This window comes from Paracoccus sp. S4493, from assembly GCF_000967735.1.
Taxonomy (GTDB): Bacteria; Pseudomonadota; Alphaproteobacteria; order Rhodobacterales; family Rhodobacteraceae; genus Paracoccus; species Paracoccus marcusii.
In genome coordinates, this window is sequence record NZ_JXYF01000097.1 from 1 (window position 1) to 41372 (window position 41372).

Annotated in this window: 40 protein-coding genes and 1 pseudogene; 27 read left to right on the forward strand and 14 right to left on the reverse strand. The window is 68.4% G+C overall.

What is annotated here, in order from left to right; genetic code table 11:
- From TW83_RS21825 to TW83_RS13075, 5 genes are all read left to right on the forward strand, one after another.
- Nucleotides 1-195, forward strand: a 195-nt coding sequence (locus TW83_RS21825) for a hypothetical protein (protein ID WP_204245754.1), incomplete at its 5' end; no start/stop codon positions are given.
- On the forward strand, nucleotides 192-1265 hold the full coding sequence (locus tag TW83_RS13060) for a histidine kinase dimerization/phosphoacceptor domain -containing protein (RefSeq protein WP_157001572.1): 1074 nt from the start codon (nucleotides 192-194) through the stop codon (nucleotides 1263-1265). The genes TW83_RS21825 and TW83_RS13060, both read left to right, overlap by 4 nt.
- Nucleotides 1266-1314: 49 nt before the next feature.
- The gene (locus TW83_RS13065; protein WP_052714882.1) at nucleotides 1315-2901 is read left to right on the forward strand and encodes an FAD-NAD(P)-binding protein; all 1587 of its coding nucleotides are present in this window, start codon (nucleotides 1315-1317) and stop codon (nucleotides 2899-2901) included.
- 77 nt (nucleotides 2902-2978) lie between these two features.
- On the forward strand, nucleotides 2979-3404 hold the full coding sequence (locus tag TW83_RS13070) for a CopG family transcriptional regulator (protein ID WP_045983221.1): 426 nt from the start codon (nucleotides 2979-2981) through the stop codon (nucleotides 3402-3404).
- Nucleotides 3404-4447, forward strand: coding sequence for a PHB depolymerase family esterase (locus TW83_RS13075; protein ID WP_045983244.1), 1044 nt, complete (start codon nucleotides 3404-3406; stop codon nucleotides 4445-4447). Before TW83_RS13070 ends, TW83_RS13075 begins: the two co-directional genes overlap by 1 nt.
- Before the next feature lie 40 nt (nucleotides 4448-4487).
- Here the strand turns inward: TW83_RS13075 and TW83_RS13080 are convergent, their stop codons facing one another.
- Both TW83_RS13080 and TW83_RS13085 read right to left on the reverse strand, forming a co-directional pair.
- The gene (locus tag TW83_RS13080) at nucleotides 4488-5153 is read right to left on the reverse strand and encodes a ferritin-like domain-containing protein (RefSeq protein WP_084697470.1); all 666 of its coding nucleotides are present in this window, start codon (nucleotides 5151-5153) and stop codon (nucleotides 4488-4490) included.
- A gap of 88 nt (nucleotides 5154-5241) precedes the next feature.
- Complete coding sequence (locus TW83_RS13085; protein WP_045983222.1) at nucleotides 5242-5832, reverse strand: phosphatase PAP2 family protein; 591 nt, start codon at nucleotides 5830-5832, stop codon at nucleotides 5242-5244.
- Between the two features lie 207 nt (nucleotides 5833-6039).
- Between TW83_RS13085 and TW83_RS13090 the strand changes: the two genes are divergently transcribed.
- On the forward strand, nucleotides 6040-8448 hold the full coding sequence (locus TW83_RS13090) for an AI-2E family transporter (protein WP_052714876.1): 2409 nt from the start codon (nucleotides 6040-6042) through the stop codon (nucleotides 8446-8448).
- Here the strand turns inward: TW83_RS13090 and TW83_RS13095 are convergent.
- Genes TW83_RS13095 through TW83_RS13110 form a run of 4 tightly spaced genes read right to left on the reverse strand, consistent with a single transcriptional unit; the run spans nucleotide 8430 to nucleotide 13729 of the window.
- The gene (locus TW83_RS13095; RefSeq protein ID WP_239441338.1) at nucleotides 8430-9566 is read right to left on the reverse strand and encodes a glycosyltransferase; all 1137 of its coding nucleotides are present in this window, start codon (nucleotides 9564-9566) and stop codon (nucleotides 8430-8432) included. The genes TW83_RS13090 and TW83_RS13095 overlap by 19 nt on opposite strands.
- A 26-nt stretch (nucleotides 9567-9592) precedes the next feature.
- Nucleotides 9593-10561: a glycosyltransferase family 2 protein gene (locus TW83_RS13100; RefSeq protein WP_045983223.1), complete on the reverse strand. Its 969-nt coding sequence runs from the start codon at nucleotides 10559-10561 to the stop codon at nucleotides 9593-9595.
- Nucleotides 10558-11718: a glycosyltransferase gene (locus tag TW83_RS13105; RefSeq protein ID WP_045983224.1), complete on the reverse strand. Its 1161-nt coding sequence runs from the start codon at nucleotides 11716-11718 to the stop codon at nucleotides 10558-10560. Before TW83_RS13105 ends, TW83_RS13100 begins: the two co-directional genes overlap by 4 nt.
- Nucleotides 11711-13729, reverse strand: coding sequence for an HAD-IIB family hydrolase (locus TW83_RS13110; RefSeq protein WP_045983225.1), 2019 nt, complete (start codon nucleotides 13727-13729; stop codon nucleotides 11711-11713). Before TW83_RS13110 ends, TW83_RS13105 begins: the two co-directional genes overlap by 8 nt.
- Here TW83_RS13110 and TW83_RS20635 point away from each other — a divergent pair.
- The 14 genes from TW83_RS20635 to TW83_RS13170 all read left to right on the forward strand — a co-directional run bounded on the left by TW83_RS20635 (nucleotide 13722) and on the right by TW83_RS13170 (nucleotide 26353).
- Nucleotides 13722-13958, forward strand: a complete 237-nt coding sequence (locus TW83_RS20635) for a hypothetical protein (RefSeq protein ID WP_157001574.1) — start codon at nucleotides 13722-13724, stop codon at nucleotides 13956-13958. The genes TW83_RS13110 and TW83_RS20635 overlap by 8 nt on opposite strands.
- A 30-nt stretch (nucleotides 13959-13988) precedes the next feature.
- Nucleotides 13989-14294: a DUF2282 domain-containing protein gene (locus tag TW83_RS13115; RefSeq protein ID WP_045983248.1), complete on the forward strand. Its 306-nt coding sequence runs from the start codon at nucleotides 13989-13991 to the stop codon at nucleotides 14292-14294.
- A 56-nt stretch (nucleotides 14295-14350) separates the two neighbouring features.
- Nucleotides 14351-15196, forward strand: coding sequence for a DUF692 domain-containing protein (locus TW83_RS13120; RefSeq protein WP_045983226.1), 846 nt, complete (start codon nucleotides 14351-14353; stop codon nucleotides 15194-15196).
- The gene (locus tag TW83_RS13125) at nucleotides 15186-15932 is read left to right on the forward strand and encodes a DNA-binding domain-containing protein (protein WP_045983249.1); all 747 of its coding nucleotides are present in this window, start codon (nucleotides 15186-15188) and stop codon (nucleotides 15930-15932) included. The genes TW83_RS13120 and TW83_RS13125 overlap by 11 nt, the downstream gene beginning before the upstream one ends.
- Nucleotides 15929-16333 carry a DoxX family protein gene (locus TW83_RS13130; protein WP_045983227.1) on the forward strand — a complete coding sequence of 135 codons (405 nt, stop codon included), beginning with the start codon at nucleotides 15929-15931 and terminating at the stop codon, nucleotides 16331-16333. Before TW83_RS13125 ends, TW83_RS13130 begins: the two co-directional genes overlap by 4 nt.
- A 77-nt stretch (nucleotides 16334-16410) precedes the next feature.
- Nucleotides 16411-16575 carry a hypothetical protein gene (locus TW83_RS22050; protein ID WP_239441339.1) on the forward strand — a complete coding sequence of 55 codons (165 nt, stop codon included), beginning with the start codon at nucleotides 16411-16413 and terminating at the stop codon, nucleotides 16573-16575.
- A 3-nt stretch (nucleotides 16576-16578) separates the two neighbouring features.
- Nucleotides 16579-16956, forward strand: a complete 378-nt coding sequence (locus tag TW83_RS13135) for a sigma factor-like helix-turn-helix DNA-binding protein (RefSeq protein ID WP_239441340.1) — start codon at nucleotides 16579-16581, stop codon at nucleotides 16954-16956.
- Nucleotides 16953-17597 carry a DUF1109 domain-containing protein gene (locus TW83_RS13140; RefSeq protein WP_045983228.1) on the forward strand — a complete coding sequence of 215 codons (645 nt, stop codon included), beginning with the start codon at nucleotides 16953-16955 and terminating at the stop codon, nucleotides 17595-17597. The genes TW83_RS13135 and TW83_RS13140 overlap by 4 nt, the downstream gene beginning before the upstream one ends.
- 1061 nt (nucleotides 17598-18658) lie before the next feature.
- Nucleotides 18659-19360 carry an FCD domain-containing protein gene (locus TW83_RS13145; RefSeq protein WP_198143093.1) on the forward strand — a complete coding sequence of 234 codons (702 nt, stop codon included), beginning with the start codon at nucleotides 18659-18661 and terminating at the stop codon, nucleotides 19358-19360.
- Nucleotides 19361-19382: 22 nt separating this feature from the next.
- Nucleotides 19383-20891, forward strand: a complete 1509-nt coding sequence (locus TW83_RS13150) for an ABC transporter substrate-binding protein (protein WP_045983229.1) — start codon at nucleotides 19383-19385, stop codon at nucleotides 20889-20891.
- Between the two features lie 54 nt (nucleotides 20892-20945).
- Nucleotides 20946-21893, forward strand: a complete 948-nt coding sequence (locus tag TW83_RS13155) for an ABC transporter permease (protein WP_045983230.1) — start codon at nucleotides 20946-20948, stop codon at nucleotides 21891-21893.
- A complete protein-coding gene (locus TW83_RS13160; RefSeq protein WP_045983231.1) occupies nucleotides 21890-22750 on the forward strand; it encodes an ABC transporter permease in 861 nt (286 codons plus the stop codon). Before TW83_RS13155 ends, TW83_RS13160 begins: the two co-directional genes overlap by 4 nt.
- Before the next feature lie 17 nt (nucleotides 22751-22767).
- On the forward strand, nucleotides 22768-24549 hold the full coding sequence (locus TW83_RS13165) for a gamma-glutamyltransferase family protein (RefSeq protein ID WP_045983232.1): 1782 nt from the start codon (nucleotides 22768-22770) through the stop codon (nucleotides 24547-24549).
- 1 nt (nucleotide 24550) lies between these two features.
- Complete coding sequence (locus TW83_RS13170) at nucleotides 24551-26353, forward strand: ABC transporter ATP-binding protein (RefSeq protein WP_045983233.1); 1803 nt, start codon at nucleotides 24551-24553, stop codon at nucleotides 26351-26353.
- Here TW83_RS13170 and TW83_RS13175 read toward each other — a convergent pair.
- Together TW83_RS13175 and TW83_RS13180 are read right to left on the reverse strand one after the other, a co-directional pair.
- Complete coding sequence (locus tag TW83_RS13175; RefSeq protein WP_045983234.1) at nucleotides 26350-26916, reverse strand: pyridoxamine 5'-phosphate oxidase family protein; 567 nt, start codon at nucleotides 26914-26916, stop codon at nucleotides 26350-26352. The genes TW83_RS13170 and TW83_RS13175 overlap by 4 nt on opposite strands.
- Entirely contained in the window at nucleotides 26913-27872 is a 960-nt protein-coding gene (locus tag TW83_RS13180) for an acetamidase/formamidase family protein (RefSeq protein WP_045983235.1), read from the reverse strand. The genes TW83_RS13175 and TW83_RS13180 overlap by 4 nt, the downstream gene beginning before the upstream one ends.
- A 132-nt stretch (nucleotides 27873-28004) precedes the next feature.
- Here TW83_RS13180 and TW83_RS13185 point away from each other — a divergent pair, with 132 nt between their 5' ends.
- Nucleotides 28005-29819, forward strand: coding sequence for a methyl-accepting chemotaxis protein (locus TW83_RS13185; RefSeq protein WP_052714878.1), 1815 nt, complete (start codon nucleotides 28005-28007; stop codon nucleotides 29817-29819).
- Nucleotides 29820-29908: 89 nt separating this feature from the next.
- Nucleotides 29909-31198, forward strand: coding sequence for a sorbosone dehydrogenase family protein (locus TW83_RS13190; protein ID WP_045983252.1), 1290 nt, complete (start codon nucleotides 29909-29911; stop codon nucleotides 31196-31198).
- A gap of 87 nt (nucleotides 31199-31285) precedes the next feature.
- Here TW83_RS13190 and TW83_RS13195 read toward each other — a convergent pair whose 3' ends face one another.
- Nucleotides 31286-32677 carry a ferredoxin reductase family protein gene (locus tag TW83_RS13195; RefSeq protein WP_052714879.1) on the reverse strand — a complete coding sequence of 464 codons (1392 nt, stop codon included), beginning with the start codon at nucleotides 32675-32677 and terminating at the stop codon, nucleotides 31286-31288.
- 121 nt (nucleotides 32678-32798) lie between these two features.
- Here TW83_RS13195 and TW83_RS13200 point away from each other — a divergent pair, with 121 nt between their 5' ends.
- Nucleotides 32799-33527, forward strand: coding sequence for a cytochrome c oxidase assembly protein (locus TW83_RS13200; protein ID WP_045983236.1), 729 nt, complete (start codon nucleotides 32799-32801; stop codon nucleotides 33525-33527).
- The gene (locus tag TW83_RS13205) at nucleotides 33524-34036 is read left to right on the forward strand and encodes a CopD family protein (protein ID WP_052714880.1); all 513 of its coding nucleotides are present in this window, start codon (nucleotides 33524-33526) and stop codon (nucleotides 34034-34036) included. The genes TW83_RS13200 and TW83_RS13205 overlap by 4 nt, the downstream gene beginning before the upstream one ends.
- A gap of 8 nt (nucleotides 34037-34044) precedes the next feature.
- Here TW83_RS13205 and TW83_RS13210 read toward each other — a convergent pair whose 3' ends face one another.
- Nucleotides 34045-34569: a DUF2231 domain-containing protein gene (locus TW83_RS13210; protein ID WP_045983237.1), complete on the reverse strand. Its 525-nt coding sequence runs from the start codon at nucleotides 34567-34569 to the stop codon at nucleotides 34045-34047.
- A gap of 51 nt (nucleotides 34570-34620) precedes the next feature.
- On the opposite strand from TW83_RS13210, the gene coxB reads away from it, so the two are divergent.
- The 3 genes from coxB to TW83_RS13225 are packed head-to-tail and all read left to right on the forward strand — an operon-like array spanning nucleotide 34621 to nucleotide 38143.
- Nucleotides 34621-35277, forward strand: coding sequence for a cytochrome c oxidase subunit II (gene coxB / locus TW83_RS13215; RefSeq protein ID WP_239441341.1), 657 nt, complete (start codon nucleotides 34621-34623; stop codon nucleotides 35275-35277).
- Entirely contained in the window at nucleotides 35274-37838 is a 2565-nt protein-coding gene (locus TW83_RS13220) for a cytochrome c oxidase subunit I (RefSeq protein WP_239441342.1), read from the forward strand. The genes coxB and TW83_RS13220 overlap by 4 nt, the downstream gene beginning before the upstream one ends.
- Complete coding sequence (locus TW83_RS13225) at nucleotides 37835-38143, forward strand: hypothetical protein (protein WP_045983238.1); 309 nt, start codon at nucleotides 37835-37837, stop codon at nucleotides 38141-38143. Before TW83_RS13220 ends, TW83_RS13225 begins: the two co-directional genes overlap by 4 nt.
- On the opposite strand, the gene TW83_RS13230 is transcribed toward TW83_RS13225, so the two are convergent.
- The 4 genes and pseudogenes from TW83_RS13230 to TW83_RS13245 all read right to left on the reverse strand — a co-directional run.
- Nucleotides 38140-39264, reverse strand: a complete 1125-nt coding sequence (locus TW83_RS13230; protein WP_045983239.1) for a zinc-binding dehydrogenase — start codon at nucleotides 39262-39264, stop codon at nucleotides 38140-38142. The two genes, TW83_RS13225 and TW83_RS13230, sit on opposite strands and share 4 nt — an antisense overlap.
- 66 nt (nucleotides 39265-39330) lie before the next feature.
- Nucleotides 39331-40137 (reverse strand): sulfate ABC transporter permease subunit CysW, encoded by an 807-nt coding sequence (gene cysW / locus TW83_RS13235; RefSeq protein ID WP_045983240.1) that lies wholly within the window; start codon nucleotides 40135-40137, stop codon nucleotides 39331-39333.
- A complete protein-coding gene (cysT, locus tag TW83_RS13240) occupies nucleotides 40134-40982 on the reverse strand; it encodes a sulfate ABC transporter permease subunit CysT (protein WP_045983241.1) in 849 nt (282 codons plus the stop codon). The genes cysW and cysT overlap by 4 nt, the downstream gene beginning before the upstream one ends.
- A pseudogene (locus TW83_RS13245) lies at nucleotides 40979-41372 on the reverse strand (substrate-binding domain-containing protein); the annotation flags it as partial. The pseudogene TW83_RS13245 and the gene cysT, both read right to left, overlap by 4 nt.

Sequence of the window (41372 nt, forward strand, 5' to 3'; positions counted from 1 at the left end):
TCTTCACCGGGTCGATACATCCCGATGAACCGCGGCCTCGCCGCGCTGACCGTCCTTACAGCGGCTGCCGTACCGACAATCCAAAAGGTCCGTCAAACATCAGTCATTTCTGCCATTTTCCACCGCATTATTCTTGCTAAGGTGCGGATGGTCCGGCATTGGCCGGCCGCGGGGACAAGACGGGACATGACGTGACGAACGCTGCAGCGCCTGACCGCCGGACGCTGTCCGAAAAGCTGATGCAGGGGCTGGGCGCGGCGCTTCTGGCTCGCAGGTCTCTGCGCCATCAGGTGGTGTTCGCCCTGTCGGCGATCGTGCTGTCGACTGCGCTGCGCTTTGCGTTGAACGATGCGCTGCCGCCCGGATTTCCGTTCCTGACCTTCTTTCCCGCCGTCATGCTGACGCTGGTTTTCTCGTCGCTGCGGTCCGGATTGGCCGTGGGCGTGGCCTGCGGGGTCATCGCGTGGTATTTCTTCATCGAACCGGTGCGCAGCCTGGCCATCACGCCGGGAGCCATCGTCGCGCTGCTGCTCTATGCGCTGATCATCGCCACGGACGTGGTGTTCATCACCGCCGCAGGTCGGGCCCTGGAACAGCGCATGGCCGCCGAACAGCGGGCCAACGCGTTGGCGACATCACGCAGCCTGATGTTCTCTGAACTGCAGCACCGGATCTCGAACAACCTGTCCACGGTCGCGGCGCTGCTGCGCCTGCAGTCCCAGCTGGTCGCGGACGAGACCGCGCGCCAGGCGCTGGTCGCGTCGCAGACCCGCATCCGGTCGATATCGCTGTTGCAGCGGCGGCTGCATTCACCGGACCTGCAAACGCTGGACGCGGCCGAATACCTGCGCGAGGTGCTGCATGACGTGGTGGAGGTCACGGGCGCAGGCGACGTCGATCTGGACTTCAGCGCCGACAGCCTGCCGCTGCCGCATGACACGGCCGTCCCTTTGGGTCTGATCGCCAGCGAACTGGTGATGAACGCCATCGAACACGGCGCCCCCGAAGGCCGCGACACGGAGATCACCGTCAGGCTGAACGTCGACGCGGCCACCCCTGACGGACGCATCCCCGCGACGCTGCGCATCGTGGACAAAGGCCCTGGCCTGCCCGAAGGCTTCGATCTGGAGACGTCGGACAGCCTGGGACTGATCGTCGCACGCCAGTTCGCGACGGCGCTGAACGGCCAACTGACGCTGGCGAAAGGCAAGGACGGCGGCACGGTGGCGCGGCTGGACTTCGTGATCGACCCGACCAGCATTTGATGCCGGAACGGACGCCCACGGGCGGCGTTTCGAACCCATGGACACACATATGACCGCCAGGACCATCGCGATCGTCGGCACCGGCCCGACCGGCATCTATACGCTGCTGCACCTTCTGGACACTGGCCTGCCGCTGGCGGTCACGCTGTACGAAAAGGGACCGCGTGCCGGGGTCGGCATGCCCTATTCACCCGAGATGTCGAACCGCGCGATGCTGGCCAACATTGCCAGCATCGAGATACCGCCGATTGCGACCACCTATCTGGACTGGCTGCAGGATCAGCCGGATGCGCGGCTGAGATCCTACGGCCTGGACCCCCAGGACGTGGACGAGCGTCAGTTCACGCCGCGCCTGCTGTTGGGCGAATATTTCCGCGATCAGCTGATGGCGCTGGTCGATCGGGCGCGGTCACGGGGCCACCGGATCGACATCCGCGAGGCGACCGAGGTTCTGGATATCCAGTCCGACGAAGCGGGCCTGAGCGTGATGACCGCGGACGGGCGCGACGGGCCCTTCGACCGCGTGATCGTCGCCACAGGCCACGCCTTCCCCGATGAGGACGAGGCCACCCGCAGCTATTTTCCCAGTCCCTGGTCCGGACTGATCGAGGCCGACATTCCTGCTGTGCGGGTCGGCATCATGGGCACCTCTCTCAGTTCGATCGACGCGGCGATGGCGGTGGTGAACCAGCACGGTCGTTTCCGCCGCAAGGGTGATGACCTGCGCTTTGATCTGGACCCGGCATCGGCAGATCTGCGGATCGTGATGATGTCGCGGTCGGGCGTCCTGCCCGAGGCCGACTTCTATTGCCCCATCCCCTATGAACCCCTGACCATCGCCACCGCCCCGGCGCTGGCCGCCTGCCTGTCGACCCCGGCGCCCTTGGATGCGGCCTTCGATCTGGTCCGGGCCGAGATCATGCAGGCCGACCCGGCCTTTGCGCTGAAGATCGGGTTGGGCGGGTTGGATGTGGACAGCTTTGCCGATGCCTATTTCGCCGCGCGCGAGGCCGCCGATCCGTTCAAATGGGCCCGCGCCAATCTGGACGAGGTCGAACACAACAAGGCGCACAAGATCACCGTCGCTTGGCGCTATGCTCTGCTGCGCATGCATGAACAGGTCGAGGAGATCGTGCCGGACCTGTCCGACGACGACCGCGACCGGTTCGACAGGGGTCTGAAGAAGGTGTTTGTCGACAACTATGCCGCAGTCCCGTCGGAATCGATCCGGCGCGTCTTGGCGCTGCGCGATGCCGGCATCTTGTCGATCATGCCCCTGGGCGAGGATTACGACCTGACCCGCGATGGCGCAGAGACCGTCATCGTCCATGACGACCGCACCGAACGCTTTGCCGTGTTTATCGATGCAAGGGGACAAAAGCCCCTCAGCACCGAAGACCTGCCCTTCCCGACCTTGCGGCGCGCGCTGCTGGATGCGGATCACGAAATTCCCGACGTGGCGCAGGATTACAGCCTGCTGGGCGCGGGTCCGTTCAGCGGCAGGCTGTGTTTGGCGGCGATCCCCTACCTGATGCACGACCGCCCGTTCGTTCAGGGGATCACGGCCTGTGCCGACATCGCAGAGGCCATTGCGCGGGGCATGGCAACCGGACGCCGTCGTAGGCTGGTGTCATAGGAATCGACTGACAAAGATCAGGTCGCAATTCTTTCCTTAGACATCCATATGGATGGCATAAGGAAGGGATAGCAATCATGGCGACCGCCTCTCCGGCCCGAACGGCCGATACCGAAAAGATCACCATCAATCTGGGCTTCGTCGATCTGGGACGGATCGACCTGCTGGTGCGCGAAGGCTTCTATGCCAGTCGCAGCGACCTGATCCGCACCGCGATCCGGGCGCAGCTGGACCGACACGACGCCTCGGTGGCCCCGGCCATCGTGCGCGACGATTTCGTGATGGGTCTGCGCGATCTGTCCCGGGCCGAACTGGAGGCCCTGCACGCCGCGAACCAGATGCTGGACCTGCGGGTGATCGGGCTTGCCCGCTTTGCCCGCGACATTCCCCCGGACCTGATCACCGCCACGATCCGCTCGATCGAGGTTCTGGGCACCATCCAGGCGGATGCCGGGGTCAAGGCGGCGCTGGACGCCTGCCGAACGAACAAGGGAACACGATGATGACCGAACAGATGCCGATGAACATGGCCCGCATCACCGAACTGATGCGGTCGGGCGATCTGGCGCAAGCCACGCAGATGATCCAGTCGGGATTGGGCGGGGGCGCGATGCCGCGCATGCCGGGTGGCGGCCTGTCGATGCCGCAGATGCCCCGGATGTCGGCCGGCTTTCCCGCAGGTGCGGCCATGCGCGACAGCACGCCGATGGACATCCCCCAGGGGGCCAGCTGGACCACACACCAGCATCAGGCGGCAGCGCAGTCACGCGACTATCGCCTGTACCTGCCCGCGTCGCTGGAGGGACGCCCGGCTGCAGGGCTGTTGCTTCTGCTGCACGGCTGCACACAGGACCCGGATGATTTCGCCCGCGGCACCGGCATCATGGCGGCGGCAGAGCGCCATCGGATGATCGTCGTGGCCCCCGCACAGACGTCACAGGCCAACATGAACCGCTGCTGGAACTGGTTCGAGGCCCGTCATGCCGCCCGCGACGGCGGAGAGGCCGCCTTTCTGGTCGACCTGACCCGCAGCGTCGCCCACGACCACGCTGTGGCCCCCGACCGGCGCTTTGCCGCGGGGCTGTCGGCCGGCGGGGCGATGGCGGTGATCCTGGGCGCGGTCTTTGCCGACGATTTCGGTGCCGTGGCCTGTCATTCGGGCCTTCCCAACGGCGCGGCTACGGACATGGCGGGCGCGTTCCAAGCGATGTCGCAGGGCGGATCCGATCGAGGTGAGGGCGTGGGCTGCCGGCTGTTCGTCGTGCATGGCGCGACCGACAAGACCGTGTCGCCGCGCAATGCCGATGCCGTAGTGGCGCAGGCGCTGCGGCGGCAACCCGGCCTGACCCGACGCGCGGCGGATGCACGGCTGAATGACCGTGCCGTGCATATCGGCCGATACCGCGATGACGCGGGCACGTTGCGGATTGAGACATGGCGGGTTCAAGGACTGGGTCACGCCTGGTCCGGTGGTCAACCTACCGGCAGCCACACCGCTCCGGGACCCTTGGCCACTGATGCGATGATGGCGTTCTTTCTGGCGTGACGAAAACGGCCCCCGGATCACCGGGGGCCATCCTATGTGGTCAGGCGTCGTGGTCGTCGTATTCGGCGGCCGCGTCGTTCACCGAATCCTCGGCCAGTTCGGTCAGCTTGGTGTCGGCCGCGCTTTCCTGGGCCAGGATCCCCTCCAGGTGGGTCTTCGCCTCATCCATCCCCAAGGCCTCGGCAAAGGCGCGCATCGAGCCGTAACGCGTGATCTCGTAATGCTCGACCGCCTGACAGCTGAAGATGATCGCGGCGTCGGCGGCAACGCTGTCACCGAAATCCTCCAGCAGGCTTTCGCCTTCTTCCAGGATGCCGTCGATGGCATCGCATTTCACGGCCTTGGCACGCTTGCCCAACAGTTCGAAAATCGCCTCCAAGGTCTCGATCTGGCCTGCGGTCTCTTCGCGATGCGCGGTCAGGGCGGCGATCAGGTCGGGATGGTCGGCCGCCTTGATCATCTTGGGCAGCGTCTTGTAGATTTTTTTCTCGGCGTAATACATGTCCGCCAAGGCGTGTTCGAACAGATCCGCAAGGCCCTTGTCCGTCACCGCGGGCTTGGCGGCCTTGGCCTTTGATTTCGCAGCCACGGCCTGCGACCGCTTGGTGCGGGCCTCGGCGGTGGGTTTCGCAGTCTTCTGCCCTGCTGCGCGGGCGGATTTCTTGGTTGCGGTCTTGGTCTTGGTGTCGTCGGAGGCGGTCGCCATGATGTCTCTCCCTGGCCCGGCAGGATCGCGGGGCCGTATGCTGTCGATGAAACGGGCGGTCGTGACGCCACGTTCCGTTGACATAAGTTCAGTCGCGCGCGGCCCTGTCCCACAGCCGGCGCACAACCAGCGCCGAGACCAGCCCCAGAACCGCACCGGCCACGACATCGCCCGGATAATGCTTGCCCCGCGGCACCTGGATTCCCGCGATCATCGCCGCGACCCCCAGGGCGGGCACGGCCATGTGCGGCAGATCGCGCGCGACGACGATGGCCACCGCCACCGCACCCGCCGTGTGCCCCGAAGGAAAGGACGTCTCGTGCCCGCCCCGGCTTTCGCCCGGCTCGCAGCGATAGTCCTGCCGCTTGATCATCTCGACCGGGCGGGTGCGGCGAAAGCGGTTCTTGATCACCCGCTTGACCGAATTGGCCAGGACATGCGCCGCCATCATCCGCAGGCCGGTGCGCGCGACATGATCCTGCCCGGACAACGCGCCGCCCAGGATCACGCTGCCGCAAACCAGGGACAGGGGCACCTGGTCGGCGACCTCGCTCAGCGTGCCGACGGCCTTGACGACCGGATGGTGGCGGTGGCGCGCGGCTTGGGCGGCGGCCTCCTTGTCGGCCTGTTCCAGCGGGCCCGCATCATCGGCGCCGGGGGTGCGGATCGTGGTGTTCATCGGGAAAAACTTTCGTCTGTTCGGGACCGGCCCACCCTTGGGCCGGTCGGCAGCGCAACGGCGCGTGACGCGCCCGGTTCCGGTATCATATGATGCGTGCGGCGGGACGGATGGCCGTCGGCGGGCATCCGCCCGCAGCGACGGAACCGGGGCCTTCGTGCCGTGTTGACCAGCGCCCCCGTGCAGGGGGCATGTCGGGGGACCATCATGACATTGAACACTTCGGGGCCGCGTCAGGCCCCGCACGACCTGCTGGGGCCGGATGCCAATGCCGCAGTCGCCGCGCCCGAGGGCGGGGTCGACATCGTGCGCATGGCCGCGTGGCTGGTCGTGGGCACGGTCATCATCGGCCTGCTGTATTACGGACAGGAGGTGCTGATCCCGTTGGCGATCGCCTTCCTGATCAGCTTTGCCCTGGGGCCGCTGGTCAAGGTTCTGGTGCGCCGCGGCATTCCGCAGGCGGCGGCGGTGTCGGTGGTCATGCTGACGGTCATCGCGATGCTGCTGGGGTTGGGCCTGCTGATCACGTCGCAGGTCAGCGTGCTCAGCGCCGAACTGCCCGCCTATCAGTCCACGATCCGCGCCAAGATCCAGGGGCTGGGCCAGCAGATGGAGGGGCCGGGCCTGTTCGACGGCGTGTTCCAGACCATCGCCACCGTCCAGGAACAGCTGGCCACCGCCTTGCAGGATGCCCCCGGCGCCGTGGCCGACCCGCTGGCCGTGACGGTCGTGGGCGACGGTCCGTCCCCCTTTGCCACCGCCAGCGCCTGGCTGGCCCCCGCCCTGGCGCCGCTGGCGACCCTGGGCATCGTGGTCGTCTTCGTGTTCCTTGTCCTTCTGGACCGGGGCGATCTGCGCGACCGTCTGATCCGCCTGCTGGGCGGCAACCTGCACCGCTCGACCGACGCGCTGGAGGAGGCGGGCAAGCGGATCTCGAAATACCTGCTGATGCAACTGGTGGTGAACGTCACCTATGGCATCCCGATGGCGCTTGGCCTGTGGGCCATCGGGGTGCCGGGCTGGATCCTGTGGGGCACGCTTGCCGCGATCATGCGGTTCATTCCCTATGTCGGACCGATGCTGTCGGCGATCTTTCCGCTGGCCCTGGCCTTCGCCGTCGATCCCGGATGGCAGATGGTACTGATGGCGCTGGCGCTGATCGTGTTCCTGGAACTGGTCAGCAACAACATCGTCGAGCCGATGCTGTACGGCACCTCGACCGGCCTGTCGGCGCTGTCGCTGATCGCGGCCGCGACCTTCTGGACGGCGCTGTGGGGGCCGCTTGGCCTGATCCTGTCGACGCCCCTGACGGTCTGCCTGCTGGTCGTGGGCCGCAACCTGCCGCAGCTGGCCTTCTTCGACACGCTGCTGGGATCGACCCCGGCGCTGGACCTGCCCACGCGCATCTATCAGCGTTTGATCGCCAACGATCCCGACGAGGCCTATGAAATCTCGTCCGATGCCATCCGCACGACCGGGATCGCCGCGTTCTACAACACGACGGGGATGGAGGTTCTGCGCCAAGCCAGCGACGATTACCACGCCAATGCACGGGTCGAGCATCGGCTGCGCGTGGTCGACGGCATGGACCAGCTGCTGGAAGACCTGCGCGAGGATCACCCGGCCACCCCCACCGGCACCCCGCGCGTCGCCTGCATCGGCGGCAAGTGGCAGGTCGATGCCATTTCGGCCGAGATGCTGGTTCACGCCCTGGCGCTAGCCGACATTCCTGCGGTCCAGCGCGCGACCGGCACGGTCACCGCGCGCTATGTCGACGGTCTGGACCTGGAGGGGATCGACACCGTCTGCATCGGCTATTTCAGCCGCGATCCGGACGCGGCGGTGCGCGGTTTCGTCCGGCGTCTGCGCCGTCGCTGGCCCGACCTTCGGATCGTCTTGGCCCTGTGGAACGCCCCCGAGGATCAGGCGGGCCCCGACCGGGCCGAGGCGCTTGGCGTCGATCAGATCGTGCTGTCCATGGACGAGGCCGTCCAGTGGCTGACCCCGGCCCACGCAGACCGCGCCGCGATGCAGGCCCCCCCGCCCCCCGCGGACGAGGCCGCGCGTCTGGACGCCCTTGCCCAGACCGCGGTCCTGGACGGACGCGCGCGCGAGGATCTGGACGATCTGGCGAAACGTGCGGCGGACGTGTTCGATGTCAGCCTAGCCTTCATCTCCGCGATCGATGCCGATGCGGAATACATCGTCGGGCAAAGCGCGGACCTGCCCGGCCGCCGCACGGAGACCGAGCCGCGCATGAACTGGATGCCGCGGGCCGAGGCGATGTGCAATCACGTCATCGCCGCCGACGACACGCTGGTCGTGCCCGACACCGACCGCGACGTGCGGTTTTCGGACAACCCGGCGGTGCGCCAGTGGCAGGGACGGTTCTATGTCGGAACGCCGCTGCGCACGGCCGACGGCCACGTGCTGGGCGCCCTGTGCCTGATGGACCGCGAACCGCGCCAGATCGAGGATGCGGAACTGGACCTGCTGGACAAGATCGCCGCCGATGTCGTGGCTGTGATGACCGATCAGGATGCCGTTCCGACCGAACCGCGGCGCGAGGAACCGCCCGCCCCCCGCGGCGTCCTGGGTCAGCGCATCCCGGACTGAAGCGCCGGTTCGGCCCCGCGCCCCGCCAGCGACAGCGGCAGTTCGATGGGCAGAAAGTTGACCGGTGGCGCGGGATCGTGCCGCCGGTCGATCGCCTCGACATACAGCGCCTGCAGCGTGTCGATCATGCGGTCCAACCCAAAGTGGCCGGCCACATGGCGGCGCGGCACGTCACGAGGGATCTGCATCGCCTCGATCAGCGCGCGGTCCAGCCCGGCCCCATCGGGGGCGGCGAACCGCCCGGCCGGGCCCAGCACCTCGTGGACCGCGCCCATCGCGACGGCGGCCACGGGCGTTCCGCAGGCCATCGCCTCGATCGCGGTCAGGCCGAAGGGCTCGTCCCATTGCGGCGTGAACAGCAGGGCCGATGCACGACCGTATTCCGCGGCCAGATCCGGTCCCGCCAGGTGCCCGCCAAAGCGAATGTCCCCCAACAGTTGCGGCCGGACCTGCGCGTCAAAGTAATCGCCATCCTCGATACTGCCAAAGATCGTCAGGGCGACGCCCGCGCGGCGCGCGGCGGCGATCGCCAGATGGGGTGCCTTGTTTGGCGTGATGCGTCCCGCCCAGACCGCCTGCCCATTACCCTGCGGCGAATAGGGCCACTGCGCAAGATCGATGCCGTTCGGCACCACCCGCGCCGATGCGGGCGGGCCTTCGGGGAAATAGGCCGCCAGATGCCTGCGCGAACATCCTGTCGTCACATGCCACGGGGCCACGCTGTCGCGCACGGCCCGGCGCAGCGCGTCAAAGGGCGGCACGTGCAGCGAGGTGACCATCGGCACACGCGTCGCCCGCGCAAAGCGCGGCGGAAACCGATGAAGCGTGTTATTGTGGATGACGTCGAAATCCATGTCCGCAAGCGTGGCTAGGCTGGCCACATGGTGACTGTCCAGATGGGCGTTCAGCAATTCGGTGCCGTGATATTGGTGCCACGGAAAATCAAGGTCGTAATGCTGCGCCATCAGAGGCAGCAACGGCACGTCCACCCGGCTGTCGCCCGCCGCGACCAGGGTCACGTCATGCCCCCGCGCCCGCAGGGCGTTGACAAGGTGGTGGGCATGACCCTCCATGCCGCCCATGAACGGGGCCGCGATGGGGTGACGGCAATGTGCCATCACCGCGATCCGCAACGGGCGGCCGGTCATTCGGCGGCGGGCATCAACAGGGCGCTTTGTTCGCGGGCGACCCGTTCGGTCGTCATGCGGTCGTCTTCGGCCAGCCGGTGCAGGTGGTCGATGACACGACGGGAATTGGCATAGGGCATGTGCCCCTGCTGTTCGCACAGGGCGAATTCCGTCGGGCCGGGTTCGCGCAGCAGCTGCAACCCCTCAGGCGCGTTGCGGATCAGGCCCATCAGCTGGAAGGCATACAGCCAATGCTCCATCGTGCGGTGACCCCATTTGCGGGCAAAGACCTCGGTGTTGCGCAGGACAGAGTGCAGGTGATGAACCGGGGGCATGCAATGCGGGTGGTACTGATGATAGACGCGGCCCCCCGCGATCCACCAGATCGGAGCGCCGCCGTCCGACCAGGCGCGGCCGAAATCGGTATCCTCGCCGCCATATCCGGTAAAGCTCTCGTCGAAACGCGGGCCGTCCAGCCAATCCTGGCGCCACATCGCAAAGTTCAGCGACCAGAAGCATCGGTAGTCGGCACAGGCCGCCACCCCGGAGGCCGGGGGGCCCTGGCGGTCGGAATGCTTGACGGCGATGTCGGCGAAGCGGTCGAAATCCAGCCCCCCGTCGGTGCCGCCCTGGGGCAGGTACATCACCTCGCCCATGAACAGGCCGCGACGGTCCGCCATGCGGTCCAGATAGCCGCTGATGAAATCGGGCGCGGGGATGCAGTCGACATCGACAAAGACCAGCAGGTCGCCCGTCGCCGCATCGGCCACCGCATTGCGGGCCGCCGACAGCGGCAGTTCGGACGCCGTCACGGGGATCTGGCGGATGGGAAAGTCGGCCCGGGGCAGGTCGGTATAGTCGGCGTCCTGCATCACGCCGATGATCAGTTCCGACGGCTTGTGCTGCTGGGCCTGAAAGCCTGCGACGACATTACGCAAATGGGCCTCGCGGCCCGCAGCGATGGTCAGGGCGGAAACGTGGATCATGCAGGGGCTCCTTCGGGGATGCGTGTCGAGGGGGCGGCGGACCACAGGTCGCGCGCCAGGGTTTCCAGCCATCGGGCCGTGTCGGCCGCGGGATCGGGGGTGACCAGGCGCGACTGTGCCGCGGGGTCGTGACCCTCCATTGCCCGCGTGACCGCCGCGCGCCAGGCGTGTGCGCTGGACGGCAGATGCGGCAGGTGCAGCGCGACGCCCGCGCGGCCGAGGGCTTCGGCCTTCAGGCGCTGCTCGTCGAAATAGCGCCATTCCGGCACCACGATCCACGGCCGCCCGGCAGCCAGAACCTGCGCGCAGGTGGTGTTGCCCGTCGACGAGATCACCAGATCGGCCGCCGCCACGTGGGTCGCCGGGTCGTCGACCCAGCCCCGGTGGGTCAGGTTGCCGCCCTGCGTCGCATGCCAGTCGGGCTGGGTCGCGCCGATGGTCATCCAATGCCAGTCGGGAAAGGCCCGTGCGGCCACACCCATCGGCGCCTGCGCGAACCCGGTGCCGCCCGCACCCGACACCAACAGCGCCACGGGGCGGTCGGGGTCCAGCCCCAAGGCCCGCCGGGCCGCCGCCCGGGCGGGGGGCGTGATCGCGGGAATGCCCAGGCCGGGGGCATAATGGATGCGGTCCGAAAAGGGCTGCCAATCCGGCTGCGCCAAGGCTGCAGAGAACGGCGCCAGAAGGCCCACGGCCCCCGCATAGGCGGCTTGGTGTCCCTGATCGCCGCGGTCGCCATGCTGCAGGATCTTGACATGGGGGACCGAACAGATGCGCGACAGCTGTGCGATCTCGGCGCTGACATCGCAGATCATCAGTGCGGGATCATCGCTGGCGAACCAGCCAGCGATCCGGCCCATCGCCTGACGGATGCCCGGCCAGCCCAGAGGCGCGCAGTGCAGCGTGTCGGGTGTCGGAACGTGGTCCATGTCGCATTCGGCGCCGGTCCGTTCGAACAGCGACGGGATCGTGACGATGCGCGCCCGTGCCGTCAGCGGCGGAAAGATGTCGTCCCGGGCGCAGAAAATCGTGACCGGCCGATCGGTGGGAAGCGCATTGACGATGGCCGCGCAGCGTTCCGCGTGGCCCCGTCCCTGGTGGTGGACGAAATAGCCGTAGGGCCGCTTTGCCGTGTCGTCGGGGACCAGGTCACGCATGCTGCGCCTGCCGTGCCAACCCAAGCTGCGCCAGACCGTCGATGACCCCGGCGGCGTGGTGATAGCGGCTTTGATAGATGCCCCGACCGCGCAGATGGGCCAGTTCGGCATAGGCATTCGACGGCAGGATCGACGCCCCGCTGGCCGCCAGCATGTCGGCGTCGTTGCCGCTGTCGCCCGCGGCGATGCAGTGGCGCAAGTCAAGGCCCCGGCGCGTGGCCTCGAATCGCAGGGCGGCGGCCTTGCCGGCCGCCTGCGGCAGCACGTCGATGAACTCGCCGTGCGAGGCGATGACGCGCGCCGCCAACCCGGCGCGCGCCAGATCGCGTTCGATTTCCGCGGCCTGCGCGGCGGTACCCAGCAGCGACAGCTTCCACCGCCGCTGTTCATAGCCTGCCTGCCAAACGGGGGTGCGGGCCTGCAGCACGGCCCGCACCGCATCGCGGTCCCAGTCCGCATCCAGCAGCGCGGCATAGTCGGTGCAGGGGTGCAGGCGGTCGCCCGCGCCCCACCGCCAGATCTCGGACCCGACCGAGGTGATGAACAGGTCGGGCCGCGGCAGGGCCCAATCGGCCAGCACCCGGCGCGCCTGCGACACGGACCGCCCGGTGGCGACGGCGAACAGCAACCCGTCGTCGCGCTGCGCGTGCCAATCGACGAACCGTGCGGCGGCCACCGGGCAGCCGGTCAGCGTGCCGTCGATGTCACTGGCCAGGATGCGGCGCACCGCGCGACGCGGCAGGGGGGCGGCGCGCTGCAGGTTCCGGCAGATCGCCACCGACCGTCGCGCCCAGTCCCGCCAGTCAAAGGCCTCCAGCGCGCGGGCCTGCGCGCGGATCGCGCCCTGCGGGTCGTCCATCATGCGCAGGCAGGCCGCGGCGACCTGCCCCGCGTCGCCGGGATCGACCAGCGCGCCGTGACCCAGCTGTGCCACGATGTCCACGGGGCCGCCGTTCCGGGTCGCAACCACGGGGACGCCGGCCTGCGCCGCCTCGACCAGGGTCAATCCGAAGGGTTCGTGCAGCGCCGGGTTCACGAAGACGCCTCCCTGCGCCGCCCGCGCGTACAGCGCCCGCAGCTGACCCGCATCATGGCGCGGCGGCAGGGCGACCTTGCCCCACAGGCCATGGCGGTCGATCCGGTCGAACAGTCCGCGCAGCACCTGCGCCTGTTCGGCGGGCCCGCCATCGATGCCGTCGCGCAGCCCGGCCAGGATCACCAGGTTGGCGCGGTCCTGCAGCTCGGGCGATGCGGCGTAGGCATCGACCAGCCCGGCCAGGTTCTTCTTGGCCACGGGACGGGCCACCGCCAGAACGATGGGACGATCCGGCCTGCGCAGGAACGGCGCCAGCAGCGCATCGGCCGCCGCGGTGCCCGCATCGGGCAGCAGCGTCACGCCGGGGGACACGCAATGGCTGCGCCCCTCGGCCGCCTTGCCATAGGGGCGCAGCTGGCGCTCGGCCTCGTCGCGCGAGGACACGATGATCGCGGCGGCGCCCTCGACGGCCGACCGCTCGGCCGCGATCCGGTCGCGCAGATCGGGACGGCTGGCGGCGGCAGGGTCCTTCTGCAGGGCCAGGGAATGGGGAGTATAGATCCAGGGAATGCCGAACCGTTTCTGCGCCGTCCGGGCCAGGCGCGCGGCGTCGGCGAAATGCGCGTGGATCACGTCGGGCTTCTGCGACATCCCGCCAAGCATCCCGCAGAATGCCTCAGCCAGGGCGGGCAGCTCCGCCTCCAGGGCCTCCTTGGCCAGATAGGCGCGATTGGCGGTCGACAGGCGCAGGATGCGGCAGCCGGGCGTGACCTCCTCCACCGCCTGCGCGTGGATGGGATCCATGCCGTCGAACGTACGGGTGACGATGTCGACCGACGCCACCTGCGGCAGCGCCGCCTGTGCCATGGCAGCACCCAGGACATAGGCGATGTGGCCGCCGGTATCCTCGGTCACGCCATAGCGCACGGGGGCAGCCTTCAGGCAGCCGCCCAAGGCAAGGTGAAGAATGTGCATGATTGCACCTTTCGGCAAACTGACTGCAGACCGTGCAATGCGGCCATTGCACAGCGAACAACGTCACGCCGCCGCGGGTTCACCGGAAAGCGACCAAGTAAAGAAAGATGAACTCTCCCCTCCCCGGCGGTGCCTTGCCGACGGGCAGCATGTCGATGCGAAAAAAGCACCGTGGCGCTGTAACGCGCGCCCCACCCGCCGCGATCTGATCTGCATGAAGGCGGGCTGACGCGCCTTCGACATCAGAACGGAGATGATCATGACCGCATTCACGACCCGCCTTTCGCTTGGCGCCTCGCTGGCCTGTGCGCTTGGTGCGATGGCCGCCACCCCCGTCATGGCGCAGGAGATGGAGAAATGCTTCGGCGTCGCCCTGGCCGGGCAGAACGACTGCGCCGCGGGGCCGGGCACGACCTGCGCCGGCACCTCGACCGTCGACTATCAGGGGAACGCCTGGACGCTGGTCCCTGCCGGCACCTGCACCACGATGGAGCTGCCCGCGCAGGCCGACGGCACCGCCCGCATGGGCATGCTGGAGGAACAGATGCGCGACCTGCCCGCCTGATCCGACACGGACCGCGCGGGGATCGTCCCGCGCGGCCATTCCCAAAGGGTGATGCCATGTCCCGCCTTCCCGCCACCCCCGGCGTCGGTTTCAAGCCCCAGCATTTCGCGGAGATCCGCCAGGACGCCCGCCCGGTCGGCTTCTTCGAGGTCCATGCCGAGAACTATCTGGGCGCGGGCGGCCTGCCCCACGCGCAGCTGACCGCGCTGCGTGCCGATTTCCCGCTGTCGCTGCACGGTGTGGGCCTGTCGATCGGCAGCCCGCATGGGCTGGACCGGGATCACCTGGCGCGGCTGCGCGCGCTGTGCGACCGGTATCAGCCGGACAGCTTTTCCGAACACCTGGCATGGTCCAGCCACGGGGCCGAATACCTGAACGACCTGCTGCCCCTGCCCTACACGCCCCAGACCCTGGCGCTGATCATCGATCATGTCGACCAGGTCCAGACCGCGCTGGCGCGTCCCATCCTGCTGGAGAACCCCGCCACCTACCTGCTGTTCCAGCAGTCCGAGATCCCCGAAACCCAGTTCCTGCAGGCCATCGCCCAGGCCACCGGCTGCGGGCTGCTGCTGGACGTCAACAACCTCTATGTCTCGGCGGTGAACCATCGGCGCGATCCCTGGGTATGGCTGGACGCCTTTCCTCTGGACCTGGTGCAGGAGATCCACCTGGGCGGCCATGCGACCGAGGACCTGCCCTCGGGCCCGCTGCTGATCGACGATCACGGCAGTGCCGTCGCCGACCCGGTCTGGGCGCTTTATGCTGAGGTCATCGCGCGCCAGGGCCCGCTGCCGACGCTGGTCGAATGGGACAACGACCTGCCCGACTGGCCGATCCTCGCGGCCGAGGCCGCGCGGGCCGACGCCATCCTGCGCCATGCGGGGCTGGCCCATGCCGTCTGAGCACGCCCATTTCACCACGGCCTTCGACGTCGCGCTGCGCGGCGGGCCGCTGCCCCCCGGCGTGACCGGCCCCGAGGCAGAGCGCCGTTTCGGCGTCTATCGCAACAACGTGGCGGTGGGCCAGTCCGCCGCGCTGGCACAGCGTTTTCCCGTCATCCGCCGGCTGGTTGGGGCCGACTATTTCGCCGCGCTGGCCGCAAGCTTCGTCGCGGCCGACCGCCCCCGGTCGCCGGTGATGGCCGAATGGGGCGCGGGGTTCGCGGCCTTTCTGGCCGATTTCCCGCCGCTGGCCGGCTGGCCCTGGATGGCCGACGTCGCGCGGATCGAACATGCTCGTGGGCTGGCCTTTCACGCGGCCGACGCCGTCCCGGTCCGCCCGGACCGCCTGACCCGCGCCGACCCGGACTTGCTGAGGCTGGGCCTGCACCCGTCGGTCATCGTGCTGCCGCTGCACCATGCGGGCGTCGCGGTCTGGGCGATGAACCAGCCCGGCGCCACCCCCGGCCCTGTCCCCGCGGGACCCCAGATCGCGCTGATCCTGCGCGATCCGTCCTGGGGCGTTCCGGTCACCGCGATCAGCCCCGCCGACGCCGCGATGATCGCGGCCCTGACTGCGGGAACGCTGACGCAGGCCGCCCGGGCCGCCCGGGCGGTGCAGGCTGACCACGACCCTCAACCGCTGCTGCTGCACCTGATGCGGTCCGGCAGCCTGACCGACCAGGAGACCGTGCCATGACCCCCATCCTGACCGACCTTGCCGGGCTGGCCCTGCGCGTGTTTTCAGCGGCGGTCTTCTGGCAGTCGGGCCGCACCAAGGTCGACGGCCTGTCCATCAAGGACAGCACCTGGTTCCTGTTCGAACACGAATACGCCCTGCCCGTGATCCCGTCGGACGGGGCAGCGGTGGCCGCGACCCTGGCCGAACACCTGCTGCCGGTGCTGCTGATCCTGGGGCTGATGACGCGGCTGTCGGCGCTGGCGCTTCTGGCGATGACGGCGACGATCCAGATCTTCGTCTATCCCTCGGCCTGGATCACGCACGGGCTGTGGGCCGCCGCCTTCCTGGCGCTGATCGCGCATGGACCGGGGCGGTGGTCGCTGGACCACGTCCTGCAGACCCGCCGGGTGCCGGCGTGATCGCCGTTCCCGCCATCGTGCCTTGCGGGGTGGGCATCCCTGCGGCTAGCCTGAGGACAGGCGCGCGGAGGCGGGGCATGCAGCAGGACGGCACCGAATGGGCGGCACTTCTGGCGGCGGCGCAGGCCGGCGACAGCCGCGCCATGGCCCGGTTCCTGACCCAGGTCACGCCGCTGATCCGCGCCGTGGTGCGGGCCCGCGGGCGCAGCCTGCCCCGCGACCTGCACGAGGATGTCGTCTAGGAGGTGCTGCTGGCCATTCACCTGAAACGCGACAGCTGGCAGCCGGACACGCCCCTGCGTCCCTGGCTGTACGCGGTCACCCGCTACAAGGTGATCGACGCGTTCCGCAGGCGGGGCAGCCGCGTCCACCTGCCCATCCACGACTTTGCCGAGATCATGGCCGACAGCCGCACCGACGACCCCACCGCCGCCCGCGACCTGGGGGTGCTGCTGGCGCGCATCGACGCGCGGTCCGCAGGCATCGTCCGCGCCATGGGCATCGAGGGGGACAGTGCCGACGACGTCGCTGCCCGCCTTGGCATGACCGACAGCGCGGTCCGGGTCGCCCTGCACCGCGCCATGAAGAAGCTGTCCGCCATCGGACTGGGAACACGCGAATGACACAACCCTCCTCGACCGAGGCGCTGATTGCGCGACTGGCGGCCGAACCCCTGCCCTCGACCCGGTTCTCTCCGGCGCGGATGATCGCCACGATGGCCGGGACGGCGCTGTTGGGCCTTGCGCTGCAGATGGCGCTGTCCGGGCCGCGCCCCGATCTGGCCGCATCGCTGGCCGCGCCGGTAACCCTGGCCAAGCCGCTGCTGCCGCTGATGGTGCTGATGCTGGCCTGGCCCATGGCGGTGCGGCTGGCACGGCCCGGCGCGCGTATCGGGCTGTGGCCCCTGGCGGTGCCCGCCGCCTCGGCGCTGGCCCTGGCGGTCTGGGCACTGGTCGCGACGCCCGTCGATCGGCTGGCCCATGACTGGCTGGGCCATTCGGCCGATACCTGCGTGCCCGCGGTGCTGGCCCTGTCGGCAGCACCCCTGTTTGCAGGCGTGCGGCTGATGCGTCGCGGCGCCAGCACGCATCCCGTCCTGGCCGGCGCGCTGATCGGACTTGCGGCAGGCGCCGGTGCGGCGACCGGCTATGCCCTGTCCTGCACCGAGGATTCGCCGCTGTTCTATGTGTTCTGGTACGGCGCGGCGATCATGCTGGCATCCGTTGCCGGGGCCGTGGCGGGTCACAAGCTGCTGCGCTGGTGATCCAGGTTATCCACAATTTCCGGGGACAGTTCCGGGGGTAACCCTAGAAAACCTCTTTGTTGCAGGACCTTGACCGCTGCACCTGTCACGCCACCAAGTAGCGGCACAGTGGTACCAACCTATGCAAGTGCCCCGAGGAATCTCCGTTCGCACCCAACGATACGTGCCGACGTTGCCCACCAATCGCCGCGTTCATGGTCGCAAGTCCGAAGGTGAGAGTGCCGCAGCAGGATGGCCAATAACGGTTGCGCCGCGGGTTTGCATAACAATGGTCTTTGAGGGGGTGAGATCGGTGACACCCGGCATCCGATGGTTGCCTAGTGGACTGCACGGGTTCGTCGCGGGCCGCGGGCCGTCGAGATGCATGTTTGAACCGTTTGGCGAACCGACTGCGGCGGCCACGCACCGTCCCGCTGATGAAGAAGCACTGCACCAGACAGTCCTTCGCGATGCGCTGCGATAGTCGCCCAGCAGGCAGGCGCTGCTGCCATACTTCCTGCGTGACCTCTGACGCAAATAAATCGCTTGGCCGCCGGAGATCGACGCGATGGGTCGGTCGGACGATGCCAGTAGGGCATTTGCATCCGCGAGGACGTGCGAGATCATCCAGCACATGACCCCTGCATGCCGAACATTCAGGGTCAACGTCTTGGTTAACGTGATGGCGCGGGGACAAGTCACAACGACGCCACGCTCTATCCTTGGGGAGAGGCCCATCGCACCTGATTCCCGGACGTCCAGCCTTCCAGACAGGCAGGTCGGCGAATTCGCCTCATCATAAGGTTGCATTTTAACCGAATGCTTAAACTTCGGGCAGTCGACGTCATTGATGGGGCACGGGCAAACCATTGCACTGTAATGGTTCGCATTTCTGAGCCACCGAACAAAGGCGCGGGGACAGGTATCCGCTGTGCAGCCGCTCAATCACAGTCGATCACGCGTCATCGCGCTTGCGTGACGGCAGATTTGTGACAGCATGAACCAATAACGGATTGGTTCGCTTCATGGACATGCCTGATCTTCCTTTTGCCGATGACGGTCCCGCCAGGGGTCAGGGAAACATGACCTCTGCCTATGCGCTGGAACAGCTGCGCGCTTGGGTGGACGATCCGGGTCATCCGAACGGCACCCGCCTGCCGACCGAACGGCAGCTGTCCGAGCAGATGGGCATCGGCCGCCGCGCGATCCGCCGCGCGCTGGAGGTGCTGGAGGCCGAGGGCCGCATCACCCGCCGCCAGGGCGCCGGAACCTTCGTCGGTGGTCAGATCGACAGCGCCGCCCCCGCGACCGATTTCTTCGAGATCATGGAGGTGCGCCTGCGCCTGGAGCCGCAGCTGGCGGCCCTTGCCGCGCTGCGCGCAAAGCCGGTCCAGATCGCCCGCATGCACGAATTGTCGGACCGCATCGCGCAATGCGTCGACGCCGACGAAGGAGAGCTGTGGGACGGCACCCTGCACCGCCAGATCGCCGAGGCCGCCGGCAATGCGCTGTTCCTGTCGCTGTTCGACGTGGTCAACCGCATCCGCCAGGACCCCGCCTGGCAGGCGGTGCGCGAACGCGCGCGGGGTGGCCTGGCCGGTCACGCGCTGCCCGTGGCCCAGCACCGCGCCATCGTCGACGCCATTGCTGCCCGCGACCCGCAGGCGGCCGCCGAACAGATGCGCCTGCATCTGCTGATGCTTCAGGAAAAGCTGATCCGCCTTGGATCGGCCGACCTCCCCGCAACCGATACCGGAAGGCCGGACCAACCGGCCCATGCTTGACCCCCATCAGGAAGGACATCCCATGACCCGCCATCTGCTGACCGCCACCGCGCTTGCCGCCCTGCTGACCGCCCTGCCCGCCGCCGCACAGGAGATGCGCATCGGCCTGGGCGACGACGCGGACATCCTGGACCCCGACCAGTCGCGCACCTTCGTGGGCCGCATCGTCTATGCGGGCCTGTGCGACAAGCTGGTCGACCTGGACGCCGACGCACAGATCATCCCGATGCTGGCGACGGACTGGACCTATTCCGACGACGGGCTGCAGCTGGTCATGAACCTGCGCGACGACGTGGTATTCCACGACGGAACGGCGTTCGATGCCGATGCGGTGGTGGCCAACATCACCCGGTCGATGACCCTGCCGGAATCGCGGCGCAAGTCCGAGCTGTCCTCGATTGCCTCGGTCGAGGCGACGGGACCGCTGCAGGTGACATTCACGCTGACCGCGCCGGACGCGTCGCTCATCGCGCAGCTGTCGGACCGGGCGGGAATGATGATCTCTCCGACCGCGGCCGAGGCGGCAGGCGCCGATTTCGGCCAGAACCCGGTCTGTTCGGGTCCGTTCAAGTTCGTCGAACGCATCCAGCAGGACCGTATCGTGCTGGAGAAGTTCGCGGATTACTATGACGCGGACCGCATCAAGATCGAACGCGTCACCTATCGCCCAATTCCCGACACCACCGTGCGCCTGGCCAACCTGCAGTCCGGAGAGCTGGACATGGTCGAACGGATCGCCGCCACCGACGTGGGCACCGTCAACCAGACCGACGGGCTGAGCCTGCAGGAGGTCGTGGGCCTGGGCTACATGGCGATCTATGCCAACATCGGCAACGGCGACCGCGCCCTGACCCCGATGGGAGAGGACGCGCGCGTCCGCCAGGCCTTCTCGCTGGCCATCGACCGCGAGGCGCTGAACCAGGTCGTGTTCGACGGCACGGCGCGCGCGGGCAACCAGCCCTTCCCGCCGACCTCGCAATGGTACAACCAGGATCTGCCCGTTCCCGCCCGCGACGTCGAGGCCGCCAAGGCCCTACTGGCCGAGGCCGGACAGGAGCGCGTCGCGGTCGAGATCCAGCATGCCAACAACCCCGTCGTCACCCAGATGATGCAGGTCGTCCAGGCGATGGTGGCCGAGGCGGGCTTTGACGTCACCCTGCGCGCGACCGAATTCGCGACGCTTCTGTCGGAGCAGACGGCCGGCAACTTCCAGCTGTCGCGGTCGGACTGGTCGGGGCGTCCCGACCCGGACGGCAACCTGCACCAGTTCGTCACCTGCGAGGGCGGGATCAACGACCCGAAATACTGCAACCCCGAGGTCGACCGCCTGCTGAACGAGGCGCGCGCCGTCACCGACCCCGCCGCCCGCAAGGCGCTGTACGACGAGGCCGGCGTGATCCTGAACCAGGACCTGCCGGTGATCTATCTGGGCCACCAGACCTACATCTTTGCGCTAACCGACAAGGTCCAGGGCTTCAAGGCGCTGCCCGACGGGATGATCCGCCTGCAGGACGTCACCCTGGCCGAGTGACCATGACCGGGGGCGCGCCCGCCGCGCCCCCGCACCGATGGTGAAAGGACCCCCATGCTGATCTATATCGCCAAGCGGCTGATGGTCGCCCTGCCGACGCTGCTGATCGTGTCGATGCTGGTCTTCGGGCTGCAGATGCTGCTGCCCGGCGATCCCGTCCTGGCCATGGCCGGAGAGGAGCGCGACCCCGAGACCCTGGCCCGCATCCGCGAACAGCTGCACCTGGACGACCCCGTGCCGGTCCAGTACCTGCGCTGGCTGGGGGGCGTGGTGACGGGCGATCTGGGCACCTCGCTGCGGACCGGGGAACCCGTGTCGCAGCTGATCGTGCAGAAGCTGCCGGTGACCATCCAGCTGGCGGTCATGTCGATGATCTTCGCGATGCTGATCGGCATTCCCGCAGGCATCATCGCGGCGGTGCGCAAGGGCAACGTGACCGACTGGCTGGCCAATTTCGTGGCGTTGTCGGGTCTGTCCATCCCGAACTTCTGGCTGGGGATCATGCTGATCCTGCTGGTATCGGTGAACCTGGGCTGGCTGCCGGCATCGGGATATGAATCGATCTTCGTCGATCCGGTCCGCTCGCTGCAGACGATGATCATGCCGGCTTTCGTGCTGGGTACGGGGCTGGCCGCGACGCTGATGCGCCACACCCGGTCATCCATGCTGGGCGTGCTGTCGGCGGACTATATCCGGACGGCGCGGGCCAAGGGCCTGACCGGCCGCCAGGTGGTGCTGAAGCACAGCTTCAGGAACGCGCTTTTGCCGGTCATCACGCTGACCGCGCTGCTGTTCGGCGAATTGCTGGCGGGCGCGGTGCTGACCGAACAGATCTTCACCATTCCGGGTTTCGGCAAGCTGATCGTCGATGCGGTGTTCAACCGCGACTATGCCGTGGTGCAGGGGGTCGTGCTGTGCACCGCCGTCGGTTTCCTGCTGATGAACCTGGTCGCGGACGTGCTGTCCGTGATGCTGAACCCCCGGATGAGGGCCGCCCTATGACCGCCATCGACATGCACGCCCCCCGTGCCAAAAGCCGCTTCTGGCGCAAGTTCCGGCGCAACCGCGCGGCCCTGGTCGGCGGCATCATCGTGGCCTTCTTCGTCCTTCTGGCCTTGGCCGCGCCGATCCTGCCCATCGCCGACCCGCTGGCCACCAGCTGGACCGCGATCCGGCTGCCGCCGTCCGCCGAATACTGGCTGGGCTCGGACGAGATCGGCCGCGACATCCTGTCCCGGATGATCTGGGGCGCGCAGGCCTCGCTGATGGCGGGGGTGATCTCTGTGGCGATCGCCGTCGTCACCGGCGTGCCCATCGGGCTGATCGCGGGCTATTTCGGCGGTTGGACCGACACGATCATCTCTCGCTTCACCGATGCGCTCTTGGCGATGCCCTTCCTGATCATGGCGATCGCCCTGGCCGCCTTCCTGGGGCCCAGCCTGACCAATGCGATGATCGCCATCGGCCTGTCGGCCATGCCGATCTTCATTCGCCTGACCCGCGCGCAGGTCATGTCCGTCAAGACCGAGGATTACGTCGAGGGCGCCCGTGCCATCGGCCTGGGTCACATCGCGATCATGGGCCGCTACATCCTGCCCAACATCGTGCCGCCGATCATCGTGCAGGCCACGCTGACCATCGCCACCGCCATCATCGCCGAGGCGTCGCTGTCCTTCCTGGGCCTGGGCCAGCAGGCCCCCGCGCCCAGCTGGGGGTCGATGCTGAACGTGGCCAAGAACTTCCTGACACAGGCGCCCTGGATGGCCTGGTGGCCGGGGGCCGCGATCTTTCTGGTCGTCATCGGCTTCAACCTGATCGGCGACGGGCTGCGCGATGCGCTGGACCCGCGCGAACACTGACATTGCAAGGAGTCGTCATGACCCAATTCACCACCCGCCCCGAGATCACCGGCACCTTCGGCGTCGTCACCTCGACCCATTGGATCGCGACCGCCGTGGGCATGGCGATCCTGGAAAAGGGCGGCAATGCGTTCGACGCCGCCGTCGCGACGGGCTTTGTCCTCCAGATCGTCGAGCCGCATCTGAACGGCCCGGCGGGTGATCTGCCCGCGATCATCCATTCGGCCAAGACCGGAAAGACCCAGGTGATCTGCGCCCAGGGCCCCGCCCCCGCCCGCGCCACCATCGAGCATTACCGCGCCGAGGGGATCGACCTGATCCCCGGCAACGGTCTGCTGGCCACCGTCATCCCCGGCGCCTTCGACGGCTGGATGCTGATGCTGCAGGAACACGGCACGATGAGCGTGGCCGAGGTTCTGGCCCCCGCCATCCACTATGCCAGCCACGGCCATCCGATGCTGCCCCGCGTGGCCGACAGCATCGCCGGTCTGGCCGATTTCTTCGCCGCCGAATGGCCCACATCGCATGCGACCTGGCTGCCCGGCGGGCAGGCCCCGCAGGCGGGCGCGCTGTTCAAGAATGAGGCGCTGGCGGACACTTACAGCCGAATCGTCGAAGCCTCCGAGGGCGCGCCCACGCGCGAGGCGGGGGTGCAGGCCGCCCGCGACGCCTTCTATCGCGGCTTCGTGGCCGAGGCGATCGACCGCTTCTGCCGCACGACCGAGGTGATGGACGGCAGCGGGGCGAAACATCGCGGCGTCCTCAGCGCCGACGACATGGCCGGCTATGCCGCCACGACCGAGGAGCCGACCTGGGCCGACTATCACGGCTGGTCCATCGCCAAGACCGGGCCCTGGGGCCAGGGGCCGGTGCTGCTGCAGGGGCTGAAGATCCTGGAGGGCATCGACATCGCCGCGATGGACCCGAACGGCCCCGATTTCGTCCATACCGTCATCGAGACGATGAAGCTCTCCTATGCCGACCGCGAGGTCTATTACGGCGACCCCCTGATGCACGACGTGCCGATGGAGACGCTGCTGTCGGACGCCTATGCCGCGGACCGTCGCGCCCTGATCGGCGACCGCGCGTCGCTGCACCTGCGCCCCGGCACCGTGCCGGGGTTCGAGGATCAGCGCGCCCGCACCCTGTCCCTGCTGGACGGCCTGGGCAAGGGCGCGGTCTATGAGCCGACCATGGCGCATCTGTCGGAAAAGCGCGGCGATACCGTGCATATCGACGTGATCGACCGGTGGGGCAACATGGTGTCCACCACGCCCTCGGGCGGCTGGCTGCAATCGTCGCCGATCATCCCGGAGCTGGGCTTCTGCCTGAATAGCCGCGCGCAGATGTTCTGGCTGCAGCCGGGTCTGCCCACGTCCCTGGCGCCAGGACGGCGGCCGCGCACCACGCTGACGCCATCGCTGGCCTTGCGCGACGGGGTGCCGCATCTGTCCTTCGGCACGCCCGGCGGCGATCAGCAGGACCAGTGGCAGCTGGTCTTCTTCCTGCGCCATGTCCATTTCGAGCCGAACCTGCAGGCGGCCATCGACGCGCCGCTGTTCCACTCGACGCATTTCCCGGCCTCGTTCCACCCGCGCACCGCGGCACCGGGCGGCATGCTGATCGAGGATCGCGTGGGCCAGGCCACCATCGACGAGCTGCGCCGTCGCGGCCATGACGTGACCATCACCGGCCCCTGGGACATCGGCCGCCTGACCGCCGCCAGCCGCGATGCGCAGGGCCTTCTGCGCGCGGCCGCGACGCCGCGGCTGATGCAGGCCTATGCGGCGGGGCGGTAGGATGACGGATCCCATCCTAAGCCTGCGCGGCCTGTCCGTCTCCTTCCCCACCGATGACGGGATGAAGGAGGTCGTGCGCAACATCAGCTTCGACGTGGCACCCGGAGAGACCGTGGCCATCGTCGGCGAAAGCGGATCGGGCAAAAGCGTCACGTCGCTGGCGATCATGGGCCTGCTGGACAAGCGCGCGCGCGTCACCGGACAGGTCCTCTTGGGCGGGCGCGACCTGACGCGCCTCTCTGAACAGGAGATGCGCCGGGTCCGCGGCAACGACATCGCGATGATCTTTCAGGAACCGATGTCCTCGCTGAACCCGGTCTTTCCGGTGGGCGACCAGATCGCGGAGCTGCTGATCCGCCATGGCCAGGTGCCCCGCGATCAGGTCGCGGCAGAGGTACTGCGCCTGATGGACCGCGTGCGCGTCCCCAATGCGGCGGCGCGCATCAGGGACTATCCGCACCAGTTTTCCGGCGGCATGCGCCAGCGGGTGATGATCGCGATGGCCCTGGCCGCGCGCCCGCGCCTGCTGATCGCCGATGAGCCGACGACGGCGCTGGACGTGACCATCCAGGGCCAGATCCTGGACCTGATCAAGGAGATCCAGGAGGAGCAGGGCATGGCCGTCCTGTTCATCACCCATGACATGGGCGTGGTCGCCGAGATCGCCGACCGCACCGTGGTCATGTTCCGCGGCGATCACGTCGAGACCGGCACCACCGCGGGCCTGTTCCAGGATGCGGGCCACCCCTATACTCGCGCGCTGCTGGCCGCGGTGCCGCGGCTTGGGCAGATGGCGGGCCAGCCTTGGCCGCTGCGCTTTCCCAAGGTCGACATGGCCAGCGGCGCGATCGCGGCCCAGCCCGCGGTGGTCGACACCGTGGACCGCAGCGCGACCCCGGTCCTGTCGGTCAGGAACCTGGTGACGCGCTTTGCCGCGGGGTCGGACCTTCTGGGCCGCCCGACGGGCAAGGTTCACGCGGTCGAGGATCTGAGCTTTGATCTGTGGCAGGGAGAGACGCTGTCGCTGGTGGGCGAATCCGGCTGTGGGAAATCGACGACGGGGCGGTCGATCCTGCGGCTGGTCCAGCCGGAATCGGGTCAGGTGACGCTGGACGGGTTCGATGTGCTGAAGGCCGGCCCGGCCGATCTGCGCCGGATGCGCCGGTCGGGGCAGATGATCTTTCAGGACCCGTTCTCCAGCCTGAACCCGCGCATGACGGTGGGCCAGACCGTGGCAGAGCCGATCCTGGCGCACAAGCTGGCCGGCCGGGCCGAGGCGCGCGACCGCGCCGCCGAACTGCTGCGCCAGGTCGGCCTGGACGGGTCCATGCTTGACCGCTATCCGCATGAATTCAGCGGCGGGCAGCGTCAGCGCGTGGCGATCGCGCGCGTGCTGGGCCTGAACCCCAAGATGATCGTGGCCGATGAAAGCGTGTCCGCGCTGGACGTGTCGATCAAGGCGCAGGTCTGCAACCTGCTGATGGACCTGCAGGAGCGTCTGAGCATCGCCTATCTGTTCATCAGCCACGACATGGCGGTGGTCGAACGCGTCAGCCACCGCGTCGCGGTGATGTATCTGGGCGAGATCGTCGAGATCGGCCCGCGCGAGGCGATCTTTGCCGACCCGCAGCATCCCTACACGAAGAAGCTGATCGCCGCCGTGCCGGTCCCGGACCCCGCGCGCCGGGGCCTGCGCCGCGCTATGCAGGTCGATGAGCTGAAAAGCCCCGTCCGTCCGATGGGGTTCGAACCGCCCAAGCGCGACTGGCGCCAGGTGTCGGATCGCCATTTCGTGATGGTCTAGGGCGCCAGCCACTGTCCGCGCCAGCCCGTCTCGCGCGTGTATCGCGCGCGGCGGTGCTGCGGGCCCAGATGCACCGCGTCGATGGCCATCACCGTCAGGCGCAGCACCGCGAAACAGGCGACGTCCGGGCGTTTCGCATAGGCCAGCGCATCGTCGATGGGCGTGCCGGGCGGCGGCTGAGAGCCATAGCTCTGTCGCGACGGGTCGGGCACGCGCGCCCAGTCCTGCGCGACCGCCGCGCCCGTCAGGATCATGGCCCGGGCTTCGATCCGCGTCTGCAGATACACGCCAGCGTCCCAGACATGCAGCGCCGCCATCGGGTTGACGCGCAGATCGGCCACCTTTGCGGACAGAAGGTCGGTGTGAACCTCCAGCACGGCTTCGTCGGGGTCGGCCCCGCGCAGCACGACCGTGCGCGCCTGCGGCATGCCGCCCGGCGTGACCGTGGCCAGCACCGGGTGGCGGGCGGGCGCATGCCGGTCGGCCACGCCGCGTTGCAACCGCAGCCAGACCTGGTCGTGCAGGCTGTCCAGCCCCGCGGCCCAGGGATGCAGGTCGGTCATTCGAAGACCGAGCGCGGGAAATAGAACGATACGACCCAGTTCGGCATGTCGACGATCTCCGAGATCCGCAGATCGCCGCAGGTGGACACCAGCATGTAGGCCTCGACCGCGGGCATGCCGTGGCGCGCGCACAGCAGATCGACCATCTGTTCGACCGCCTGCCGCGCGCCGGTCATCAGGTCGGGGCCGATGCCGGTCGTGACCTCGTACCCCTTGGCGTCCAGGTGCGGCGTGACCGGTCCTGGCGTGGTGAACCGCGGCATCGCCAAGTTCGTGCCCTTGACCAGGTCCAGCGTCAGCGTGACGTCCATCGGGCTTTCGATGGCGGTGCCGCAGACCTCTCCGTCGCCCTGCGCGGCATGGGTGTCGCCCACCGAGAACAACGCGCCCGTCACCTCGACCGGCAGATACAGTTCGGCCCCGCGCGACAGGTCGCGGATGTCCAGATTGCCGCCCGTGCGCCGCGGCGGGACGATCGAATGGGCACCCGGCTCTGCCAGGGCCACGCCGATGGTCCCGGCAAAGGGCTTCAGCCCGACCCGGCCGTGACTGCCCCACAGCGCCGGCGCCAGCGTCGCCGCATTATAGCGCCACAGCGTCAGGGCGGGGTCGGGGAACTGGTCCGCCAGCAGACCGAACCCCGGGATGTTCGCGGTCCAGCCCCAGCCCTGCCCGTCCTGCGCCTGCGGGGCGAAATCGACCAGCGTGATCTTCAGCGCGTCGCCGGGTTCGGCCCCGTCGACATGGATCGGCCCGTTGACCGGGTTGATGCGCCCGAAATCCAGCGTGGCGATGTCGTCCGCGGTGCTGGACAGGTTCAGCTGCCCGCCCGACGCCTCCAAGCAGGCAAAGCGGATCGTCGATCCCGGCGCCACGGTCTGGACCGGGGCGATCGCGTTGTCCCAGCCCAGGTGATGCTGCGCCGCATGGATGGTATAGTTGCACTGTCTGCACATCGTCTGGTCCCCCGTGTCGGTCTGCCGCCACTGTCGGCGTAATTCGCACGACGTGCAATTCCCTGCCGGCGTCAACGATCCGTTCATGTGTCGCCGCTATGTCTTGTCGGATCACACCGGGAAGGCCGCTGCATGACCTTTGGAATCTCACGAAAACTGACCCTGCTGACCGGGGTTGCGGTCGCGCTCAGCATCCTTGCGATGTCGCTGCAGCTGTCCTCGCTGCACTACCTTCTGTGGAAGGACCGCAAGGAGCTGATCGCGACCCAGGTCGAAAGCACGGTCAGCATACTCACCCATTTCGCAGCCCAGGCCCAGTCAGGCGCGATGACCCTAGACGAGGCCCAGCACCGCGCCAAGGAGGCCGCCCGCGCCATCCGCTATGGCGACGACGACTATGTCTTCATCTACGACCCACAGGGTCTGCGGGTCATGCATCCCGATACCGAACGCGAGGGCACGAATGCCTGGGAGGCCACCGATGCCAACGGCAAGCTGCACATCCGCGAGATGATCGTGACCGCGCGCGAGGGGGGCGGCTTTACCGAGTATTTCGTCGCGCGCCTGTCGGGGGGCGATCCGCTGCCCAAGCTGTCCTATTCCACGCTGTTCGCGCCCTGGGGCTGGACGGTCGGCGCGGGTCTTTACGTGGACGACATCACCGCCGATTTCATGGCCGAGATGCGGCGCAGTGGACTGTGGTCGGGGCTGCTGCTTCTGGCGCTGATCGCCTGCGCCATCCCGCTGTCGCGCAGCATCAGCAAGCCCATCAAGGCGCTGACCGCGATGATGGGGCGCCTGGCCCAGGGCCAGACCGACGACACCGTCCCCGGCGCCGCCCGCAGGGACGAGATCGGCGCCATGGCCCGCGCGGTCGAGACGTTCCGCGCCGCCACCATCGACCGCGACCGCCTGGCGCGCGACGCCGATGCCGTGAACGCGCGGCAGGCCGAGATGGTCGAACAGACCAACCTGCGCGCTGCCCAGCTGCAGCATTTCGTGGGGGCGATCAGCACCGGCTTCGACCGGCTCAGCCGAGGCGATTTGACGGTGCGCATCACCGACCCGGTCGCACCCGAGTTCGATGCCGTCAAGGATCAGTTCAACACCTCGCTTGGCCAGCTGGACGAGGCCCTGGGGCTGGTGGTCGACGGCGTAGCCGTCATCCGCGGCGGCCTGGCCGAGATCAGCGCCGCCGCCCATGACCTGGCCCATCGCACCGAACAGCAGGCTGCCAACCTGGAGGAGACCGTGGCCGCCCTGAACGAGGTGTCGCGCGGCGTCGATCAGGCGGCCGAGGGCGTGTCCACCGCCCAGACCAGCGCCGAGACTGCGCAGCGCAACGCGCAAGGCGGCGGAGAGATCGTCCAGAAGGCCGTGGGTGCCGTGGGCGAGATCGAGGAATCGACCCGCCAGATCGGCACCATCATCACCGTCATCGACGAGATCGCGTTCCAGACCAACCTGCTGGCGTTGAACGCGGGCATCGAGGCCGCACGCGCCGGAGAGGCCGGGCGCGGCTTTGCCGTCGTCGCCCACGAGGTCCGCGCCCTGGCCCACAAGACCGCCGAGGCCGCGCATCAGATCAAGGACCTGATCGGCGCCTCGACCGTCCATGTCCGCGAGGGGGCGGGCCTGGTGCGCAGTTCGGGCGCATCGCTGGTCACGATCGTCGAGGAAGTGTCGGCGGTGCGCACGATCATCACCATGATCGCCTCCAGCGCGCGCGAACAGTCGCAAAGCCTGCGCGCGCTGTCGGCAGGGGCCGACCAGATGGACAAGGTCACCCAGCAGAACGCCGCCATGGTCGAGGAGACGACCGCCGCCGCCCGCGCGCTGGAGGAGCAGACCGATCAGCTGGCAAGCAAGGCGCGCCAGTTCCGCACCACGCCTCAGCAGGCCCTGCGTCCCGCAGCCGTCGAACCCCGGCGCGCCGCGGGCTGGTAGGGCATCGCCGCCGGGGTTGCGACACCATCAGCGTTTGACGCCCCGGCAGGGGTCGCTAAGGTGCGGCTTCGACAGCAAGGGGGCGGATGATGGATTTTCTGGCACGGGCGACGGCGGTCGTGGGCGGCACGATGGTGGCAATCAGGCGGTTCGGCGCGCCCAAGGTGCAGGCGGTCGGCACCGCACCGACCATTCCCGACGCCAAGCGGCAGGGAATCATGACGCTGAAGATGCCGACCGCCAAGGGCTGGGCGCCGGGCCATGTCCCCGACACGGCGCCGGGTCTGGCGGTCAACGCCTTCGCCTCGGGGCTGGAGCATCCCCGCTGGATCGAGGTGCTGCCGAACGGCGACGTGCTGGTGGCCGAATCCAAGGAGCAGCCCAATCCGCCCAAGACGCTGATGGACCACGCAGCCCAGGCCACCATGCGCCGCGCCCGCGCCATCGGCACCAGCGCGAACCGCATCACCCTGTGGCGCGACACCGACGGCGACGGCGTGGCCGAGACACGCGAGGTTTTCCTGGAGCGGCAGAACCAGCCCTTCGGCATGGCACTGGTGGGCAACACCTTCTATGTCGGCAACACGGACGGGATCGTGGCCTTCCCTTATCAGGAGGGGCAGACGACGATCACCGCGGCGGGACGCAGGCTGGTCACGTTCAAGCCGAACGGCCACTGGACGCGCAGCCTGATCGTGTCACCCGACGGTGCCAGCCTCTATGCCGGCGTCGGATCGCTGAGCAACATCGGCGATCAGGGCATGGAAGTCGAGGAGGGCCGCGCCGCCATCTGGCGTCTGGACCTGGAGACCGAACAGGCCGGCATCTTCGCCTCGGGGCTGCGAAACGCGGTCGGCATGGCGTGGGAGCCGTCGACCGACACCCTGTGGACGGTGGTCAACGAACGCGACGGCCTGGGCGACGAGACGCCGCCCGATTACCTGACATCCGTGCGCGAGGGCGGATTCTATGGCTGGCCCTACTGCTATTGGGGCCAGACCGTCGACGACCGCGTGCCGCAGGATCCGGCGCTGGTCGCCCGCGCCATCACGCCGGACTATGCCCTGGGCGGGCATACCGCCTCCTTGGGTCTGTGCTGGATGCCCGCCGGCACCCTGCCCGGCTTTCCCGACGGAATGGTCATCGGCCAGCACGGGTCTTGGAACCGCTCGACCCTCAGCGGGTACCGGGTGATCTTCGTGCCGTTCGCAGGAGGCAAGCCGTCGGGACCGCCGCGCGACATCCTGTCAGGCTTCCTGTCGGATGACGAAAAGACCGCCTTTGGCCGTCCCGTGGGCGTCGCCATCGGCGCCGACGGAAAGTCGCTTTTGGTGGCCGACGACGTGGGCGACATCATCTGGCGCGTCACCGCCGCCTGACGTCAAGCTGGCCATGACGATGGCGCAAGCCACCGTCACGGCGATCAGCAGGATGGCCAAGGCCAAGGCAAGACGCGGGCGCATCGGTCACACCATCTCGAAGATTTCGGCGTGGATCGCGGACAGGGGCGTGCCTCTGCCCGCCAGCCCCGCACGAATTGCCGCAAGCATCGGCGCAGGCCCGCACATCATGTGCGGCCAGTGACGCGTCCGGTCGGGCAGAACCTGGTCCAGCATCGCGGCGTCGATCCGCCCCTTGACCGCCACGTGGCCGCCCGTGTCCCAGGGTTCAGGCGGCTCCTCGATCACATGGGTCACGCGCAGGTCGATGTCCCGGGCGATGCGGGCCAGCTGATCGCGGAACGGCACGTCGTCCCAGTCCTTGTTCGCATAAAGCAGGTGGATGGTGCGCGGATCGCGGCGGGCTTGCAGCGCGTGAAGGTTGGCCAGGATGGGCGTGATGCCCACGCCCCCCGCGATCATCACGAACCCTTCGGCATCGGACTCGCGGTCGATGGTGAAGACGCCATAGGGCCCGTCGATCCAGGCCACGCTGCCCACCGGCGTCTGCGACAGGCGGCGGCTGTCGTCCCCCAGGGGCTTGATCGAGAAGCTGATGTCCGGCCCCTTGTCCGGCGCGGTCGAGATCGAGAACGGATGTTCGCGCAGCGAATAGGGCGTGCCGCCAACGGCCAGCCATGCGAACTGTCCCGGCCGCCAGTTGCACAGCGCACGTCCCTCGGGGCGCAGGACCAGGGTACGGATGCCGTCGCCCTCGTCGCGGTTCTCGATCACGCGCCACGGGTTGCGCGACTGTCGCCAGGGGCGCAGCACGCGCGTGTAGGCGATCAGCCCGACCCAAGCCAGCGTGATCGCCAGCCACAGCCCCCGCGTCCCGTCGGCCCCGGTGAAATGCCCCGCCCCCAGCACATGCCAGATCGCCGCCGCAAAGCCGGTCAGCGCCAGGCCGACATGCAGGTACCGCCACCATAGATAGTCCAGCCGCAGCCACTTGCGGAATTCCGACGTGATCACCATCGCCCCGAAGCAGACCAGCGCAACCCGACCCGCCGTCATGTAGGGATCGGCCTTCAGCGGGTTCAGGACGCCCATGTCGTCCTTGTGCCAGATGTACATCATCGCGAAATGCCCCAGCATCAGCGCCACCGCCCCCCAGCTGAGGAACCGGTGAAAGACCGGGATGATGTCGGCACCGAACGGACGCAGCAACGGCTTCAGCCGTCCGGTCAACGCGAATTGCAGCCCGACCAGCGCCAGCGCCCCGAAGCCAAGCCCAAAGGCCATCGTCTGCGTGAAGGCCGCATCCCGCGGCGGATCGCCGGCCAGGATCCCCGCAAAGGGCAGGATTAGGGCCGCCAGCGCCAGCAGGACCCAGCCCGCGGCCTGCAACCGCACGGCCCATGTGCGGTCGCCCGGGCGGATATGGGCGTCGGGATTCTGGCTTGGGGCGACGGTCATGGGGGGCCAACGCGACCGCTTGCACACAGTTCCGAATGCTTGCATGGAACCCGGGGCGCAGGCCATTGTTGGGGAACGACATTGCGCGCGCCCGCCCGCGATCCGCAACCAAGGAGAGACGATGACACAGGCGCTGATGCCCTATTGCGGCCCGGCACCGGCGCCGGACCAGCTGTGGTCCAGCTGGAACCTCGACCCTTGGGTGCTGATCGGCATCGCGGCGCTGGCGCTGGTCTTGGCGCGCAAGGCGGTGCCCGACCGTCGCGGTCCCGCGGCCCTGGCGGTGGGTGCGCTGGTCGTGGCCTTCGTGTCGCCCCTGTGTGCGCTGACGGTGGCGCTGTTCTCGGCGCGGGCGGCGCATCATCTGGTGCTGATCACGCTGGCCGCGCCCGCGCTGGCCGCGGCGCTGCCGCTGCTGCCGCGACTGCCGGCCGGGCTGTCGCTGGCTGCGGTCAGCGCGGCGATGATCGCGTGGCACCTGCCCGGGGTCTATGACGCCATCTGGGCGTCGGACACGCTGTATTGGGTGATGCAGGCGGCAATGCTGCTTCCGGCCTGGGCGTTCTGGTCGGCGGTCCTGGCCCCCGGTTTCGGAGCCGAGGAGGCGATGCGCCGCGCCGTGCTGATCGGCGGGCTGGCCGGCATCATGGGCTTTCTGGGCGCGATCCTGACCTTTGCCCCCGACATCCTGTATTTCCCGCATGTGGGCGGCGCGATGGCCTGGGGCATGTCGCCCCTGGCGGACCAGCAGTTGGCGGGCCTGATCATGTGGGTGCCGGGCTTTGTCCCCGTGGCGGCCATCGCGGGTCGCATGGTCTGGCATGCCTGGCGGCGGGGGTTCGCTGCATGATGGTCGCGGGGCTGAAGTACCTCCACCTGGCGGCCATGCTGTGCTGGTGCGCATCGCTAGTGGCGCTGCCGCTGCTTCTGCATTTCTATGGCCAGATCTGGCGCGGCAAGGCCGACAGCAGCCAGACCCAGGCCCGCTATGCCGAATTCCGGCTGATCACGCATTTCGGCTATGTCGGCTTTGGGACGCCGGCGGCGGTCATCGCCATCGCGGCCGGGACCGGCCTGATCTTTGCCGATCAGGTGTTCGACCTGTGGTTCGTGGCCAAGCTGACGCTGGTCGCGGGCATGGCACTGGTCCATGCCTGGATCGGTCACCTGATCCTGACATCGGGGGAACATCGCGGGCTGCAGAACATGCCGTCGGCCCTGTGGGCGCTGGTTTTGGGACTGCCCCTGATGATGGGCGTGCTGTGGCTGGTGCTGGCCAAGCCGGACCTGGCCTGGGTCGCGGACTGGATGCCCGATTTCATGCTGGCCCCCCGCGGTCAGTCGGTGGGCCAGCCATGACGGCCCGCCTAGCCGCCCGCCCCGTCGCTTTTCGTGCCGATCTGATAATCGAAGACCAGCTTGCCTCCATGCCAGCCGGTGATCCCGGTCATGGCCGCCGTCAGCGCCGACAGCAGGATGCCCCAGGGCAGCACCACGTCCTGCGGATCGGGCAGGCGGAAGCCCCAGTTCAGTCCCAGCAGGGACAACAGCATCACCGCGAGGATGAAATGCGTCCAGCTTGCCGCCCGGATGCGGATGCCGGGCACCATCAGCAACTCGATCGTGCCGGTGATCCCGGCCAGGACCCCCAGGCCAAAGGCTGCCCCGGTCGCCCAAAGCGCGACCCGCGGCCAGAATTCGTCGGCGGTCAGCCAGTACATCGCGTCGGCCCCGAAGGTGGAGAAAGCCAGCGCAATGGGAAAGGCCACCATCATCGCGTGCAGCGGGTGGCCGGACAGGGCGATCTTGGTCTCGGTGTCGTTGAAGGCGACATGTTCCTCGATCGGATCGGCAAGGCGGCGTCGCTGTTTCCAGGTGCGTCTCTGGCGCATGGGCACTCTCGTTGGGTCAGGGGCTTCTGGCACAAGGCATTGGCGGGGGCCGTGGTTCCGCTGCTGGCCGCATGCGGCGGCGGGCACAGCACGCTGAGCCCCGCGGGCCCCGCGGCGCGCGACATCGCGCTGTTGTGGTGGATCATGCTGGCGGGCTCGGCGCTGATCTGCGTCCTGGTCTTCGGTCTGCTGGTCCTGGCGGTGCGCAACAACGGCGCGCGGCGGTCGGAGCGGACGTGGATCTGGGGCTGGGGCCTCGGGTTCTCGATGTCGGTGCTGGTCGTCCTCCTGGGGTTTTCGCTGTGGCTCGGAGAGGGGATGCTGGCGCGCGCCGACGACGTCCCCCGCGTCCAAGCCCATGCCGCGCAATGGGAATGGCGGTTCGACCAGCCCGGCCCCGGCGGCGCTATCGTGCAGACCCGCGATACGCTCTATGTGCCGGCGGGACAGGATTTCGACGTGGTCATCACCGCACAGGACGTCATCCACAGCTTCTGGGTGCCGCAACTGGGCGGCAAGATGGACGCCATCCCGGGCCACCAGAACATCCACCGCCTGCGCGCCGACCAGCCCGGCACCTACGAGGGCCTGTGCGCCGAATTCTGCGGCACCGGGCACAGCTTCATGCGTTTCACCGTCGTGGCCTATGACCCGAACGGCCCGATGCCCGACATGTCGGGCGCCCTGATCCCGGAGACCCGCCCATGACCGATCCGCAGCCGCAGGGCGGCCGGACCATCGCCCCGATGGACCCGATGTTCGACCCCGCCAGCGACGTGGCACCCAACGCGCCGCAGCGCGCGCTGGCCCTGCACCGTCAGCTGGACCGCACCTGGTCGGACGAGCCGGGATGGCGGGGGTTCCTCACCTCGGTCAACCACGGCACGATCGGCCTGCGCTTCATGGCGACATCCTTCGTGTTCTTCGCCATCGGCGGCGTTCTGGCGATGCTGATCCGCGCGCAGCTGGCGACCCGCGACGGCGCCTTCCTGGATGTCGAGCTGTACAACCAGATCTTCACGATGCACGGCAGCATCATGATGTTCCTGTTCGCCATCCCCATGCTGGAGGGGCTGGCCCTGTGGCTGCTGCCCAAGATCCTGGGCGCACGCGACATGGCGTTCCCGCGCCTGTCGGCCCTGGGCTACTGGTGCTATCTGTTCGGGGGCACGGTGATCGTGCTGTCGCTGGTGGCGGGCGTGGCCCCCGATGGCGGGTGGTTCATGTACGTGCCGCTGGCCGACAGCACCCACACCCCGGGCATCAACGCCGATGTCTGGCTGTTGGGCGTAACCTTCGTCGAGATCAGCGCCATGGCCGCCGCGGTGGAGATCACCGTGACCATCCTGCGCTGCCGTGCGGCGCATATGCCGCTGACCCGGATGCCGCTGATGGGCTGGTACCTGCTGGGCACGGCTGTGATGATGCTGGTGGGCTTTCCGCCGCTGATCCTGGGATCGATCCTGCTGGAGGTACAGCGCGCCTTCGACTGGCCGTTCTTCGACATCGCGCGGGGCGGCGACCCTCTGCTGTGGCAGCACCTGTTCTGGCTGTTCGGCCACCCCGAGGTCTATATCATCTTCCTGCCCGCCGCGGGCGCGCTGTCCACGATCATCCCGATCATGTCGCGCACCACGATCCTAGGATACGGCGCGATCGTCGCGGCCATCGCGGGGCTGGTGTTCCTCTCCTTTGGCCTGTGGGTCCACCACATGTTCACGGTGGGCATCCCGCACATGGCGCTGGCCTTTTTCAGCGCGGCATCGGCGCTGGTGGCGGTCCCCACGGCGATCCAGGTCTTTGCCTGGATCGGCACGCTGTGGGACGGCAAGGTCAGCTTCCGCCTGCCCATGCTGTACGTCATGGGGTTCTTCTTGACCTTCGTCTTGGGCGGGCTGACCGGCGTGATGCTGGCCATGGTGCCGTTCAACTGGCAGGCGCATGACACCGCCTTCGTCACCGCGCACCTTCATTACGTGCTGGTCGGCGGCTTCGTCTTTCCGATGCTGGCCGCGGTCAGCTACTGGATGCCGCTGATCTGCGGGCGCTGGCGGGTGCGGGGCCTGGGGGAATCAGCGTTCTGGCTGATCCTGATCGGATTTCACGGCACATTCTTCCTGATGCACCTGACAGGCCTTCTGGGCATGCCGCGCCGCGTCGCGGTCTATCCCAACAACCCGGAATGGGAATGGCTGAACCTGATCTCGTCGATCTTCGGCATGATCATGTCGGCGGGCTTTGCGCTGTTCGCCTTCGACGTGGTGATGCAGTGGCTGTTCGGGCGGCGCAGCTGGCGCAACCCCTGGGGCGCGCCCACGCTGGACTGGGCGATGCCCGTGCCCGCCCCGTCCTACAACTTCGCCTCGCTGCCCGGCCCGCGCCAGCCCGATTCCTCGGCCCTGCTGCCCCTGGCGCGGGGCGAGGGGTTGCTGCCCGGCGCGCCGCGCGACCTACGAGAGACACTGGCCCTGGACGCGGGCAGCGGTCGGCCCGACCACGTCGCCGTCCTGGCCAAAAGCACCATGCTGCCGCTGTTCACCTCTGCCGCCATCGGCAGCTTTTTCGGGGCGGTGCTGGCCGGGCTCTACTGGCTGGCGCCCGTGGGCATCGTGCTGACCCTGATCGCGGCATGGAAATGGGGCGACATCATGGGATCGACGACCGATCATCCCGACGTTCGGGTGGCACCGGGCCTGACCCTGCCGCTGCATTGGCAGACCCGCAACACGCTGGCCCGCACGGGGACGGTGGCGCTGCTTCTGGCGGACGGGACGCTGTACGCATCGCTGCTGTTCGGGGTGGGCTTCCTGTCGGTCGTGGCCCCCGCATGGCCGGCCCCGGCCAGCGGCCTGTCGACCCTGCCGATGGCGGTCACGGCGGCGCTGGCCCTGGCGGCGATGGCGGTCGGCCTGATCGCCGCCCACCGGGCCGAGGCGCTGCGCGACCGGGCGGCGGGCACCACATGGGCCGGGATCGGACTGGCCGCCTGCCTGGTCGCGCTGGTGGCATTGGCGGGGCTGGCCCTGGGGCTGGATGACCCGCGCCGTCACGCGCGCGACGCGTTGCGTGCGGTGATCCTGGGGTTTGCGGTGTTCCACGGCGTCGTCACGGCGATGCTGGCCCTGCGCAGCCTGGCCGATGCCCGCGGTGGCCGCACCAGCTGGGCGCGCCGAGGCGCCGCCCCGATCTGGCAGCTGTTCCAGTCCTTCTGGCTGGGCACCTCGGCCGTGTCGCTGACCCTGGTCGCCGCGCAGGAGGTGCTGTCATGAACTGGCTGTGGCGCGCCCTGGCCGGGCCGATCCTGTGGGCGGCGATGTTCCTGCTGGTCTATGCGCTGCACGGCGCGGGCTGCAACCTGGGCTGGACCGACCGCCCCGCCCCCATCGCCGACTGGCACCACATGGCGATGTGGCTGGCATGGGGGGCGGGGTTGATCCTGCACCTGGTGCTGATCCGGGTCATGCCCGCGGGCCGGGGACGCCCGCGGCAGCTGATCACCATGGGGGCCTGGATCGGGTTCGTCTCGACCCTGGTGACGCTGTTCCCGGTGATCGCGACCTCGACCTGCGCCTAGGGGCGCGGGCCGGTGATCAGATACTTGGCACCTGTGGCCTTGCGGACATAGGCACGGGCCGCATCGGGCGACAGCGCCTCGCGCAGGGTCAGGCGTTCGGAATAATGGCTGGCAAAGGTCGTGGTCATTTCCGCCGCGACCCTTTCGCGCATCCTCTGGGTGATCGCCTTGTCGGTGCGGCGCAGCATGTGGAACAGGAGCCAGCCGCCGGTGCGCCAGCTGAACCCGAATCCGCGGCGCAGCACCGTCGGCCCCGTGTCCAGCGCGCCATAGACATAGACCTGCTTCATCACGTCCGACCCGTACCGGTCATAGCTGTCCATCTTGCGCGCGGCCACGGCCTCCATCGCGTTCAGGATGATGCTTGTCATCTCTCCGCCGCCGATGGCGTCGAAGGCCAGCGTCGCGCCGGTGGCCTCGATCGCCTGTTCCAGATCGGCGCGAAAGCTGTCGCTGCTGCTGTCGACGACATGGACCGCGCCCAGATCGCGCAGCAGCCGGACCTGGTCCTGGCTGCGCACGATGTTGACCAGGCCGATCCCGTCATCCTTGCAGATGCGCACCAGCATCTGGCCCAGGTTCGACGCGGCAGGCGCATGGACGATGGCGCTGTGCCCCCCGGCCCGCATCGTCTCGACAAAGCCGAGCGCGGTCAGCGGGTTCACGAACAGCGACGCGCCCTGTTCCGCGGTCGCGCCGTCGGGCAGCACGATGCAGGCCTCCAGCCCGATCAGGCGCAGGTCCGCATACATCGCACCCCCGATCATCGCCACGCGCTTGCCCACCAGATGGGACAGGTCGGGGCCGGCGGCGATGACGGTGCCCGCGCCTTCATTGCCCACGGGCAGCGACTGGCCGATGCGGGCCTTCATCGCGGGCATCGCGGCGGGGGGAACCGTGGCGGTCAGGACCGGGGCGTCGGGGGTGCCCCCTGCGGTCAGGCTATCCATGTCGGCGGGCCCGAACAGCAGCCCCAGGTCCGACGGGTTGATCGGCGCCGCCTCGATCCGCACCAGCAGCTGGCCGGGACCGGGGTCGGGATGGGTGACGGGCTCCAGATGCACCCGCAGCGTTCCGTCCGGCGTGATCGTCGATCTCAGTTCCTGGCCGTGATGGGTCATGATGTCCTCGGCTGATGCGTTGGACCCCACGCTATGCCCGGCGCCCCGCGGGGGCAAGCGGGGCCCTCAGCCGCGCCGCCCCTCCAGGACCGCCTTGAGGACCAGCGCGACCAGCGCCAGCAGGGTCAGGGTCGAGGCCGCCGCAAAGGCGCCCACCGCGTTCAGGTCGTTGAACAGCAGCTCGATATGCAGGGGCAGCGTGTTGGTCTGGCCGCGGATGTTGCCAGACACCACGGACACGCCCCCGAATTCGCCCACCGCGCGCGCCGTGCACAGGACCGCACCGTACAGCAGCGCCCACTTGATGTTGGGCAGGGTCACGCGGCGGAACACCTGCCAGCCCGACGCGCCAAGCGTCACCGCCGCCTGTTCCTGATCGGTCCCCTGCGCCTGCATCAGGGGCAGCACCTCGCGCGCGACAAAGGGTGCGGTCACGAACAGCGTCACCAGCACGATGCCCGGCAGCGCGAACATGACCTGCAGGTCGACCTCGCGCAGCCACGGCCCCAGCAGCCCCTGGCGGCCATAGAGCAGCAGATAGCAGATCCCCGCGATGATCGGAGAGATCGAGAACGGGATCTCGATCATGGTGACCAAGATGCCGCGCCCCCAGAAGCGGTGCTTGGCCACCGCCCATGCGGCGGCGATGCCGAAGGCGATGTTGATCGGCACCACGATCAGCGCGACCAGGCTGGTCAGCCAGATGGCGTGCAGCGTGTCGGGATGCAGGATGGTGTCGGCATAGACCCGCCAGCCTTCGGAAAAGGCGCGGGCGAAGATGAAGACCAGCGGCGCCACCACGATCAGCAGCGTCAGCACCACGGCCAGCGCGACCAGCAGGCGGCCCGATCGGGCGGGACGACGCGGCGTCATCGGGTGGCCTCGCGGTGGCGGGCGGCCCAGGATTGCAGGATGTTCGACACGACCAGCAGCACCAGCGCAAAGCCCAGCAGGACCAGCGCGATGGCCGCCGCGCCGTTATAGTCGAACTCCTCCAGCCGGATGAAGGCCAAGAGCGCCGCGATCTCCGTCTCTCCGGGCAGGTTGCCGGCAATGAACACGATCGCGCCGAATTCGCCCAAGGACCGGGCAAAGGCCGTCGTGCAGCCCGCCAGCCAGGCGGGCAGGATCGCGGGAAACACCACGCGGGCGAAGGACTGCCACGGCGTCGCGCCCAGAGTTTCGGCGGCCTGTTCCAGCGCCGGGTCCAGATCCTCCAGCACCGGCTGAACCGTGCGCACCACGAAGGGGATCGAGGTGAAGGCCATGGCCAGCGCGATGCCCAGCACCGTATAGACCACCGGCACGCCCAGGGGGTGCAGCACCTGCCCGAACCAGCCGTTGGCAGAAAACAGCGCCGTTAGCGACAAACCCGCCACCGCGGTGGGCAGCGCGAAGGGCACGTCCATCAGCGCGTCTAGGATGCGCTTTCCCGGAAAGTCGTGGCGTACCAGCACCCAGGCCATCAGCAGGCCATAGACCGCGTTGAAGGCCGTGGCGATGGCCGCCGCCGTCAGGGTGACGCGGAATGCGGCCAGCGCCCGGTCGCTGCTGACGATGGCCCAGAAACCCGCGGGCCCGATTTGCGCGCCCTTCAGGATCAGCGCCGCGATGGGGATCAGGACGATCAGCACCAGATACAGCAGCGTCGTGCCCAGGCTGAGCGTGAAGCCGGGCAGGACGCGCTTGGCGCGGATCGGGGCCGTGGCCGTGGTCATCGGTTCACGAAGACCTGGTCCAGGATCGCGCCGTCGGCAAGATGCTCCTCGCGCACGCGGTCCCATCCGCCAAAGACGTCGTCCACGGTGACCAACTCGACCGGGGCCTGGGCGTCGGCGAATTCCGCGGCGACCGTCTCGTCGGTGACGCGGTAGTAGTTGTCGGCCAGGATGCGCTGTGCCTCGGGGGTGTACAGCCAGTCCAGATAGGCGGTGGCCAGATCGGTCGTGCCGTTGTCCTCGGCATTCTCGGCCACCACGGCCACCGGGAAGGCCGCGAACAGGCTGATCGATGGTGTCACGCGTTCGAATCCCTGCGCCTCGTACTGCTTGGCGATCTGGCCGGTCTCGGCTTCGAAGGTCACCAGCACGTCGCCGATGCCGCGTTCG

Bases quoted from the DNA above. Each gene is read 5' to 3' on its own strand.
- TW83_RS13090 (WP_052714876.1), top strand. From the start codon at position 6,040: ATGACATTGAACACTTCGGGGCCGCGTCAGGCCCCGCACGACCTGCTG.
- TW83_RS13205 (WP_052714880.1), top strand. From the start codon at position 33,524: ATGATGGTCGCGGGGCTGAAGTACCTCCACCTGGCGGCCATGCTGTGC.
- TW83_RS13095 (WP_239441338.1), bottom strand. From the start codon at position 9,566: ATGGCACATTGCCGTCACCCCATCGCGGCCCCGTTCATGGGCGGCATG.
- TW83_RS13130 (WP_045983227.1), top strand. From the start codon at position 15,929: ATGACCCCCATCCTGACCGACCTTGCCGGGCTGGCCCTGCGCGTGTTT.
- TW83_RS13180 (WP_045983235.1), bottom strand. From the start codon at position 27,872: ATGTGCAGACAGTGCAACTATACCATCCATGCGGCGCAGCATCACCTG.
- TW83_RS13125 (WP_045983249.1), top strand. From the start codon at position 15,186: ATGCCGTCTGAGCACGCCCATTTCACCACGGCCTTCGACGTCGCGCTG.
- TW83_RS13140 (WP_045983228.1), top strand. From the start codon at position 16,953: ATGACACAACCCTCCTCGACCGAGGCGCTGATTGCGCGACTGGCGGCC.
- TW83_RS13150 (WP_045983229.1), top strand. From the start codon at position 19,383: ATGACCCGCCATCTGCTGACCGCCACCGCGCTTGCCGCCCTGCTGACC.
- TW83_RS13225 (WP_045983238.1), top strand. From the start codon at position 37,835: ATGAACTGGCTGTGGCGCGCCCTGGCCGGGCCGATCCTGTGGGCGGCG.
- TW83_RS13100 (WP_045983223.1), bottom strand. From the start codon at position 10,561: ATGATCCACGTTTCCGCCCTGACCATCGCTGCGGGCCGCGAGGCCCAT.
- TW83_RS13120 (WP_045983226.1), top strand. From the start codon at position 14,351: ATGTCCCGCCTTCCCGCCACCCCCGGCGTCGGTTTCAAGCCCCAGCAT.
- TW83_RS13195 (WP_052714879.1), bottom strand. From the start codon at position 32,677: ATGACCGTCGCCCCAAGCCAGAATCCCGACGCCCATATCCGCCCGGGC.
- TW83_RS13210 (WP_045983237.1), bottom strand. From the start codon at position 34,569: ATGCGCCAGAGACGCACCTGGAAACAGCGACGCCGCCTTGCCGATCCG.
- TW83_RS13185 (WP_052714878.1), top strand. From the start codon at position 28,005: ATGACCTTTGGAATCTCACGAAAACTGACCCTGCTGACCGGGGTTGCG.
- TW83_RS20635 (WP_157001574.1), top strand. From the start codon at position 13,722: ATGTGCATGATTGCACCTTTCGGCAAACTGACTGCAGACCGTGCAATG.
- TW83_RS13115 (WP_045983248.1), top strand. From the start codon at position 13,989: ATGACCGCATTCACGACCCGCCTTTCGCTTGGCGCCTCGCTGGCCTGT.
- TW83_RS13220 (WP_239441342.1), top strand. From the start codon at position 35,274: ATGACCGATCCGCAGCCGCAGGGCGGCCGGACCATCGCCCCGATGGAC.
- TW83_RS13160 (WP_045983231.1), top strand. From the start codon at position 21,890: ATGACCGCCATCGACATGCACGCCCCCCGTGCCAAAAGCCGCTTCTGG.
- TW83_RS13075 (WP_045983244.1), top strand. From the start codon at position 3,404: ATGACCGAACAGATGCCGATGAACATGGCCCGCATCACCGAACTGATG.
- TW83_RS13085 (WP_045983222.1), bottom strand. From the start codon at position 5,832: ATGAACACCACGATCCGCACCCCCGGCGCCGATGATGCGGGCCCGCTG.
- TW83_RS13065 (WP_052714882.1), top strand. From the start codon at position 1,315: ATGACCGCCAGGACCATCGCGATCGTCGGCACCGGCCCGACCGGCATC.
- TW83_RS13230 (WP_045983239.1), bottom strand. From the start codon at position 39,264: ATGACCCATCACGGCCAGGAACTGAGATCGACGATCACGCCGGACGGA.
- TW83_RS22050 (WP_239441339.1), top strand. From the start codon at position 16,411: ATGCAGCAGGACGGCACCGAATGGGCGGCACTTCTGGCGGCGGCGCAG.
- TW83_RS13190 (WP_045983252.1), top strand. From the start codon at position 29,909: ATGGATTTTCTGGCACGGGCGACGGCGGTCGTGGGCGGCACGATGGTG.
- TW83_RS13170 (WP_045983233.1), top strand. From the start codon at position 24,551: ATGACGGATCCCATCCTAAGCCTGCGCGGCCTGTCCGTCTCCTTCCCC.
- TW83_RS13070 (WP_045983221.1), top strand. From the start codon at position 2,979: ATGGCGACCGCCTCTCCGGCCCGAACGGCCGATACCGAAAAGATCACC.
- cysW (WP_045983240.1), bottom strand. From the start codon at position 40,137: ATGACGCCGCGTCGTCCCGCCCGATCGGGCCGCCTGCTGGTCGCGCTG.
- TW83_RS13200 (WP_045983236.1), top strand. From the start codon at position 32,799: ATGACACAGGCGCTGATGCCCTATTGCGGCCCGGCACCGGCGCCGGAC.
- TW83_RS13145 (WP_198143093.1), top strand. From the start codon at position 18,659: ATGACCTCTGCCTATGCGCTGGAACAGCTGCGCGCTTGGGTGGACGAT.
- TW83_RS13080 (WP_084697470.1), bottom strand. From the start codon at position 5,153: ATGGCGACCGCCTCCGACGACACCAAGACCAAGACCGCAACCAAGAAA.
- TW83_RS13105 (WP_045983224.1), bottom strand. From the start codon at position 11,718: ATGCGTGACCTGGTCCCCGACGACACGGCAAAGCGGCCCTACGGCTAT.
- cysT (WP_045983241.1), bottom strand. From the start codon at position 40,982: ATGACCACGGCCACGGCCCCGATCCGCGCCAAGCGCGTCCTGCCCGGC.
- TW83_RS13155 (WP_045983230.1), top strand. From the start codon at position 20,946: ATGCTGATCTATATCGCCAAGCGGCTGATGGTCGCCCTGCCGACGCTG.
- TW83_RS13165 (WP_045983232.1), top strand. From the start codon at position 22,768: ATGACCCAATTCACCACCCGCCCCGAGATCACCGGCACCTTCGGCGTC.
- TW83_RS13175 (WP_045983234.1), bottom strand. From the start codon at position 26,916: ATGACCGACCTGCATCCCTGGGCCGCGGGGCTGGACAGCCTGCACGAC.
- TW83_RS13110 (WP_045983225.1), bottom strand. From the start codon at position 13,729: ATGCACATTCTTCACCTTGCCTTGGGCGGCTGCCTGAAGGCTGCCCCC.